The sequence below is a fragment of the Streptomyces rhizosphaerihabitans genome (genome assembly GCF_025399795.1).
In the GTDB taxonomy this organism is placed as follows: Bacteria; Actinomycetota; Actinomycetes; order Streptomycetales; family Streptomycetaceae; genus Streptomyces; species Streptomyces rhizosphaerihabitans.
On record NZ_JAODTZ010000003.1, the window covers coordinates 57,283 to 114,745 of the forward strand.

Sequence of the window (57,463 nt, forward strand, 5' to 3'; positions counted from 1 at the left end):
GTCGGTGAACTGGCGGACCAGGTTCTCCTCGGCGCCCACGACCTCGGAGTCGTCGATCGAATCCTCGAGACACAGCACCATGGAGACCACGCCGCGCGTAGTCTGCTTGACGATGTCGTCGGCCAGCGTCGGGCGGGTCGCCGGACTGTAGAGCGTCGCCCCGAGGGCCGCGGCGAGGATTCTGGCCGGGGACTCGGACGTGAAGACGCCGGGCTCCTGGTGGAAGAGGCGTTGCCGCTCTTCCGGGGTGACGTGACCGAAATGACGCATGGGACTCCCCCGCGGCGGCTAGATGGCCGAATGTGATGTGGCCGGTAATAGTACGTACGGATCCATGTCAGAGATTCCCACCGGGCGTGAAGTTCAGGTAACTCCACCATGTCCAACACCGACCGGTTCCGGAACGACCCCACATTGTCGTGACCAGGACCGACAGGGCAGGATGACCGCATGACGCACGCGATGCTGAAAGGGTCTAACGTCCCGCTGGACGCCACAGCGGTGCGCGCCGTCCTGCGCTGGACGCCCGGTCAGGGGGTCCCCGATGTCGATGCCTCGGCGCTGCTCCTCCGCCCCGACGGTCGTGTGCGATCCGACGAGGACTTCGTCTTCTACAACCAGCCCCGCCATCCGTCGGGCAAGGTGTGGCGGCTCGGCAAGAAGCGGGGCGCCGAGGGCCTCACCGACACCATCCAGACAGATCTGACGGGTGTCGAGTCCGGTGTCGGACGGATCCTCCTGGTCGCATCGGCGGATGACGTCACCTTCGATCGCGTACGTGATCTGCGCATTCTGCTGTACGACGCGGCCCTCGCGGACGGTGAACCGCTGGCGTACTTCGACATCAAGCCGGAGACCGGTGCGGAGACCGCGCTGATCTGCGGCGAGCTGTACCGGCGCGGCGAGGGATGGAAGTTCCGGGCGCTCGGCGAGGGCTACTCCAACGGTCTGGTGGGGCTCGCGACCGACTTCGGGATCTCGGTGGACGAGTCCGAGGCCGCCGTGATGCCCGCGGCCGGATCCGGGCCGGAACCGGCCGCCTGGGCCGCGCCCGCCACGGCTCCCGAGACCTCGCTGCCGCTGCCGCCGGAACACTCCGCCCCCGTTCAGCAGCGGCCGGCCCCGGTCCCGCAGCAGCCCGCGTACGGCTATCCGCAGCCCGCCGCGGCGGCATCGGCCGGGCCGGCGTACGGCTACCCCCAGCCGACCAGCCAGCAGGCGGACCCGTCCGCCTACGGCTATCCCCAGCCCCAGACCGCGCCGGCCACACAGCCCGCGTACGGCTTCCCGCAGGCCGTGGGCGCGGGGCCGGACCCGGACTTCAGGCTGCCGCCGCAGGGGCCGCAGTTCATCGGCCGCTGAGGCCACTGAGGCCACTGAGGCCACTGAGGCCACTGAGGCCACTGATCGTAAGCGCGGGCCGGCCGCCGGGACCGGCCGCCCGCTAACGGTCGACCTTCGACTTGTACCCGCGACCCCACTGGAGCCCCCAGCCGTAGAGACGGTCGAGTTCGGCCTGGAAGCCGTACACGAACCTCACCTCGCGGCGTACGGTCACCACGCCCTTGTTGAACTCGATCATGACGACGGCGCAGGAGCGGGCCTGCGGATGGCGTTCCTCGAGGCCGATCTCGATGCGCGGGCCGTTGCTCGGATACAGCGTGATGATGGCGTGCGTACGGTCGAAGGCCGGGGTCTGGTCGTAGATGTAGACGAAGACCAGCAGCCGTTTGATGTCGTCGCGGTGGTCGAGGTTGACGAAGGCCGTCTCGCCCGAGCCCGAACCGAAGCGGTCGTCGCCGCTGAGCTTGACGAACGGCGGGGCGTTGAGTTCGCCGAAGAAGCTGCCGAGCGGCTGGACGACACCCTTGGTGCCGTCCGTCAGCTCGTACATGACACCGAGGTCGAGGTCGACGTTGACCATGCTCTGGGTGTGCGCCTGGACCATTTCCGGCTTGAAGGTGCGGAAGGGGTGGCGCAGCAGGCTGCCGCGCTGCGGCCCGCCGATGTCGGAGGTACGCATCCGCCAGGACAGGTTGATGCGGAGGTTGCCGGTGGCCGCACCCTGTTTGGTGAGCGAGACCGTGTGGTTGCGCTTGGTCATTTCGATGGAGTTGGACGCCGCGCTGCCGGAGTCGAAGTCCGCCGAGCGCCCGCGCCACAGGTCCTGCCAGATGCCCATTCCGCCCCCCACGTTTCTCGGTATGCGGCGGGGCGGCCGCGGAGGACTCGTCCTCCACGACCGCCCCGCTCAGAGCGTTCCTCAGCCGGAGGGGTGTCACACCCCGGACGAGACCTCAGCCTTCTCGTCCGAGGTCGGGCCTTTTCCCTCGGCCTCGGCGAGCGCCTTGTTGCGGCGCACGGAGGACCAGAAGGACCAGGCGATCAGGACGACGCCGACGAGGCCGGTGATGACCTCGTTGATCTCGTACTGGATGGTCACGAGGAGGATCATGGCGAGGGCGCCGATCGCGTAGTGCGCGCCGTGCTCCAGGTAGACGTAGTCGTCGAGGGTGCCCTGGCGGACCAGGTAGACCGTGAGCGACCGGACGTACATGGCGCCGATGCCGAGGCCGAGCGCCATCAGGACGATGTCGTTGGTGATGGCGAAGGCGCCGATGACTCCGTCGAAGGAGAAGGAGGCGTCCAGCACTTCCAGGTAGAGGAACATGAAGAACGCGGCCTGGCCGGCGAGGACGACGGCGGGCTTCTTCTTGCCGCTCCGCTCGGCCTCCTCCTCCGCCTCGTGTTCGCGCTCCTCGTCCTCTTCGAGTCTGTCCTCGAAGTAGCCGGAGAGTCCGCCGACGATCATGTACGTGATCAGGCCCGCGACGCCGGAGACCAGCACCGTCTGCGCCTTGTCGACGTGTCCGCCGCCGTGCTGGTGGGCGTGGACCGCGAAGGTCATGGAGCTGATCAGCAGGACGATCAGGGCGATGCAGACCGACAGCATGTCGACCTTGCCGAGCTTGGCCAGCGGCCGCTCGATCCAGCGCAGCCACTGGATGTCCCGGTCCTCGAAGATGAAGTCGAGGAAGATCATCAGCAGGAACATGCCGCCGAAGGCCGCGATCGACGGGTGGGCGTCGGTCACCAGCTGCTGGTACTTGTCCTTGTCGTTCAGCGCGAGATCGACCGCGTCGATCGGGCCGATCTTGGCACTGATGGCGACGATCACGACGGGGAAGACCAGGCGCATGCCGAAGACGGCGATCAGCACACCGACCGTGAGGAAGATCTTCTGCCAGAAGGCATTCATCTTCTTCAGGATTCCGGCGTTGACCACCGCGTTGTCGAAGGACAACGAGATCTCCAGGACGGCCAGGATCGCCACGATGCCGAAGGCGGTCCACCCGTCGTAGGCGGCCGCCGCCGCCAGCCCTAGCACGGTGATCGCGAACGACCAGCCGAAGGTTTTCAGAAGCACTGGCTACCCAATCATCGTGTGGTGGGGGCACCCCCAAGCGGTGGCTCGAGGTGCGCAACCCTCGTGCCGCACTCGGCTTTACCTACTGTTGACCACGAAGTCTAAGGGGCCGCCTTCGGCTGACGCAGGTGGGCCTAGGAAACGTTGACGCCGAAGTCGAGCGCGATGCCCCGCAGTCCCGACGCGTACCCCTGACCGACCGCGCGGAACTTCCACTCGCTGTTGTAGCGGTAGACCTCGCCGAAGATCATCGCCGTTTCGGTGGAGGCGTCCTCGGAGAGGTCGTAGCGCGCGAGCTCCTGGCCGTCGGCCTGGTTGACGACACGGATGAAGGCGTTGCTGACCTGGCCGAAGGTCTGGCCACGGTTGTCCGCGTCGTGGATGGAGACCGGGAAGACGATCTTGTCGACGTTGGCCGGGACCTTGGCGAGGTCGATCAGGATCGACTCGTCGTCGCCCTCGCCCTCACCCGTGAGGTTGTCGCCGGTGTGCTCCACCGAGCCGTCCGGGCTCTTGAGCTGGTTGTAGAAGATGAACCACTCGTCCCCGAGCACCCGGCCGCCGCTGCACAGCAGGGCGCTGGCGTCGAGGTCGAAGTCGGCTCCGGTGGTGGAGCGCGCGTCCCAGCCGAGCCCGATCATCACGTGTGTGAGGTTCGGTGCGGCCTTCGAGAGGGAGACATTGCCCCCCTTGGCGAGCGTGACGCCCATGATGCTGGTCCTCCCCGAGGTTCGATCTTCACTTGGTACGGCAGGTCCGGTGCCGCACCGAAAGGGTGCGGCACCGGACCGAGATGCCCGAGGCCCTGCGGCTCAGACGTTGACGCCGAAGTCCTGCGCGATGCCGCGCAGGCCCGAGGCGTAGCCCTGGCCGATGGCACGGAACTTCCACTCGGCGCCGTTGCGGTAGAGCTCGCCGAAGACCATCGCGGTCTCCGTCGAGGCGTCCTCGGAGAGGTCGTAGCGCGCGATCTCCGCCTCGCCGGCCTGGTTCACCACGCGGATGTACGCGTTGCGGACCTGCCCGAAGGACTGCTGGCGGTTCTCGGCCTCGTAGATGGAGACCGGGAACACGATCTTCGTGATGTCGGCGGGAACGGTGGCGAGATTGACCTTGATCTGCTCGTCGTCTCCCTCGCCCTCACCGGTGATGTTGTCGCCGGTGTGCTCCACCGAGCCGTCCGGGCTCTTCAGGTTGTTGAAGAACACGAAGTTCTGGTCGGAGCTGACCTTGCCGTCCGCGTTCGTGAGGATGGCGCTGGCGTCGAGGTCGAAGTCCACGCCGGTGGTGGTTCGGGCGTCCCATCCCAGACCGACGATGACCGCGGTCAGTCCCGGGGCCTCCTTCGACAGCGATACGTTGCCGCCCTTGCTGAGGCTGACTCCCACGAGTCCTCCCAATGGTGTTCAGGGGCGGGGAGCCCCGTAGGTGCGTTGGTATCGGATCAACGGTTCGATCCTAGTGACGGGTTCCCGTGCCTCGCAGGGCTTGGAACCGAAGAATCACAGGGTGTCGAGCGCCTTGACGTACTCGTTCAGGTCACGCGCGTCCGGCAGCGCGTTGACGACCGTCCAGCGGACGACGCCCTCCTTGTCGATGATGAACGTGCCGCGCACGGCGCAGCCCTTGTCCTCGTCGAAGACGCCGTACGCGCGCGAAATGTTGCCGTGCGGCCAGAAGTCGGAGAGCAACGGGTACTCCAGGCCCTCCTGCTCGGCGAAGACGCGCAGGGTGTGGATGGAGTCGTTGGAGACCGCGAGGAGCTGGGTGTCGCGGTCCGTGAACTGCGGCAGGTTGTCGCGCAGGGAGCACAGCTCGCCGGTGCACACGCCGGTGAAAGCGAAGGGGTAGAAGAGCAGCACGACGTTCTTCTCGCCACGGAAGTCGGACAGTTTCACGGTGGCGCCGTGGTTGTCCTTCAGCTCGAAGTCCGGGGCCTTGGTGCCGACCTCGATGGCCATAGTCACTCGCTTCCCTTCCAAGGGTCTGTTCGGGTGACGACCAGCGTACGCAGTGATCGACTCCCGGCCGCGGCGCGACCCCCGCAGGGTCGGCCGGGCGCGTGCGTGAGGCCCCCGCCGGGCTGGTTCACGGGTGCGCGAAGGCCCCCGCCGGGGTGGTTCGGGGCATGCGTGAGGCCCCCGCCGAGGTGGCTCGGCGGGGGCCTCACGGATGCTCTGCTTGCAGACGGGGCTGCAGCTCAGCGCTTCGACTTGGGGGTGGCCAGGCGGGTACCCGACCATTCCTTGCCGACGGAGATGCTCTTCGTCTGGGAGAGGCCGGCTGTCTGTGCGGCATCGCTGATGTCGCTGGGCTCGACGTAACCGTCCCTGCCGGTCTTCGGGGTCAGCAGCCAGATCATGCCGCCGTCCTCAAGGAGACCGATGACGTCCACCAGTGCGTCCGTGAGATCGCCGTCCTCGTCCCGGAACCACAACAACACCACGTCAGCGACGTCGTCGTAGTCCTCGTCGACCAGATCCTGGCCGATCAGCGATTCGATGCCTTCACGGAGCTCGTGGTCAACGTCGTCGTCGAAGCCGATCTCCTGGACCACCTGTCCGGGCTCGAACCCCAGCCTGGCGGCCGGGTTGGTCCGCTCCTCCGCGTGGTCCGCGGTCGCGCTCACGGCTTGCCTCCTGATCATGTTTCGGGATTGGGGTCTCCCTCTGCTCGTCCAGAGTCAGGGGGAGTCTCAGCCACGCGCGTGCGCGAAGCGTTGGCCGTAGTCCACACGGGCGGAGCGGATCGCGCAAGTACCCGGCCGTCGAGACCGCCGAAACGGTGACGATCCTGGCAGTGCCGACGCAACTCCCGGCGGGCCATCATGACGCCGCGTGACGGGCACCACACTCTTCTGCCCCATTTATTCCATTCGGAACCCTTGGAGCGCACGAGAGCCGAACGGCTTTGCGGAACGCGTCACGCCCTGAGCGTATCGTTACGTTTTGGTCGGGGCCGTCCCAACGGTCTGCACGAACGTCTCGGTTACCCCTTAGTAGAGATGACGTACGCGTTCCCGAGGTACACGATGGGGAACGGTGCAGATGCAGGGAAAACCCACCGTAGACAGCCCTCTGACAGCGAAGGAACAGCGTGGCTTCCGGATCCGATCGCAACCCGATCATCATTGGCGGCCTTCCCAGCCAGGTCCCGGACTTCGACCCTGAGGAGACTCAGGAGTGGCTCGACTCCCTCGACGCCGCCGTCGACCAGCGCGGCCGCGAGCGGGCCCGCTATCTGATGCTGCGGCTGATCGAGCGGGCCCGTGAGAAGCGCGTGGCCGTCCCCGAGATGCGCAGCACGGACTACGTCAACACCATCGCGACCAAGGACGAGCCGTTCTTCCCGGGCAACGAGGAGATCGAGCGCAAGGTCCTCAACGCGACCCGCTGGAACGCCGCCGTGATGGTCTCCAGGGCGCAGCGTCCCGGCATCGGCGTGGGCGGCCACATCGCGACGTTCGCCTCCTCCGCCTCGCTCTACGACGTCGGCTTCAACCACTTCTTCCGCGGCAAGGACGAGGGCGACGGCGGCGACCAGATCTTCTTCCAGGGCCACGCCTCGCCGGGCATCTACGCCCGCGCGTTCCTCCTCGACCGGCTCTCCGAGCAGCAGCTCGACGCGTTCCGCCAGGAGAAGTCGAAGGCGCCCTACGGGCTGTCCTCGTACCCGCACCCGCGGCTGATGCCGGGCTTCTGGGAGTTCCCGACCGTGTCGATGGGCCTCGGCCCGCTCGGCGCGATCTTCCAGGCGCGGATGAACCGCTACATGGAGGCGCGCGACATCGCGGACACCTCCAAGTCACACGTCTGGGCGTTCCTCGGCGACGGCGAGATGGACGAGCCGGAGTCGCTCGGCCAGCTGTCGATCGCCGCGCGCGAGGGCCTGGACAACCTGACCTTCGTCGTGAACTGCAACCTCCAGCGCCTCGACGGCCCGGTTCGGGGCAACGGCAAGATCATCCAGGAGCTGGAGTCGCAGTTCCGGGGCGCCGGCTGGAACGTCATCAAGCTGGTCTGGGACCGCACCTGGGACCCGCTGCTCGCGCAGGACCGCGACGGCGTGCTGGTCAACCGGCTGAACACCACGCCGGACGGTCAGTTCCAGACGTACGCCACGGAGACGGGCGCGTACATCCGCCAGCACTTCTTCGGCGACGACCACCGGCTGCGCGCGATGGTCGAGGGCATGAGCGACGACCAGATCCTGCACCTCGGGCGCGGCGGTCACGACCACAAGAAGATCTTCGCGGCGTTCTCGGCGGCCAAGGAGCACAAGGGCCAGCCGACGGTGATCCTGGCGCAGACGGTCAAGGGCTGGACGCTCGGCCCCAACTTCGAGGGCCGCAACGCCACGCACCAGATGAAGAAGCTGACGGTCGCCGACCTCAAGGGCTTCCGCGACCGGCTGCACCTGCCGATCTCCGACAGGGAGCTGGAGGACGGCGCGCCGCCGTACTACCACCCGGGCCGCAACTCGGAGGAGATCCAGTACATGCACGACCGCCGCAAGGGGCTCGGCGGGTACGTCCCGACGCGCGTCGTGCGGTCGAAGCCGCTGGTCCTGCCCGAGGACAAGACGTACGCGAGTGTGAAGAAGGGCTCGGGTCAGCAGTCCATCGCCACGACCATGGCCTTTGTGCGGCTGCTCAAGGACCTCATGCGGGACAAGGAGATCGGCAAGCGGTTCGTGCTGATCGCGCCCGACGAGTACCGCACCTTCGGCATGGACTCGTTCTTCCCGAGCGCGAAGATCTACAACCCGCTCGGCCAGCAGTACGAGTCGGTGGACCGCGAACTGCTGCTCGCCTACAAGGAGTCGCCGACCGGCCAGATGCTGCACGACGGCATCTCCGAGGCGGGCTGCACGGCCTCGCTGATCGCGGCGGGCTCCGCGTACGCCACCCACGGCGAGCCGCTCATCCCGGTCTACGTCTTCTACTCGATGTTCGGTTTCCAGCGAACGGGTGACCAGTTCTGGCAGATGGCCGACCAGCTGGCGCGCGGTTTCGTCCTGGGCGCGACCGCCGGGCGTACGACGCTGACCGGTGAGGGCCTGCAGCACGCGGACGGCCATTCGCAGCTGCTCGCCTCGACGAACCCGGGCTGTGTCGCCTACGACCCGGCGTTCGGCTTCGAGATCGCGCACATCGTCCAGGACGGTCTGCGCCGCATGTACGGCTCGTCCGAGGAGCACCCGCACGGCGAGGACGTCTTCTACTACCTCACCGTCTACAACGAGCCGCTCCAGCACCCGGCCGAGCCGGAGAACGTGGACGCCGAGGGCATCCTGAAGGGCCTCTACCGCTTCAGCGAGGGCACCTCGGGCACCATCCCCGCACAGATCATGGCCTCGGGTGTCGCCGTTCCGTGGGCCCTGGAGGCGCAGCGGATCCTGGCCGAGGAGTGGAACGTCAGGGCCGACGTCTGGTCGGCGACGTCCTGGAACGAGCTGCGGCGCGAGGCCGTCGACGTGGAGCGGCACAATCTGCTGCACCCCGAGGAGGAGCAGCGCGTCCCGTATGTGACCCGGAAGCTGTCCGCCGCCCAGGGGCCGTTCGTGGCCGTCTCCGACTGGATGCGATCGGTTCCCGACCAGATCGCCCGATGGGTGCCCGGCACCTATCAGTCCCTCGGCGCGGACGGCTTCGGCTTCGCGGACACACGCGGCGCGGCCCGGCGCTTCTTCCACATCGACGCGCAGTCGATCGTGGTCGCCGTGCTGACCGAGCTGGCCCGTGAGGGCAAGGTGGACCGTTCGGTACTGAAGCAGGCGGTCGACCGCTATCAGCTGCTCGACGTGACGGCGGCCGATCCCGGTGCGGCGGGCGGCGACGCGTAGCCGTTCGTACGGCGGAGGGAGGGGCGGCGGGCCGTGGGCCCGCCGCCCCTCCCTCTTTTTCTTCCTACGATGCGGGGCATGAAGGAAGAATCGGCACAGGCCCGTTGGGAGCTGCACACCCAGCGGCCCCTGCTCGTCCTCGCGGTGGCGTTCGCCCTCGGGTACGCCGTGCCGATCGTGGACAGCGACGCCAGCCGTTCGGTGACGTTCACCTGCACGGTGGTGGAGTGGGTGGTCTGGGGGGCCTTCGCCACCGACTACCTCGTCCGGCTCGCCCTCGCCCGGCAGCGGCGGGTCTTCGTGCGCGACCACTGGCTGGATCTGTGCGCCGTGATCCTGCCGATCCTCCAGCCGCTGCGCCTGCTGCGGCTCGTCGCCACGCTGACGCTGGTGGGGCGGCGCGCACGGATGGCCTCGCAGATCCGGCTGACGACGTACGTCGGGGGCGCGGTCATCGGCCTGCTGATGTTCGGCTCGCTCGCGGTGCTGTCGGTGGAGCGGGACTCACCGAACGGGAACATCAAGACGCTGGGTGACGCGGTGTGGTGGTCGTTCACGACCATGACGACCGTGGGGTACGGCGATCACGCCCCGACCACGGGGATGGGCCGCGTCCTCGCGGTCGGCCTGATGCTCTCCGGGATCGCGCTCCTCGGTGTGGTCACCGCGAACATCGCCGCCTGGTTCATCTCCCGGTTCGAGAAGGACGACGTGGAGGAGCGACGGCAGACCGCGGCGATCGAGGCGCTCACGGCGGAGGTACGGGCGCTGCGGGCAGAGGTCGCCGCCCTGACCGGCGGTCCGGGAATGCTGCCGCATCCCCTGGCTGCCGGGTCGGAGGAACACTCCCCCACCTGAAGCTGTGGGCATGCGGGCCGCCCGGGGCGGCACGGGTGGGCACAGCGGCACCTCGTAGGCGCCGACCCCGCGCTGTTCCGGCCCGAGGCGGACCCGAGTGCCGGGAACCCCTTGTCGTGTGGGCTCCCGGCACGGGTTCCCGTGGCGGCCGGCGTCAGAGCAGGCCGTTGCCCGCTCCGCCGGCCAGCCAGATGACCGCCAGGAGTGTGTCGATCGCTCCCAGCACCAGGGCTATCAGCGCCGGCACCGGCCCCGAGCCGGTCCAGCGGCGGCCCATCGCGAGCCAGCCGCAGACCATCGCGGCCGGCCCGAGGACGATCCCCAGCGTGAAGAAGCCGGCCACCGCGCACACGGTGCCGACGATCCCCAGGGTCGCGCTGTCCGGCCCGGTCCGTGATCCTGTACGGCCACGTGAACGGGGGTGCCTGCGCGTGCCGTTTCCGAAGCCCGCCATCATCAACTCCTGAACTCCCGTGACCTGTCGGTCGGTTCGGGTCGATGAGTCGGGTACCCCGCAACGTCCGGACAAGACCTGTCGGCGCGCCGTTCCGTCCGGCGGCGCACAGGAGTGCGCCGCCGGACGGGGAATCGACGAGCGGTCAGATGTGGCCGACGCCCGCGCCGGCCTCCGCGTTCTCGCCCCGCTTGGTGAGCAGCGCGACGAAGACGGCCACGACGGCGACACCCGCGGCGACGAGGCAGGCGAGGCTCATGCCGGAGATGAAGGTCTCGTGGGCGACGTCGGTGATCTGCGCGGCGATCGCGGCCGGGGTCTCCTTGGTGACCGGCGCGACGCCGACCCGGACCGCCTCGGAGGCCTGGTCGAGCTGGGCCGGGGTGAGCGGCGGCAGCTTGGCGTCGGTCCAGTTGCCCGGGAGGTCGCTGTCGACCTTGGAGGCCATCACGGCGCCCAGGACGGCCGTACCGAGGCTTCCGCCGACCTGCATGGCGGCCTGCTGGAGACCGCCGGCGACGCCGGAGAGCTCCATCGGCGCGTTGCCGACGATGACCTCGGTCGCGCCGACCATGACCGGCGCGAGGCCGAAGCCGAGCAGGGCGAACCAGACGGACATCACACCGCTGGAGGTGTCGGCCTCCAGCGTCGACATGCCGTACATGGCGATCGCGGTGGCCGCCATGCCGCTCGCGAGCGGGATGCGCGGGCCGAGCTTGGTGATGGCCAGACCCGCGAGCGGGGAGCCGACGATCATCATGCCGGTGAGCGGGAGCAGGTGCAGGCCCGCGTCGACCGGGCTCATGCCGTGCACGCTCTGGAGGTAGAACGTCACGAAGAACAGGCCGCCCATGAAGGCGATGGCCATGAGCACCATCAGCACCACACCCGCCGAGAGCGGGACGGAGCGGAACAGGCCGAGCGGGATCAGCGGTTCCTTGACCCGTGTCTCCCAGAAGGAGAACGCCGCGAAGCCCAGGACCGACAGACCCATGAAGAGCCAGGTCCTGCCGTCGCCCCAGCCCCAGGCCGGGGCCTTGATCAGGGCCCACACCAGGCAGAACATCGCGCCGGACAGCAGCACGATGCCGAGGATGTCGAAGGAGCGCGGGGCGTTCTCGGCGCGGTGGTCGAGCAGGATCAGCAGGCCCAGCACGAGGGCGATCAGGCCGACCGGCACGTTGATGAAGAACACCGACTGCCAGCTGACGTGCTGGACGAGCAGACCGCCGAGGATCGGGCCGCCCGCGGTGGAGGCTCCGATGACCATGCCCCAGATGCCGATCGCCATGTTCAGTTTCTCGGCCGGGAAGGTCGCGCGGAGCAGGCCGAGCGCGGCCGGCATGAGCAGCGCGCCGAACAGGCCCTGGAAGACGCGGAAGGTGACCACGAAGGCGATGCTGTGCGACAGGCCGATCGCTCCGGACGCGGCGGCGAAGCCGGTCACGCCGATCAGGAAGGTCTGCCGGTGGCCGAAGCGGTCGCCGAGCTTGCCCGCGGTGATGAGGGAGACCGCGAGGGCGAGGAAGTAGGCATTGGTGATCCACTGGACGTCGGCGAAGGTGGCGCCGAGGTCCTTGGCGATGGCCGGGTTGGCGATGGCCACGATGGTGCCGTCCAGGGCCACCATCATGACCCCGACGGCCACGGTGATGAGGGTGAACCACGGATGGCCGCGCAGGCCCGTGGACGGGGCCTGGTCCAACGGGGAGACCGGAGTCTTGTCCCCCGGGCCCGTCTTGTCGATGGTGGTCTGACTAGTCATGTTTTCGAGGCTAGTGACAGCCACTGACAATTGACAAACCGATCCACAAGTCGGTAACTGTCATGTCACTCACAGATAGGCTGAACAGGGCGAACAGTTCGGACAGGAGAGAACGCGACACCATGACGGACACGGTCGGCACAGCGGAGACGGTCGGCGCGGCACAGCCGGCGGCGTCACGCCCCGGACTGCGGGAGCGCAAGAAGCAGCGCACCCGGGACGCACTGCTGCGGGCCGCCCTCGAACTGTTCACCACCCAGGGGTACGAGCGGACCACCGTCGACGAGATCGCCGAGGCCGTCGACGTGTCCCAGCGCACCTTCTTCCGCTACTTCGCCGGCAAGGAGGACGCCGCTCTCTTCCTGCAGCGGCTCGCCGAGTCGCATTTCATCGCCGCTGTGCGTGAACGGCCGTCCCACGAAGCCCCGTTGGAGGCGCTGCGCCGGGCGGTCCTGGAGAGCTGGGACACCATCGGCGAGGCGATCGAGGCCGTCGTGCCGATCGAACTGCACATGCGCACCTACCAGTTGATCGAGTCGACACCCGCACTGCTCGCCGTCCATCTGCGCCGCTCGGAGGAGATCGAGGAGGAGATCGCGCGGCTGATCGCCGAGCGCGAGGGCCTCGACGTGGACACGGACCCGCGCCCACGCATCGCGGTCGCCGTGTTCGGCGGGGTGATGCGGGTGACGGGCCGGCTGTGGGGCGCGGGCGAGGACACCAGCGTCGAGGCGATCCGCGAGCTGACCGCGACCTATCTCGACCATGTGGGGCCCGCGTTGGCGGAGAAGTGGGGCACCGCGCCGCGGTGAGCCTCCGGTGACGCTGCGCAACGTCACCCCGGGGCACCGGCGCGTGACACCCTGTGATGTCCGGACGCCCACGCGCGTCGGCGGTCGACGGCCGGCGAGGTCCTTGCACGGAACCGCCGTGTGCACGCGCACCGAACCCGGCACATGTCCGCACCCGGAACCCGGTACGCGTCGCGCATCGAACCCGGCACGTGCCCGCACGCGCAACCCCGCGCATGCCCGCGTACGAAATCCGGCACATGCCCGCGTACAGAACCCGGCGGATGTCCGTATACGGAACCCCGTGCATGCCCGCGCTCGTTGTACGGATGACGTCCGCGCGAGATCCACCGCGGCGGACCCGCGGAATCACAACACCCCCACGCGGAGCGTCACATATCGCACACGCGTCGCAGAGATGCACGTACAGAGTGTCACTATTTAACTCAAACTGAACCCGGTTTGCCCCAATCACCCCATCAGAAACGTGATACCAGTCACTCGTTTAACGGGAGGCTGCTCACTTCTCCTAGGGTGTCCTCTCAGTGACTTCCTTCGACACACCCCCCCAACTCAACGCCTGGCGCGCACTGCTCGCGCTGGCCGTGGTGTTCGTGATGCTGGCCACCAGTGGCTGGACCGCGCTCCACAGCCACCGCGCAGCCTCTCCGCTCCAGGCGTCCCGCTCCGCGTGGGAGCACGGCAGCATCGCCGGGCACAAGCTGCCCGACCCGGACTCCGCTCCGGACCGGCTGGCGCACTTCTTCACCACGCTCGACGCGCAGCAGCGTTCCCGGCTCGCCCACCGCTATCCGCTCGCGGTCGGCAACATGAACGGCGCGCCGGTGACCCTGCGCTACGCGGCGAACCGTCTCGCGCTGAAGCACGAGCGCACGGTCGAGCAGGGGCGCATGCACGACAACCGGCTGTCCTCGCTCGGCCAGCACGACGCGGGCCGCCGGATGCACCGCTACGAAGCACTGCTGCACAACGACCGCAAGATCCTCGCCTTCGACCCCAACGGCTCGGGGCGCGTCGCCGAGGTCTTCGGCGACCTCGACACGGCCCGCCGTGTCTCGGTCGTGGTGCCCGGTGTCGACACCGACCTGCTGACCTTCCAGCGCACGTACAAGCAGTACTCGGCGCCCGTCGGCATGGCGGGTTCCCTGTACCGGGCGGAGCGCTCGGCGGACCCGGGCACGCGTACGGCCGTGATCGCGTGGGCCGACTACACGGCGCCCAACGGGCTCGGTATGGACGCGGCCACCGCCATGCGTGCCGAGGAAGGCGCGGTACGGCTGAACGCGCTGGTGCGGGCGCTGCCGGGAAGCACGGAGGTGGCGCTGTACTGCCACAGCTACGGCTCGGTCCTGTGCGGGGTGGCCGCCTCCTCGCTGCCCTCGCGCGTCTCCGACATAGCGGTGGCGGGCAGCCCCGGCATGCGGGCCGCGAAGGCGGCGAACCTGCACACCACCGCCCGGGTCTGGGCGATGCGCGACGCGGACGACTGGATCCAGGACGTGCCGCACATGGAGATCGGCGGCCTCGGACACGGCGCGGACCCGATGTCGAAGGGGTTCGGGGCGCGCATCCTGTCCGCCGACGGGGCGAAGGGACACGCCGGCTACTTCGAGCCGGGTACGGAGAGTCTCCGCAACTTCGCGGAGATCGGGATCGGCGCGTACCGCGCTGTCCGCTGCGCGCACGATGATGACGTATGCCGGACGGGTTTGTCCGTCGGCGCGTCGGCCTGACGCGCGTAGAGGACGAAAAACTGCGGTCCGCCCAGAGAGGCGACGGAGGCTTGCGTGCCGCATACGATGGCCCGCATGGGTGACGTACTGGCCGGATTTCATGCCGCCTGGGAGTTCGAGTCCGACTCCGTGCTCATCCGCTTCGAACGGGGGATCCGTACGCCGAAGCTGTTCCAGGCGCTGGGCGAACGCCGTATCCCCCTGGAGGCGATCGCGGCGGTGACGCTGACGCCCGGGAAGCGAGGCACGGTCGTTCTGCGTGCGGTGCCGAGGCCCGGCGCCGATCCGCTGATGGAGGCGGCCGCGGGACAGCTCAAGGAGGGGTGCGACCCCTATCGCCTGGTGCTGCCGGCCGATCGCGAGACGCTCGCCGAGTACTACGCGGACGAGCTGCGCGGACAGCTCACCGCGGACGACGAGCCCGCCGAGCGCTATCTCGTGAAGCCGCCCGAGGGACCGCTGCACTTCAAGGCCTACGACGGGAAGGCCTCCTTCGACGGCAAGGCGGTGTCCTTCCGGTGGTTCTGGACGGGCGCGTCCTCGGCGAAGTGGAAGGCCGGCGACCAGACCTTTCCGGTCTCGGGACTGTGCGGGGTCGAGTGGCGCTCCCCGGAGGTGTTCGAGGGCCATCTGCGCCTGCTGCGGCGGGAGCCCTCGCCGGCACAGCCCGCCCAGGCGGACCAGGACCCGGCGGCGGTCGTCTTCGGACTCGGGTACGGGCCCGTCCACGAGTCGCTGCCGTTCGCGGCGGCCGTGCTCGCCGCCGCGCGCTCCGCGAGTCCCGCGCCGGTGGCCGCGTCCTCGGTGCCGCGCCGGGATCCGGCCGACATCGCCGACCGGATCCGGCACCTCGGGGAACTGCACGAGGCGGGGCTCCTCACGGACGAGGAGTTCTCCGCCAAGAAGGCGGAACTGCTCGCACAGCTGTGACCGCGGGCGCCGGTCCCGGCGGCACCGGTCCCGGCTCTAGGCTGCGCTCACTCCCGGCCCGCCGACGAGAACGACATGTCCGGGTAGCGGTCGCCCGCCACCTTGGCCGCGACCGGCTCCAGGAGGGCCAGCTCGTCCTCGGTCAGGACGATGCCGGTGGCCGCCGTGTTCTCCTCCACCCGCTCGCGCCGGGTGGTGCCCGGGATCGGTACGACGGTCAGGCCGTGGACACGCGCCCGCTGCTGGACCCAGGCCAGCGCGATCTGGCCGAGCGAGGCACCACGGGCGTCCCCGACGGTACGGATCGGCTCCAGGAGCGCCACGTTCGCCGCCGCGTTCTCGCCGGTGAAGCGGGGCTGGGTACGGCGGACGTCGTCCTGCGCGAGGTCCTGGTCGGCGTTGCCGAAGGAGCCGGTGAGGAAGCCGCGGCCCAGCGGTGAGTACGGGACCAGCGCCACGCCCAGCTCGCGGGCGGCGGGCACCACGTTCGCCTCGATGTCGCGGCTGAACAGCGACCACTCCGACTGGACGGCCGCGATGGGATGCACGGCCTGGGCGGCGCGCAGTTCCCCCGCGGTGACCTCGCTCAGGCCCAGATGCTTGACCTTGCCCTCGCGGACCAGGTCGGCCATGGCGCCGACGCTCTCCTCGATCGGGACGTTCACATCGCGTCGGTGCATGTAATAGAGGTCGATCACATCGACGCCGAGGCGCTGGAGGCTGCCCTCGACGGCCTGGCGGATGTACGGCGGGTCGTTGCGGATGATCCGCTTGCGCGGATTGTCCGGCGGGACCGTGACGCCGTACTTGGTCGCGATGACGATCTCGTCCCGGTGCGCCTTGAGGAACGGCGCCAGGAACCTCTCGTTCTCGCCGCCGCCGTAGCCCTCGGCGGTGTCGTAGAGCGTGACGCCGAGTTCCAGCGCCCGGTGCAGGGCGGCCAGGGAGTTGTCGGCGTCCGGCGGTCCGTACGCCCAGCTCATGCCCATGCAGCCGAGGCCCTGCACACCGACCTCGGGCCCCTCGTCGCCGAGCCGTACCGTCGCGATCCTGCTGTCGGTCATCGAGACCTCTCCGACGCGAGGGCGCGCCCCGCGTCACCGTAGAAACTGATCTTCCGGTCGAGCACGGCGAGGGTGTCCTGGAGCTCCGCGATCCGGGCCCGGACGTCCCGGCGGGTCGCCTCCAGGAGTTCGTAGCGCTCCATGTAGGTGTGGTCGCCCGCGCGCACCATCTCCGCGTAGCGGACCATGTCGGCGACCGGCATCCCGGTGAGCCGGAGCTTGCCGACGAGGCCCAGCCAGTCCAGGTCGCGGTTGCTGTAGCGGCGCTGGCCGGTGTGCGAACGGTCGATGTGCGGCATCAGCCCGATGCGCTCGTACCAGCGCAGGGTGTGCGCGCTGAGGCCGGTGAAGACGACGACCTCGCTGATCGTGTAGTTGTCCTGGCCGTCCGGGCGCCGCTCCCGCTCGGGAGGGCCGGCGCAGGCGTCGGTGTCGGTCCCGGTGTCCGTCCCGGTGGCCTCGGCTGTGGTCTCCATCACCGTCATGACCCCACGCTAAAACCTTGGAGTGCACTCCAGGCAAGCCGAATCCGCCGAAATCGCGAGGACGTGGCCGGGAGGCGGTGGTTACCGTGCGGATCATGAGTCTCGTACGCCCCGCCACGCCCGAGGACGCCCGGGAAGTACTGCGCCTGCGCCAGGTGATGATCGATTCGGTGTTCGACATCGGCTCCTCCACCGAGTGGCACGCCGCTTCGCTGCCGACCGTACGCGAGAAGCTCGCCGATCCCGGGGGGTCCTTCGCCGCGTTCGTGGTCGACCACCCGGACCGGCCGGGGGCGCTCGCGGCCCTCGCCGCCGGGACGGTCGAGTACCGGATCGGGCGGGCGGACAACCCGCACGGCGCGGTCGGGTACGTCTTCAGCGTCGCCACCGACCCGGACGCGCGGCGCCGCGGATACGCCCGTGCCTGCGTGGAGACGCTCCTCGACTGGTTCCGCGAGCGGGGTGTCGCCCATGTCGACCTCAACGCGTCCGCCGAGGCCGAGCCGCTCTACGCGGCCCTCGGGTTCGTCCGCAAGCCCGACCCCTCGATGCGGCTGAGCCTCTGAGCCGCTTAGGCTCGTGGGCATGTCCTTGCAGAGTCTGGCGCTGATCTCGAACTGGCCCGTTCCCACCGCCGCCACCGCGGTCGTCCGCGCGGACGGCGCGGTGGCCGGCTCGTACGGGCCGGGCGGGCACCGTTTCGCGCTGGCCTCGGTCACCAAGCCGCTCGCCGCGTACGCCGCGCTCGTCGCGTACGAGGAAGGGGCGATCGAGCTCGACGAACCGGCCGGGCCCACCGGCTCGACGGTCCGTCATCTGCTCGCACACACCTCAGGGCTGGCCTTCGACGAGCACCGGGCGACCTTCGCGCCCGGGGCGCGGCGGCTGTACTCCAACGCCGGGTTCGAGGTGCTCGGGGACCACATCGCCAAGGCGGCGGACATGTCCTTCGCGGAGTATCTGCGCCAGGCGGTCCTCGAACCGCTCGGCATGACGGCGACGACGCTGGACGGTTCGCCCGCGAAGGACGGTGTCTCCACGGTGGACGACCTCGTCCGCTTCGCCGCCGAACTCCAGGCACCCCGGCTGCTGGATCCGCGTACGGTCGCGGAGGCGATGACCGTCCAGTACCCCGGGACCAAGGGCGTCCTGCCTGGGTACGGCCACCAGAGCCCCAACGACTGGGGGCTCGGCTTCGAGATCCGCGACTCCAAGTCACCCCACTGGACGGGGAGTTCGTCCTCAGCGCGAACCTTCGGCCACTTCGGGCAGGCCGGTACGTTCCTGTGGGTCGACCCGGCCGTGGGCGCCGCCTGTGTCGCGCTGACCGACCGGACCTTCGGGCCCTGGGCCATCGAGGCGTGGACCCCGTTCACCGACGCGGTACTGGCCGACCTCACCTCCTGACGCGGGACCTGCCGACGCCGGACCTGCCGACGCCGGACCTGCCGACGCGAGACGTTCCGAGGAGGCCCGGCGGGCCCAGGCACGGTCAGCGGAAGGCCGCCGCGTTGCGCCGCGCCCAGGCGGCGAAGGTGCCCGCCGGACGGCCGAGGACGCGTTCCACGTCGGGGCCGGCCCGCCGCTCCTCCTCGGTCGGCTCGCCCAGGATGGCGAGGGTGCCTTCGACAACGGGCAACGGCATGAAGCCCGCCATCAGGGCGTGCGCCTCCTCGCGGGTCTGCTCCGTGAAGCGCACCGGCTCGCCGAGGGCGGCGCCGATCGCGGCGGCCCGTTCGCGCGGGGTGGTCCGCGCGGGACCGGTCAGGGTGTAGACGGCCCCGGCGTGGGCGTCCTCGCGCAGGGCGGCCGCCGCGACGGCCGCGACGTCGTCGGGGTCGACGAAGGGCAGACCGATGTCGCCGAACGGCGCGGCGGCCTCCCTCCGGGCGCGGACCGATCCGGCCCAGGCGAAGGCGTTGGTGTCCATCCCGCCGGACCGCAGGACCGTCCATTCGAGGCCCGACTCCCGCACGGCCTTCTCGAAGCGGGCCGGGTGTCCGTAGGCCTCCGGCCGTGTTCCCACACCCTGTGAGGACAGCAGCACCACCCGGCGGATTCCGGCTGTCCGCGCCGTGTCCAGGACACCTTGCGGATCCTCGCCCGCCACCAGCAGGAACAGTGCTCCGGCACCCTCGAACGCCGGCCCGAGTCCGGCCGGTTCGGCCAGGTCGGCGGCGACCGCCCGGACACCTTCGGGCACCTCGTCCCCGCTGATCTTCCGGGCCACCGCCGTCACCGGCAGTCCGGCTCCGGCGAGCGTCCGCACCAGCACGCGTCCGACGTTCCCGGTCGCACCTGTCACCACATACATGCCGGTCTCCTCGACCCGTAGTTAGTTAGTCGACTGACTAACCCGACGAGCAGGACGCTAGCAACGCGGGAGGCCGCTGTCTATAGTCAGTCGGGTGACTGACTCAGAGATGTCCCGGGGGTCTCGGGCCAAGGCGGCCGGCAAGCGGCGGCAGCTGACGGCGGCCGCGGCCCGGGTGCTGCACGAGCAGGGCGTGGAGCGCACGACGATCGCCGACATCGCCCGCGCCGCCGAGGTCCCGGCGGGCAACGTGTACTACTACTTCAAGACCAAGGACGAGCTGGTCGAGGCCGCTCTCGCCGAACACGCCGGCCATCTGCGGGAACTCACCGACGAGCTCGACAAGCTCCCCGAGCCGCGGAACCGCCTCAAGGCGCTCATCACGGCCTGGGTCTCCGGGCGGGACACCGCGGCGCGCTACGGCTGCCCCACCGGCACCCTCGCCGCGGAGCTCGGCAAGCGGGACGAGGGCGGCCTCGATCTCCTGGCGGGACGAGTCGTCCGCCAGCTGCTGGACTGGGTCGAGCGGCAGTACGGGGAGATCGGCGTCGCCGACCCGGCGGGCAGCGCGCTGACGCTCGTCGGCGCCTACCAGGGGATGTCCCTGCTCTCCAACGCCCTGCGCGACCCGGAGATCATGACCCGGGAGGGCGACCGCCTGATCCGGGAACTGGACGCGCCGTCGTAAGCACCCGCTGCCGGCGCAGGCCCGGCCCGTCCGCGCGAAGGCTCACCCGCAGGCGCGGAGCCCGACCCGTCGACGCGCGGCCCGGCCCGTCGACGCGGAGCCCGGGCCGCCGACGCAGGACCAGTCCCCGGGCGCGGGGCCCGACCCTTCTGCGCGTGGCCCGACCCGCGGGCCCGGAGCCCGACCCGTCGGCATGTGGCCCGACCTGCCGACGTATGGGGGTCCGACCGGGGCCTCCGGCGTCAGCCGACCGCCATCTCCCACACCAGCAGCTCGGCGGGAACACCCGCGACCAGTTCCATGTCCTTCGCGTCCGTGACGCGGGCCGCGTCGCCCTCCCCCAGTTCCACACCGTCCAGGCGGACCTCGCCGCGTACGACTTGGACGTAGACGAAGGGCGCGTCCGGGACAGCCGTGCGCTCGCCCGCCGTCAGCCGGCGCACATGGAGCATGGCGCCCGCCTCGGGGACCGCGTACGGGGTGGAGTCGGCGATACCGCGGACGGTCTCGTACGCCGGGTCGCCGCCCGGTTCCATCGGGGCCAGCCACATCTGGACGAAGACCAGCGCCAGCTCGCCGTCGTTGCGCTCGACGTGGCGGACACCGCCCGCGGAACTCAGCCGCTGAACGTCGCCGTGGCGCAGCACCGTCTCGTGGCCTGCCGAGTCGCGATGGGTCAGCTCGCCTTCCACCACCCAGGTGACGATCTCGGTGTGGCTGTGCGGGTGCTCGTCGAAGCCTGTGCCGGGGGCGAGCCGCTCCTCGTTGCAGGCGATCATCGCACCGAAGCGGAGGTTGTCGGGGTCGTAGTGCGGGCCGAAGGAAAAGGCGTGGCGCGAGGAGATCCCGGCCGCCGGGTCCCCTCCGCGGTAGCGCTCGTCGGCGCGGCGGACGTCCATCACATCCACCACGGTAGCCCCGGCCCGGCGACCGCCCCGTGCCGACTTGCGACCCGCCGCCGCACAGCTCCGTCCGGATAAGGCAGTCTTGTCCCGTGCCCGAACCCGAAGCCAGCAAGACCGAGCGCCCAGCGCACGACGTCCACTCGCACACCGCGACCCTCAAGCGGCTGGAGAAGTCGGCCGGCAGTCTCGCCGCCCAGGCCATCACGCGGATGGACGAGACGCTGCCGTGGTACCGGGCCATGCCGCCGGAGAACCGGTCCTGGATCGGCCTGGTCGCCCAGGCCGGTATCGCCGCCTTCACCGAGTGGTTCCGGCACCCGGACGCGCCGCAGGCCATCTCCACCGACGTCTTCGGCACCGCGCCACGCGAGCTGACCAGGGCCATCACGCTGCGCCAGACGGTGGAGATGGTGCGGACGACAATCGAGGTCATGGAATCGGCCATCGACGAGGTGGCGGCGCCCGGCGACGAGTCCGTGCTGCGCGAGGCGCTCCTGGTGTACGCCCGTGAGATCGCCTTCGCGACCGCCCAGGTGTACGCGCAGGCGGCGGAGGCACGCGGCGCCTGGGACGCCCGGCTCGAATCCCTCGTCGTGAACGCGGTGCTCTCCGGCGAGGCCGACGAGGGCGCCGTCTCCCGGGCCGCCGCGCTCGGCTGGAACTCGCCCGAACATGTCTGCGTGGTGCTGGGCACGGCACCCGACGGCGACAGCGAGCTGACGGTCGAGGCGATCCGGCGGGCCGCCCGGCACGCCAAGCTGCAGGTGCTGACGGGGGTGCTCGGGGACCGGCTGGTCGTGATCGCTGGCGGCAGCGACAACCCGCTCGCCGTCGCCAAGTCACTCATCGGTCCGTTCGCCGCCGGATCCGTGGTCGCCGGGCCGATCGTGCCCGACCTGCTCGCCGCGACCCGGTCCGCGCAGGCCGCGGCGGCCGGGCTGAAGGCGTGTTTTGCCTGGCAGGACGCCCCGCGCCCGGTGCTGGCGGACGATCTGCTGCCCGAGCGTGCCATCGCCTCGGACCCGTCCGCCCGTGAGCAGTTGGTGGAGGAGATCTACAGACCGCTGGAGGAGGCCGGCTCCGCGCTCCTGGAGACTCTCAGCGTCTATCTGGAGCAGGCGAGCAGTCTCGAAGGCGCTGCCCGGATGCTGTTCGTCCATCCCAACACCGTCCGCTACCGGCTCCGACGTGTGACTGACGTCACCGGCTGGTCGCCCTCGGATGTACGATCCGCGTTCACGCTGCGGATCGCGCTGATCCTGGGGCGTCTGGCCGATGGAGATCCCCAGACCTAGGCTTTTGTCGGGGACCTACAATTCCCTCTCGTGTTCTTCGTCCCTGTCCCCACGGGCGGCCGTGGCCGTCCACAAGAGAGAGTGTGAGAGTGCTCGTACTCGTCGCTCCCGGCCAGGGCGCTCAGACGCCCGGCTTCCTGACTCCTTGGCTCGACCTCCCCGGCGCCGCCGAACGCCTCGCCGCGTGGTCGGACGCCATCGGGCTCGACCTTGCCCACTACGGCACGCAGGCCGACGCGGACGCGATCCGTGACACGGCTGTCGCACAGCCGCTCCTGGTCGCCGCCGGCCTCCTGTCCGCCGCGGCACTCGGTGACGTGACCCCTGGTGCCGTCGCCGGCCACAGCGTCGGCGAGATCACCGCCGCCGCGTTCGCGGGAGTGCTCGACGACACCGCCGCGCTGTCCCTCGTACGCAAGCGCGGCCTGGCGATGGCCGACGCCGCCGCCATCACGCAGACCGGTATGTCGGCACTGCTCGGCGGGGACCACGAGAGCACGGTCGCGCACCTGGAGAAGCTCGGGCTCACCCCGGCGAACGTGAACGGCGCGGGCCAGATCGTGGCCGCCGGCACGCTGGAGCAGCTGGCCGCCCTGGAGGCGGACAAGCCCGAGGGCGTCCGCCGTGTCGTGGCCCTGAAAGTGGCGGGCGCGTTCCACACCGTCCACATGGCCCCCGCGGTCGAGGCGCTGGCCAAGGCCGCCGAGGAACTGAGTCCGGCGGACCCGCGCGTCACCTACGTCTCGAACCGGGACGGCCAGGCCGTCGCCTCCGGTGCCGAGGTCGTCTCGCGCCTGGTCGGCCAGGTCGCCAACCCGGTCCGCTGGGACCTGTGCATGGAGACCTTCCAGAAGCTCGGCGCGACCGCGCTGATCGAGGTGTGCCCCGGCGGCACGCTGACCGGTCTCGCCAAGCGCGCGCTGCCCGGCGTCACGACGCTGGCCCTGAAGACACCCGACGACCTCGACGCGGCTCGCGAGCTCATCGCCGAGCACAGCCCGGCCCAAGGAGCCTGAGAGCATGTCGAAGATCAAGGCACCCAAGGGAGCTCCTTTCGCGCGCATCCTCGGCGTCGGCGGCTACCGTCCCGTGCGGGTGGTGCCCAACGAGGTGATCCTGGAGACGATCGACTCGTCCGACGAATGGATCCGCTCACGCTCGGGCATCGAGACCCGGCACTGGGCCTCCGACGAGGAGACCGTCGCCGCGATGTCGATCGAGGCGTCCGGCAAGGCCATCGCCGACGCCGGGATCGCCGCCGAGCAGATCGGCGCCGTGGTGGTCGCCACCGTGTCGCACTTCAGCCAGACCCCGGCCATCGCCACCGAGATCGCCGACAAGCTCGGCACGAACAAGGCCGCGGCCTTCGACATCTCGGCCGGCTGCGCGGGCTTCGGCTACGGACTGACCCTCGCCAAGGGCATGATCGTCGAGGGTTCGGCGGAGTACGTCCTCGTCATCGGCGTGGAGCGGCTGTCCGACCTCACCGACCTGGAGGACCGCGCGACGGCCTTCCTGTTCGGCGACGGCGCGGGCGCGGTCGTCGTGGGTCCCTCCGAGGAGCCGCACATCGGCCCCACGGTCTGGGGCAGCGAGGGCGACAAGGCCGGCACGATCAAGCAGACCGTGCCGTGGGACCGCTTCAAGGTCGGCGACGTCTCCGCGCTCCCGCTCGACTCCAAGGGCGAGATCAAGTTCCCTGCCATCACGCAGGAGGGCCAGGCGGTGTTCCGCTGGGCCGTGTTCGAGATGGCGAAGGTCGCACAGCAGGCGCTGGACGCGGCCGGGATCAGCCCGGACGACCTGGATGTCTTCATTCCCCACCAGGCCAACGAGCGGATCATCGACTCGATGGTGAAGACGCTGAAACTGCCGGGACACGTCACGGTCGCGCGTGACGTGCGCACCACCGGCAATACCTCGGCCGCCTCGATTCCGCTCGCAATGGAGCGGCTCCTGGCGACCGGTGAGGCGAAGAGCGGCGACACCGCGCTCGTCATCGGCTTCGGGGCGGGTCTCGTGTACGCCGCGACGGTCGTTACCCTCCCCTAGGCACTCCGTACCGGATCATCCGGTCCGTACGGAATATCGCCACCCCTCTGGAAACACACCGAAGGAGCGCCTGACATGGCCGCCACTCAGGAAGAGATCGTCGAAGGTCTCGCCGAGATCGTCAACGAGATCGCCGGGATCCCCACCGAGGACGTCCAGCTGGACAAGTCCTTCACCGACGACCTGGACGTCGACTCGCTGTCCATGGTCGAGGTCGTCGTCGCCGCCGAAGAGCGCTTCGACGTCAAGATCCCGGACGACGACGTCAAGAACCTCAAGACCGTCGGCGACGCGACGAACTACATCCTCAAGAACCAGGCCTGATCTTTCGGTCACCTGGGCCGACCGTCCGGGTTCACCGGGGCCTAGTGCCCTGGTTGCCCTGGGCTGATGCCCCGCCACCCGGCGGTGGCGCCGCTGAATCCTCGTATCCGTTGGAGAAAGAATTCCCGTGAGCCCGACCAATCGCACCGTGGTCGTCACCGGTATCGGCGCAACCACACCGCTGGGTGGCGACGCAGCCTCTACCTGGGAGGGCCTGATCGCCGGACGTTCCGGCGTCCGCCCCCTCGAGCAGGAGTGGGCCGCCGACCAGGCTGTCCGTATCGCGGCTCAGATCGCCGTGGAGCCGGGCGAGGTCATTCCCCGCCCGCAGGCCCGCCGCCTGGACCGCTCGGCGCAGTTCGCGCTGATCGCGGCCAAGGAGGCCTGGGCGAACGCCGGTTTCACCGACAAGGCGGGCGAGGACCCGAGCGTCGACCCCGACCGGCTGGGCACCGTCATCGCGTCCGGCATCGGTGGCGTGACGACCCTCCTCGACCAGTACGACGTGCTGAAGGAGAAGGGCGTACGCCGCGTCTCCCCGCACACCGTCCCGATGCTGATGCCGAACGGTCCCTCCGCCAACGTGGGGCTCGCCGTGGGCGCCCGCGCCGGTGTGCACACCCCGGTCTCCGCCTGCGCCTCCGGCGCCGAGGCCATCGGCTACGCCATCGAGATGATCCGCACGGGCCGCGCCGACGTCGTCGTCGCCGGTGGCACCGAGGCGGCCATCCACCCGCTTCCCATCGCCGCGTTCGGCAACATGATGGCGATGTCCAAGAACAACGACGACCCCGAGGGTGCCTCGCGCCCCTACGACGTCGCCCGTGACGGCTTCGTCCTCGGCGAGGGCGCCGGCGTCGTCGTCCTGGAGTCCGCCGAGCACGCCGCCAAGCGCGGCGCCCGGGTGTACGCCGAGGCGGTCGGCCAGGGCATCTCGGCCGACGCGCACGACATCGTGCAGCCGGAGCCCGAGGGCCGCGGCATCGCGCGCGCCCTGCAGAACCTGCTCGACAACACCGACCTGGACCCGGCCGAGATCGTGCACGTGAACGCGCACGCCACCTCGACGCCTGCCGGTGACGTGGCCGAGCTGAAGGCGCTGCGCAAGGTGTTCGGCGACGAGGCCGACCACTTCGCGGTCTCCGCGACCAAGTCGATGACCGGCCACCTCCTCGGTGGCGCCGGTGGCGTCGAGTCGGTCGCGACCGTGCTCGCCCTGTACCACCGGCTCGCGCCGCCGACCATCAACGTGGAGAACCTCGACCCCGAGGCGGAGGCCGCCGCCGACATCGTCCGCGGCGAGGCGCGCAAGCTGCCCGTCGAGGGCCGCATCGCCGCGCTGAACGACTCGTTCGGCTTCGGTGGGCACAACGTGGTGCTGGCGTTCCGCAGCGTCTGACGCCGGTTTCCCTGTTCTGAATGACGTGTGGCCCGTACCCCTGGTTCAAGAGGTACGGGCCACACGTCTTTCGTTCTTCGGTTGCGGTCCCGCACCCCTGACGGAGCGTCACACCACCTGGTGCAGCCAGCGGACCGGGGCCCCCTCGCCCGCGTAGCGGAAGGGTTCCAGCTCGTCGTCCCAGGGCTTGCCGAGGAGCTTGGCGAGGTCGGCCTCCAGGTCGCTCTCCCCGCGCTGGGAGCGCAGCAGCGCGGCGCGCAGACGGTCCTCGGGGATGAGGATGTCGCCGTGGATGCCGGTGACCGCGTGGAAGATGCCGAGCTCGGGGGTGCAGCTGTAGCGCTCGCCCTCGGCGGTGGGGCACGGTTCGGCGGTGACCTCGAAGCGCAGCAGGTGCCAGCCGCGCAGCGCGGAGGCGAGCTTGGAGGCGGTGCCGACCTCGCCCTTCCAGGAGAACTCGGATCTCCAGGTGCCCGGCGCGGCGGGCTGCCGGATCCAGTCGAGGTTGACGCGCGTGCCGAGCACCCCCGCGACCGCCCACTCGACGTGCGGGCACAACGCGCGGGGCGCGGAGTGCACGTAGAGAACTCCACGTGTCGTCACTGGGGCCTCCGGACAGAGCGAGACATCTTGTAACTTAGCGGAACGGCAGTGGCAGGGCGGCCACGTGGCGAGGCTACCCTGCGGCGGCGCAAGGAGTGTGACGTACCGTCGGTCCAAGCGCCGTGAACCTCCGAGGTTTCACCCGGCGGGACGTGTCCGGACTCCCTTGCCGGGGGTCCGGGGTCGTCTCCCGGATGGAGACGGCCGCTCCATGGAAACGCGGTGCGACCGACCGTGTACGACGTGGTGCGACCGACCGTGCGGGACGGATGCCGACCAACCCTGTACAACGAACGAGGAGACCAGGGGATGCGGAATCGCAGCCACCGTTCACGGGCCGTCCTCGCCGTCGCGGCGGCGGCGCTCCTGGGCGTCGCCGCGTGCGACGCCACCGGTGGCAGCTCCTCCGCACCCAACGGGACGGGAGCGCGGCCGTCCCCGAAGCCGACGCCGGTCTGGAACCGCAGCCCGGACTCCATGGCCGCGGTCGGCGACTCCATCACACGCGGGTTCGACGCGTGCAGTGTGCTGTCCGACTGCCCCGAGGTGTCGTGGGCGACCGGGAGCGATCCGCAGGTCGACAGTCTTGCCGTACGGCTGCTCGGCGCGACCGGGGCGGCCGAGCGCAGCTGGAACTACGCGGTCACCGGCGCACGGATGGCCGACCTCCCCGGCCAGCTGGCACAGGCGGCGACCCGCAGGCCGGAGCTGGTCACGGTGATGGCGGGCGCCAACGACGCCTGCCGCTCCTCCGCCTCGGCGATGACGTCCGTCGCCGACTTCCGGGCCGAGTTCCAGGACGCGCTGGACACCTTGCGCGGCACGCTGCCCAAGACCCAGGTGTACGTGTCGAGCGTGCCGGATCTCAAGCGCCTGTGGTCCCAGGGGCGCGGCAATCCGCTGGGCAAGCAGGTCTGGAAACTGGGCATCTGCCCTTCGATGCTCGGCGACGCGGACTCGCTGGGCTCGGCGGCGACCGCGCGGCGCGGACAGGTGCAGGACCGGGTGAAGGCGTACAACCAGGTGCTGCGCGAGGTGTGCGCCAAGGACCGGCGCTGCCGCTTCGACGGGGACGCGGTCTTCGACTACCGCTTCGGTACGGACCAGTTGAGCCACTGGGACTGGTTCCATCCGAGCAGGGACGGACAGGCACGACTCGCGGAGATCGCCTACCGGACCGTCACGGCACGCGAACCCGTGACCTAGGGTTTCCCTCATGAGTGAACTTTTCGGCACACTTTCCGACGGAACCCCGGTCCACCGCTGGACGCTGGAGCGCGCCGGGGTCCGGGTGCGTGTGCTCACGTACGGCGGGATCGTGCAGTCGGCCGAGGTGCCGGACCGGGACGGGCGGACCGAGGACGTGACGCTGGGCTTCCCCGACCTGGCGGGTTACGTGGAGCACCCGGAGCCGTATCTGGGGGCGCTGGTCGGGCGGTACGCGAACCGGATCGGGGGCGCCCGCTTCTCGCTGGACGGAGCGGCCTACCGGCTCGACCCGAACAACGGACCCAACTCGCTGCACGGCGGCGACGGCGGCTTCGACAAGCGCGTGTGGGACGCGGAGCCGCTCGAACACGGGGTGCGGCTCTCCCGGGTCAGCCCGGACGGCGAGGAGGGCTTTCCGGGCCGCCTGGAGGTCTCGGCGACATACACGCTCGACGAGGGGGGCGCACTGCGGATCGCCTACGAGGCGGTCACCGACGCGCCGACCGTAGTGAACCTGACGAACCACACGTACTGGAACCTGAGCGGCTCCGGCAGTGCGCTGGGGCACGAACTCCGCCTCGACGCCTCGCGGTTGACGCGGGTGGACGCGGACCTCATCCCGACCGGGGAACTCGACCCGGTCGAGGGCACGCGCTTCGACTTCCGGGAGTCACTCAAGACCGGCGCGGGATACGACCACAACTACGTGCTCGACAAGGGGCTCACCGGCGCTCCCGTGGAGGTCGCCGAGCTGCACGATCCGACGTCCGGGCGGGTACTGACGGTCGCGACCACCGAACCCGGTCTCCAGCTCTACACCGCCGACCATCTGAGCGACCCCTTCACCCCCAACGACGGCATCGCGCTGGAGACCCAGCACTTCCCCGACTCCCCGAACCGGCCGGACTTCCCGAGCACGGAGCTGCGGCCGGGCGACGTGTACAGGTCGCAGACGGTGTACGGGTTCTCCGTTCGCTCCTAGTGCTGCCGGGACCGGCGGTCCCGGTACCGCGTGACGGGTGAGACGGCGAGCCCCGGTCCGGAGGTCAGGTTCCGGGCCGGGGCTCGCCGATCGGGGCGCGCTCTGGTTACGCCTCGATGATCCTGCTCAGACGGCGGTCCGTGAGGGAACGGCCTGCCTGAACCTCGTACGAACCCTTCACAAACGCCCAGGTGTCCGCGGTGGTGTCCCAGATCTCGAAAGCGCGGCGCGGGAGCTCCACGACGGCCTCGACGCTCTCACCGGGCCCGGCCTCGACCCCGGCGAAACCGGCGAGCACTCGGGCGGGCCGCTCGCTGCCGGGTTCCGCCGGGGCGAGGTAGACCTGGACGACCTCGCGCCCGGCGCGCTCACCGGAGTTGCGGACGCGCACGGTGGCGGTCGTGCCCTCGACCTCGAGGGACTCGTACGTCCAGTCGGTGTAGCCGAGGCCGTGGCCGAAGGCGTACGAGGGGGTCCTTCCCTCCTTCTCCCAGGCGCGGTAGCCGATGAAGACGTCCTCGGTGTACGGGAGCTCGCCGTCGGCCGGGCGCACCTGGGTGACCGGGGCGTCGGCGAGGGAGCCCCAGGTGGTGGGGAGGCGGCCGCCCGGCTCGTGGGCGCCGGTGAGGACGTCGGCGAGGGCGGCGCCGCCCTCCTGGCCCGGGAACCAGCTGAGGAGCACGGCGGCGACCTCGTCGCGCCAGGGGAGTTCCACCGGGGAGCCGGAGTTGACGACCACGACGGTGTTCGGGTTGGCGGCGGCGACGGCGTGCACCAGCTCGTCCTGGCAGCCGGGGAGCCTGAGGTCCGCCCGGTCGAAGCCCTCGGACTCGACGCGGTCGGTGGTGGCGACCACGACGACGGCGGTGTCGGCGGCGCGGGCCGCCTCGACGGCCTCGGCGATCAGCTCGTCCGCGTCGCGCACGGGCTCCTGGTGGGCGAGCGAGAAGCCGACCACCTTCATCCGGTTGCCCTCGGGGAACGCGACGACATGGGTGAGGGAGACCTCGACCGTTTCGCCCGCGGCGAGTTCGGCCCGGCCGCGCGGGATCGGGGCGCCGAAGATCGTCACGAAGGGGCGGTCCTTGTCGGTGCCCTGGACGTCGTCGAAGTACGTCGTGCCGTCGACGGTGAGGGTGAACGCTCCGAGGCCCTTGATGCCGAAGGTGTGCGGGCCGCTGTCGCGCGGGGTGAAGGTGCCGGTGAGTTCGACCGTGTGGAGGATGTCGTGAGTGACTCCTTCGGGCAGGTCGTCGCCCATCCACTGGATCTGGCCGTTCGGGGCGGAGGCGGTGGCGATGATCTCGCCGGCGGCGTCGCGGCAGACGGCGCGCAGCTCGAACCCCTTGTCGGCGACCGGGAGTTCCACGGTCGGGTCCGCGCCGACGGCGTACGTCAGGCTGCCCTCGGGGAGGGCGGCGGTGAGGCCGTCGAGGGGCGAGACGATCCGGGCGGGGAAGACGGTCGCGGAGCCGCCGCCGAGGACGCGGGCGTCCCGGCCGGCGGCGCCGATGAGGGCCACCCGGTGGCCCTCGGCCAGCGGCAGCACGCCCTCGTTGCGGACGAGGACGAAGCCGCGGCGGGCGATCTCGCGGGCCAGCGCCTCCCCGTCCACGGCCTCGGGCGGCTCGCTCACGACGGGCTCGGCGCCCTCCAGGATGCCGACCCGGGCGGCGAGGCGGAGCACGTTGCGGACGGCCGCGTCGACAGTCGCCTCCGCCACCTCGCCGGCGCGCACGGCGGCGGCGAGCGGCGGACCGTAGACGGTCACGGGGCCGGGCATGGCGACGTCGAGGCCGCCCTCGATCGCGGCCTCGGTGGAGCGGGCGGCCGTCCAGTCGGAGACGTTGAAGCCGTCGAAGCCCCATTCGCCGCGCAGGACCTCGTTCACGAGGTACCGGTGCTCGCTCATCGTCGTGCCGTTGACCGAGTTGTAGGCGGTCATGATGCCCCACGGGTGCGCGTTCTCGACGATGGTCTCGAAGGGGGCCAGGTACAGCTCGCGCAGGGCGCGTTCGGAGACGAGGTTGTTCACCGTGTAGCGGTCGGTCTCGGCGTCGTTGGCGACGAAGTGCTTGACGGTGGTGCCGACGCCGCCGGACTGCACGCCCCGGACGTAGCCGCTGCCGATCGCTCCGGTCAGGAGCGGATCCTCGCTGTAGGCCTCGAAGTGGCGGCCGCCGAGCGGTGAGCGGTGCAGGTTGACGGTGGGGGCGAGCAGGACGTGGACGCCCTTGCCGCGGGCTTCCTGGGCGAGGAGCGTGCCCGCGCGGCGGGCCAGGTCAGGGTCCCAGGTGGCGGCCAGCGCGGTGGGCGAGGGGAGCGCGACGGAGGGGTCGTCGGCGGTCCAGCGGACGCCGCGGACACCGATCGGACCGTCGGACATGACGAGGGACTTCAACCCGATCTCGGGGAGCGCGGGCAGCGTCCACATGTTCCGGCCGGACAGCAGCCGGGCCTTCGCGTCCAGGTCGAGCCGGCCGAGGGCCGCCTCGACGACGGCCTCGCGGGCCGCGTCCGCCTCCGCGTCCTTCCGGTCCTTCGCCGTCTCCACCGCAGTCTCCGCCATGGCGGCACCTCCTCGTTGAAAGCCGTCGGTCTCCCCCATCCTGCATCGGCCACCTGTAGAGCGGTAGGTTTAGTTACCCTGCCGTTACAGTAAGGGTGATCGGATGCCGTACGGTGGCGCCATGGCGACCAGGACCAGGAGTGAGGAGCGGCGTGCGGAGATCGTGCGCGCGGCGCTGGAGGTGATCGCCGAGCGCGGTTACCGGGGCGCGAGCCTCGCCGCGGTCGCCGAGCGCGTGGGCCTCACCCAGCAGGGCCTGCTGCACCACTTCCCGACGAAGGAGGCCCTGCTCGTCGCCGTACTCAAGGAGCGGGACCAGTGGGACGCCCTGCCGGACACCACATGGCGGGCCGACCTGCTCGTCTCGCTGGTGGAGTACAACGCCATGCGGCCCGGGATCATCCAGACCTTCTCGGCGCTGCTCGGCGAGAGCGTCACGGAAGGGCACCCGGCGCGCGAGTTCTTCACCCGGCGCTACACCGCGGTGCGCGCGAGCATGGCCTCGGTGCTGCGCGCCGAGTACGGGGAGCGGCTGCCGAGCGGCCTCACGCCGGAGCGTGCCGCCCCCCTGCTCGTCGCCGTGATGGACGGGCTGCAGTACCAGTGGCTGCTGGACCCGGAGTCGGTAGACATGCCGGCCGCGTTCCGGGACTTCCTCACGCTGCTGGGCGAGGACTGACCGACGTCCGGGGCCACGGGGCGAGGACGGACGTTCTCACCCTGTCGGGCAGGGACTGTCATCGAGCCACCGGGTGGGGGGCGACCGCAGCGACGACCTCCACCTCCACGAGGGCGTCCGGCTTGAACAGGCGCGCGGCCTCGAAGGTCATGCTGGTCGGCGCGGTCCCGGTGAGGAACTCCCGGCGTACGGCGCCGTATTCGCCCAGCCTGTCGATGTCGGTCAGATACGTACGGATGTTGATGACGTCGTGGAGGGTCGCGCCGTGCGCGCCGAGCAGCGCGGCGACGGCCTCGAACACGCCACGGCTCTGGGTGGCGAGGTCCGGGCCGTCGGCGACCTGACCGGAGAGATACAAGAGGGCGCCGCCGCCCGGGAGTTCGACGCGGGCGACCTGGGAGTAGTAGGCGTTGGCGGGCTGCGGCGCGCAGGCCGGGTTGTCGAGTGTGATGCGCATGGCGTTCCCTCAGGCCGGGCGGCGGATGCGGGTGACAGCTCGCGTGATGTCCTCATCGGCGAGTGCGGGATCCTCGGCGGCGCTCCGAAGGTGCTCCAACACTGCCTCCATTGCGGGGAGTCGGGCCGCCTTCGTGGCGAGCGCGAGGTCCTTCACGGCGAGCGCGGTGCCGAAGTGCACGCCTTCGGCGAAGGCGCGGTCCACGGCGCCGCCGAGGGGACCGTTCGCCAGTGCGGTGCGTGCGGTGTCCTCGTCCAGGCCGAGGGAGTCCGCGAGGACCATGGCCTCGGCGACCAGGGCCACGCCGCCGAGGACGGCCGCGTTGAGGACGAGCTTGAGCGCGGCGCCCGAGCCGAGCGGTCCGGTGCGCGTCACCGTCCCGAAATGGGCCAGCACGTGTTCGACGCCGGTGGCGTCGCCGCCCGCGAGAACACCGAGCCGGCCGGACTCGGCTCTGTCGGTGCTGCCCATGACCGGGGCGTCGACCAGCGTCACACCCTCCCCCAGCCGGGCGGCCAGCTCCTTGATCGCGTCCGGGCCGACCGTCGACATCTCCACCCAGTGGGCACCGGGGCGCAGTTCGGGCACGACGGCTTCGGCGACCGCGTCGAGAGCCGCCGGATCGGCGAGCATCGTGATCACCACGTCCGCGTCGCGTACCGCCTCGGCCGGCGAGGCGGCGAGTTCGGCCCCCGCCGCGACGAACGGCTCCGCCTTCGCGGGGGTGCGGTTCCACACCGTCAACGGGTGCCGCGCGCCGAGGAGTCGGCGGGCCATGCCGGCGCCCATGCGACCGAGTCCGAGAAATGCGATCTTTTCCATGAACGGGACGCTAGGCGCAGGGAATTGATGCGACAAGCGAATGTCTAGCATGCCTGTCATGCCGAACTCGCATGACAGTGCCGCACCTGACGATGCCGCCCAGGGCAACGCCCGACAGGGCGACGCCCGACAGGGCGACGCCCGACAGGGCGACGCCCGACAGGGCGACGCCTCACAGGGCAACGCCCCGTATGGCCATGTCTCGCCGAACCCGACTCCGAACGGAGCGATTCCGGGCGGCAGAACCTCTTACGGCGCTCCTCTGCACGACGCTCCTGCGTACGGTGCTCCCGATCTGTCCACCGTCTGGCTGCGGGTCTTTCTCGATGTCGCGCGGCACGGTTCGTTCACCGTGGCCGCGCGGACGCTCGGGTGGACGCAGTCCGCGGTGTCACGGCAGATCTCCGCGTTGGAGGCGGCGCTCGGCGGGGCGCCGCTCTTCGACCGGCTGCCCCGGGGTGTACGGCTGACGGAGGCCGGCCGGGTGCTCGTGCCGCACGCCGCGTCGGTGGTGGAACGGCTGCGCGGGGCGGGACGCGAGCTGGCCGCGCTGCGAGAGGTCGCGGGCGGGCGGCTGCGGGTGGGGGCCTTCGCCACGGCGGACGCGGCGCTGGTGCCGCGGGCCATCGCGGCGTTCCGCGCCCGGCACCCCGCTGTCCGGCTCACCCGCCAGGAGGGCTTCACCCCCGTCCTGCTGGACGGGCTGACCGCCGACCGTCTCGATCTGGCGGTCGTCTCGACGACGGGCAGCGCCCCGCTGGACGCCTACACCCTGCACCACCTGCTCGACGAGTCCCTCTACGTCGCCGTCCCCGCCACCCACCCGCTGGCGGCCGAGCCCTCCGTACGCCTGCCCCAACTCGCCGACGCCGAGTGGATATCCGGCAGCCGGCGCCCCGAGGGCACCCTGCTCGACGCCGCCCTGCGGCACGGGTTCCGGCCGCGGATCGCGCATGTCGTGGCCGAGTGGACGGCCAAGCAGGGATACGTTGCCGCCGGGCTCGGGGTGACGCTGATCCCGGCGCTCGCCGCCGAGTCCGTACGCCCGGACATCGCGCTGCTTCCGGTGCTCGACGAGGAGGCGCCGGCTCGGGCCGTGTACGCGGCGACGGTGCGGGGGTGGTCCCTGACACCGGCGGCCGGGGCGTTCCTGGGCGCGCTGCGGGAGTCGGCGGCGAGGATCCCCGCCTCACCGGCCGGAGGGCATCTGCCGGGGCCCAAGGTCTGACCGGAAGCCGTTCCGCACAACGACCCCTGCTCTTCGGCCACTTCCGCCCCGCGCCATGGCGGACGCCCCCCGCACCACGGGATACTGCCGCCGTCCGGCGGCACCCCCCATGGCGAGAGGCCCGAACTCCCTTGACCCAGTTACGTGTTCGGATCGGCATTCTCGGGCTGGCACTGCTGGCGGGGCTCACCGCGACGCCCGCCGCGACGGCGACGACGACCGGAACCGCTACGGCCGGACCCCCCACGGTCGAGGAACGGCGGCTCGACGGGGCGGCGCCCCGGGAGATCCTGCGGCGTTCCGGATTCGCCACGGTGGCACCGGAGTTCGTCCGGGCACTGGGCCGGGCCGGGTCGTACGCGCAGGCCGAGCGGATCGCGGTGCGGGAGGGCGCGCGGCTGTGGCGGCGGGCGGTCGACCGGGCACAGGGCCGGGGCCCGACGGGCGGGGACCTGAGCCGGGACGACGACCGGCCGCTGTACTGGGCGCGGCTCGGCATGACGCGCGAAGTACGGGAATGGGAACCCGGGTTCGGGCTGACCGAGGCCCAACGTGCCCGCCTGCTGGACGGCTTGGAGCGGAGCTCGCGCGGTCAGAACGCGGTGCGCTTCCCATCGCGCACGGGGCCGCGCGCGGGCATGAAGCGCATCCTGGTCACCGGGTTCGACCCGTTCACGCTCGACCGTGACATCCGGATCTCCAACCCGTCCGGGGCGACCGCGCTCGCACTGGACGGCACGACGATCCGGACGGCGGACGGTCCGGCGCGGGTGGAGGCCGTCGTGTTCCCGGTCCGCTGGCAGGACTTCACCGGGGGCACCTCCCTGGTGTCCGACTCCGGGGAAGGGACGGTGGAGCGGACCCTGCGGCCGTACCTCCCCCAAGTGGACCTGTTCACGACGGTCAGCCAGGGCCGTGTCGGCCGGTTCGACGTGGAGCGGACCAACGGGGCCTGGCGGGGCGGCTTTCCGGACAACGACAACGTCTCGGTGACGGGGACCGTCCCGGTCGCCGACCCGGTCTCGCAGCCCCAGTGGACGACGACGACCCTCCCGTACGCGCGGATCGTCGCCGCGCACACCGGCCGTTTCCCGGTCTACGACCACACCTCGGTGACGGAGATCCCGGCGGGAGCCGCCGATCCCGTCGTGCGTCCCGACGGACCGACCCCGGGATCACAGGCCCGCGCGGGCGGCGGCGGGGACTATCTGTCGAACGAGATCGCCTACCGGGCGACGCTGCTGCGGGACCGCCTCGGCCTGGGCGCGAGCCTGCCCGGCGGCCATGTCCACACGCCTGTCCTGCAGTTCGGCGCGGACAACACGGACCCGGCGACCGGGACGGTGACGGACCCCGAGTTCGTGCGCAACCGGCTCGACATCATCGCGCAGGTACGGGCGATCCTGGCGGTGGCCATGGACGCGGCCGCCCCGGCCGTCGGTGGGCCGGCGCGAACGGGCGGGTGACACCGAGCCCGGCGAGGACGGAGCCGGTGACGACGATCACGGCGTGGCCGGCGCACCGGGGGCGACGACGGCCGGCACGGTGATGGCGGCGACGGCGAGTGTCCCGGTCACGAGGTGGCGCCCTGCTCCTCGGACGCCTCGTCGGACGCCCCTTCCAAGTCCTCGTCGGCATCGCCCTCGCTGATCTCCTCGCCGAGCAGGTCGCGGGCCATCAGGGTGGCGCCCGCGACGGCGCCCGGCATCAGGAAGACCGCGACGAACGGAACGAGGAAGGCGAGGCCCAGCGGGGTGCCGAAGCCCCAGACCAGTGCCTTGCGGGAACGGAGCAGGGCGAGGCGTGCCCGGAGGTCGACGCGGCGGCGTTGCAGGGCGACGGCGACGAGTTCCTCGGTGAGGAAGAAGCCGGTGACGAAGAACCCGAGCACCGGGACGACGGTCTGTCCGACGAACGGAACGAAGCCGAGCGCGAAGAGCAGGACACCCCAGACGAGGGCCCGCACGAGGATACGGAGGCTGTCGCGCGCGGAGATCCACAGTTCACGCCAGAGCGGCAGCCCCGACTCGGGGGCCGTGCCGTCCGGGGAGACGTCGCGGTCGACCTTCTCCGAGAGGTTCTCGTAGAAGGGCTGGCCTATCAGCAGGGTGACCGCGGTGAAGGTGAGGACGGCGAGCAGGAGGGCGAGAGCGAAGAGCACGGCGGTGAGGAAGCCGCGGAAAAGGCCTGCCCAGGGGCTGGTCCAGCCGTCCGCGAACGGCGTCGCCCAGGTGACGAAGCCCTCCCCGTACATGCCGAGGGCGACCAGCGCCGCCGCGTACAGCACGAGCGTGATGAGTCCCGGCACCAGCCCGAACCCGTAACTCTTCCCGTGCCGGGCCACCCACCGCTGGCCGCGCAGCAAATAGCCGAAGCCCACCCCAAGATCGCGCATGGGGCAACTTTATCGGGGTGCCGGGCCCGACCCCAGCGCGTGGCGGTCACGGCTTCGGCACCACACGACGGGAACGGACTCGGGGCCGAGTGCGGGTGACGGACTCGGCGTCCGGTGCGGGTGACGACCCACGTGATGGTGCGTCCCTAGGACCTGTCCGCCGGGCAGGTCCTGGGCGACCGTCACGGCGACCACCACCCCCTGGTCCGCCGCGGGCGCCATCGCGGCCGAGACACGGACCGCGGCGGCACGGGCGATCCGGCCGGCCCGCTGGGCGGAGCCCGTCATCACGGGCTGTTCGGCACCGAACCACTCTTCCGCGACCATCCGAAGGGAGAGTTCCCGCAGGTGGCAAAGGCACTGCCGACAGTGTCCCGCGCCCCGGAGGGAAGTTGACGGCGTCCGTCCTGAGCACCGAGGGGGCCGGGCTCATGGCTCCCTGAGTCCCGGAGGGAACAGGCGGAGGCCGCACCCCACGTCCCGGGTGCGGCCTCCGCCGTGTGCGACGAGCGCCACGGAAAGGCGTCACCGTCGCTGTCGTTGTCGCTGCCGCTGCCGCTGCCGCCGCGGGTCAGAGCTTGACGATCATCTTTCCGATGTTGTCGCCGCGCAGGACGCCGAAGAACGCCTCCACGTTGTTCTCGATGCCCTCCACGACCGTCTCGGCGTACTTCAGCTCGCCGGAGCGGATCCAGGCGCCGACCTCCTGGACGAACTCCTGCTGGAGGTCGTAGTTGTCGCCGACGAGGAAGCCCTGGATGCGGCCGCGGGTCTGGATCAGCCGGGCCAGGTTCCGGGGGCCGGGGGCGGGCTCGGTGCTGTTGTAGACGGAGATCATGCCGCAGACCGCGATGCGGCCGTCCCGGTTCAGCGAGCCGATGGCGGCCTCCAGGTGGTCACCGCCCACGTTGTCGAAGTAGACGTCGACGCCGTCGGGCGCCGCCTCGCGCAGCTGCTGGGAGACCGGGCCGTTCTTGTAGTTGAAGGCGGCGTCGAAGCCGTACTCCTCGACGAGCAGTTTGACCTTCTCGTCGGACCCGGCGGAGCCGATGACGCGCGAGGCACCCTTGAGCCGGGCGATCTGGCCCACCTGGCTGCCGACGGCACCGGCGGCGCCGGACACGAAGACGGAGTCGCCCTCCTTGAAGGAGGCGGTGCGCAGGAGACCGGCGTACGCGGTGAGGCCGGTCATGCCGAGGACGCCGAGGTACGTCGACAGCGGCGCGGCCTGCGGGTCCACCTTGACGGCCTGCTTGGCGTCCACGACGGCGTACTCGCGCCAGCCGAGGAAGTGCAGCACATGGTCGCCGACCTCGATGCCCTCGGCGTTCGAGGCGATGACCTCGCCGACCGCGCCGCCCTGCATGGTCTTGCCGAGCTCGAAGGGGGCGACGTAGGACTTGGCGGCGCTCATGCGGCCCCGCATGTACGGGTCGACGGAAACGTAGGCGTTCCGCACCAGGACCTCGCCCGGACCAGGCTGTCGGACCTCGGCCTCGACCAGGGCGAAGTCCGCGGGCTCGGGCCAGCCGACGGGACGGCTGACCAGGTGCCATTCGCGGCCGACGGAGGGAAGCTGGGGGGTCTCGGACATGAGGGTGCGCCTTTCACGGTGACCGGCGAGCGGCTCTAATGCTTCAGTACCTGAAACAACCATGCGCCTGAATATTTCATGATGTCAAGTAACGCTGTAGGCTCGGAGGCATGGCCACCCACAAGAGACCACGGATCGACCCCTTGACCGTGGAGGTCGTCGAACTGATCGGCACGGTCGTGGCCCGCTACCACGAGGAGTACGAGGACGCCGCCGCCGAGCACGCCCTCACCGGCGCGCAGGCGCGACTGCTGAGCCTGCTCTCGCTGGAGCCGCTGCCGATGCGGCGCCTCGCGCAGAAGCTGAAGTGCGAGCCGTCGAACGTCACGGGGATCGTGGACCGGCTGGAGACCCGGGGGCTGGTGGAGCGCCGCCCCGACCCGGCGGACCGCCGGGTGAAACTGGCCGCGGCGACGGCCGAGGGGCGCAGGATCGCCGGGGGGCTGCGCGACTCGCTGAACTTCGCCCGCGAGCCGCTCGCGGAGCTCTCGGATCAGGAACGGCTGGCGTTGCGCGACCTGCTGCGCCGCATGCTGGGCGCGGACGCCGACAGCGACTGAGGGTGCCGGCTCCGGCACGCCGGGCCTGAACGCCTCACGGTGCGAACGGCGGCCTCCTGGACGGCCGGCACTGTCGGGACTGTCGAGTTATGTCAGCATCTGTCGAGACCTGTCAGATTCTGTCAGGTTCCGGAGTGGCGTGTCGCGGCCTGTCGGATTCCGCTGGGCTCCGCCACGGCCCGTCAGGCTCCGCCGAGTCCTGTCACGGCCTGTCGGGCCCCGTCGGGTTCTGACGGGCGGAATCGCCGAGGATGCCCCGGAAAGGGGCCGTCGCGTGACCGGCATGAGGACCGGTCAACGGCGTGTCGGGGCCGTCCTACGACCGGCATGACGGTCTGCCACCGGCGTGTCGGGGCCGTCGCGGGTCCGGTTGAGCGCCGGCAGGCGCTACGCGCACCACCACAAGAAGTGGTTGCACGCGCCCGACGACGAAGGGGACGGTTTCGGCGCCGACGTCGTGGGTGCCGCGGTGGCGGGGGCCGATGTCCGGGGGGTCGAGGAGCCGGCCGCCGGGGCCGAGGTGGACCGGCCCGGGGTCGTACCGGCGCTCGACGACCCACCCCCGGCACTCTTCTCGCTCGTCGCCGTGGGAGACGCGGAGACGGACGCAGAGGCGGAGGGCGACGACGAGGAGCCGGGCTTGCGGGTCGCCGAGGCGGAGCCGGACGGGGAACTCTTCGGGTGCGAGGACGCCGCCGAGGAGGCCGAGCCGTCCGGCGACTCACCTCCGGCCGCCGCGGGGCTCGGGCCCAGCCCGGGTGCGTCGACGCCGAGTTCGGCGAGGCTCAGACCGCCGGCCGCGAGAACGAAGCCCACCGCGACGAACAGGGTGCGGCGCCGCCGCCGGCGGTGCGCGGCGGCCTTGCGGTCGCGCCGGCTGGTGCCGGCCGGGGCGTCCGGACCCTGCGTGCCACCCGGACTCCCGGCGTCCCGGCCGCGGCCTCCGCGCCGTCGCGCGGCCCGCCCCTCGGCGTCGCCGTCCTCACCGTGGTGCGCGTCGGCGTCGGCGCCCGATTCCGGGCGCGCGTCGACGTCTTCGGCGTCCGCATCGAGTTCGTCGACCGGGGTACCGCACCCGGGACAGGCGAGGGCGCCGTTGAGATGCCTTCGGCACACGTGGCAATAGTCCATGACGCGGGAAGACTAGGGTCACCGCCGGTAACGTTCCTAGGCGCAGTTGTGAAGGTTCTGTGCGGAATCCAGTATTCCGGTCCGTCGGACCCGGACACCCCCGACCATTCCCCGCCATCCTGCGCCCATCGCGTCGAAACCGTTATGTGCGCGACCCATTGACACTCCGCGGGCCACGTCCTTACTGTCACGCCAGCATTTCGAACGTGTGACGAAATTTCGAACAAAGCTCAAGCACAGGGGGCATCTGCCGTGCGCATCACGGGAATCAGCACACACGTGGTCGGGACACCCTGGCGGAACCTGACCTACGTCCAGGTGCACACCGACGAGGGCATCACCGGAGTCGGCGAGACCCGCATGCTGGGCCACACCGACGCGCTGCTCGGCTATCTGCACGAGGCGCAGGCCAACCATATTCTCGGTTCCGACCCGTTCGCCGTCGAAGACCTGGTCCGCCGGATGAAGTACGGCGACTACGGACGCGCCGGCGAGATCGTGATGTCCGGCATCGCGGTCATCGAGATGGCCTGCTGGGACATCAAGGGCAAGGCGCTCGGAGTGCCGGTCTGGCAGCTCCTCGGCGGCAAGGTCACCGACAGGGTCAAGGCGTACGCCAACGGGTGGTACACCACCGAACGGACCCCGGAGGCCTACCACAAGGCCGCGCAGGAGGTCGTCGCGCGGGGCTACAAGGCCCTGAAGATCGACCCCTTCGGCACCGGCCACTTCGAGCTCGACCACGCGGCCACCCTCTACTCGGTGTCGCTCATCGAGGCGGTGCGCGACGCGATCGGTCCCGAGACCGAGCTGATGCTGGAGATGCACGGCCGCTTCTCGCCGTCCACCGCCGTCCGGCTGGCCCACGAGCTCGCGCCCTTCAAGCCCGCGTGGCTGGAGGAGCCGGTGCCGCCGGAGAACCTCAAGGCACTGGAGAAGGTGGCCGCCAAGGTCGACATCCCGGTCGCCACGGGCGAACGGATCCACGACCGCGTCGAGTTCCGCGAGCTCTTCGAGAGCCAGGCCGTCGACATCATCCAGCCCGACGTCGGCCACATCGGCGGCATCTGGGAGACCCGGAAGCTGGCCGCCACCGCCGAGGCGCACTACGTCCTGGTCGCGCCGCACAACGTCGGCGGCCCGGTGCTGACCGCCGCCTCGCTCCAGGTCGGCTTCACCTCGCCCAACTTCAAGATCCTTGAGCACTTCAACGACTTCGCCGACGCGGAGATCAAGAAGGTCGTGAAGGGCGCCCCGCAGGTCGTCGACGGCTACTTCGAGCTGTCCCACGAGCCCGGTCTGGGCGTCGAGCTGGACGTCGACGCGGCGGCCGAGTTCCCGCAGCAGCAGGCCCGGTTCGACCTGTGGGCCGACGGCTGGGAGCAGCGCAAGCCCAAGGGGGCGAAGTGAGCACCGCGGTCGTCATCGAGGGTCCGGGCGAGCACCGGCTGACCCCGCACGAGCCGGTTCGGCCGTCGGCGGGCGAGGCGCTGGTACGGGTGCACGCGGTCGGCATCTGCGGCAGCGACCGCGAGGTCTACCAGGGCAACCGGCCCGAGGGGTACGTCCGCTACCCCCTGACCCCGGGGCACGAGTGGTCCGGGACCGTCGAGGAGGTCGGCGCCGGTGTCCCCAGGGCGCTGGTCGGCCGCAAGGTCGTCGGTGAGGGCTTCCGCAACTGCCAGGTCTGCGACCGTTGCCACGCGGGCGAGACAACGTTGTGCACGGCGGGGTACGAGGAGACCGGGTTCACCCAGCCCGGCGCGATGGCGAGCACCCTGACACTGCCGGCGCGGCTGCTCCACGTCCTGCCCGACGACGCCGATCTGACCGCCGCCGCCCTGCTCGAACCGGCCGCCTGCATCGCGGCCGCCGCGCTCAAGGCGAACGCCCGGCCCGGTGAGCGCGTGGCCGTGGTGGGCACCGGGACGCTCGGCATGTTCGCCGTGCAGTTCCTGAAGGCGGGTTCCCCTGCCGAGCTGCTCGTCGTGGGCACCCGCCCGGACCGTGCCGCGCTGTCGAGGGACTTCGGCGCCACCGACTTCCGTACCAGGGACCAGGAACTCCCGGACGACTTCGACGTCGTGATCGAGACCGCCGGGTCCGCGTCCGCCGCGCGCACCGCTGCCTCCCTGCTGCGGCGCGGCGGACGCCTGGTCCTCACGGGGATCCCGGCGCCGGGTGCCGAGGGTCTCGATCCGACCGATCTCGTCGTACGGCAGCTGGAGGTGCACACCGTGTTCGGGGCTCCGCCGGAGGCCTGGGCGCACACGGTGCGGGTGTTCGGCGCCGGTCTGCTGAACCCGTCGCCGCTGGTGACGCACGAGCTGCCGCTCGCCGCGTTCCCGGAGGCCATCGAGCTGGTGGGGTCCGGCGACCCCAAGGTCGGCAAGGTCCTGCTGAAGCCGTGACCACCCGAGCCGTACGCCGGTACGGGGTTCCTGACGACCCCGCACCGGCGTACACCAGGCCCCCGCACACCCTTAGCCGCGAACTCTGCCCGAAATATCGAACATGAAGGACAGCTCGTGACCGACGCCTCCCCTACGGCAGCCCGTCGACCCGGTGAGAGCGCACTCGCCGCGCTCGGCCTGGGCGCGCCCGCCCTCTCCCCAGCCGACGCCTCGCCGCACACCTTCCCGGGAGGCGGCCGCTGGCGCACCGAGGTCCCCTCCGTGGAGGGGCCCGAGGCGCTCGCCGTGGTCCTCAAGGAGGCCTCGCGGCTCGATGTGCCGATCCACCGGATCAGCCAGGGCAGCGGTGTCTGGATGCTGACCGATGCCGAGATAACCGAGATGGTCGAGGCCACCGGCGAACGCGACATCGAGCTCTGCCTGTTCACCGGTCCCCGCGGCAGCTGGGACATCGGCGCCTCGGTCCGCACCGACTCGCGCGGCGCCGGGCTGCGTGCCCGCGGCCACGACGCGGTGGCCGGCTGTGTCGAGGACGCCGTCCGGGCGACGGAGCTGGGCGTCAAGTGCCTGCTCGTCGCCGACGAGGGCGTGCTGTGGACGCTGCACCGGGCGCGGGTCGCCGGGATCATCCCGGCCGACACCACCCTCAAGGTCTCGGCGCTGATCGGTCCGGTCAACCCGGCCTCGTACGCCGTGTACGAGAAGCTCGGCGGTGACTCGCTGAACGTGCCGAGCGATCTGACGCTCGATCACCTCACCGAGATCCGGCGGGTCTCCGCCGCCCCCATGGACATGTACATCGAGGCCCCCGACGATCTCGGCGGGTACATCCGGATGTACGAGGTCGCCGAGCTGATCCGCCGCGGCGCACCGCTGTATCTGAAGTTCGGGCTGTCCAAGACCCCCGGGATCTACCCGTACGGACACCATCTGCGGGACCTGACCCTGAGCACGGCCCGGGAAAGGGTGCGGCGCGGCCGCCTCGCCCTCGACCTGCTGGCACGGCACGGAGCGGACGGCGACATGGCGCCGCTCGGCACCCGTCTGCCCGGCACGCTCTCCCGGTTCGACACTCCCTCATAACGTTCGCACAAACCCCCTTCACACAAGCAGACACAGTCGCGCACAATCCAACACACCCTCTCGGCCTTCCTCTCTCAAAGCTCCCGGAGTATTCGAGTTCCGCGAGACCGAGCCCGGTCCAAGACATCAAGGATGATGATCATGCGTAACCGCAGAGCCGCCCTCACCGCCATAGCCGGAGCCGCCTCCCTCGCCCTCGCCCTGACCGCCTGCGGCCAGAGCGGCAACGGCGGCAGCAAGGACGAGGCGACCGGCAGCAGCAAGGGCGGGACCATCGGCATCGCGATGCCGACGAAGTCCTCCGAGCGCTGGATCGGCGACGGCAACAACGTCGTGAAGAACCTGGAGTCCAAGGGCTACAAGACCAAGCTGGTCTACGGCGAGGACGACCCCCAGCAGCAGGTCTCGCAGATCGAGAACCTGATCACGCAGGGCGTCAAGGCGCTGATCGTCGCGGCCATCGACAACAAGTCCCTCGACAACGTTCTCCAGGAGGCCGCGGACGCCCACATCCCGGTCATCGCCTACGACCGCCTGATCCTGGGCACGAAGAACGTCGACTACTACGCGTCCTTCGACAACAGCAAGGTCGGCGAGCTCCAGGCCAACTACATCGTCGACAAGCTCGGTCTGAAGAACGGCAAGGGCCCGTTCAACATCGAGCTGTTCGCCGGCTCCAACGACGACAACAACACGAAGTACTTCTTCGGCGGCGCGATGAGCGTGCTCCAGCCGTACATCGACAGCAAGAAGCTCGTCGTCCAGTCCGGCCAGACCGGCCTCACCCAGGTCACCACCCTGCGCTGGGACGGCGCCACCGCCCAGAAGCGCATGGACGACATCCTCACCAAGTCGTACGCCAGCAAGAAGGTCGACGCAGTCCTCTCGCCGTACGACGGCATCTCCATCGGCATCCTGTCGGCGCTGAAGTCGGACGACTACGGCTCCAAGAGCAAGCCGCTGCCGGTCCTCACCGGCCAGGACGCCGAGCTGGCCTCGGTGAAGTCGATCATCGCGGGCGAGCAGACGCAGACCGTCTACAAGGACACCCGCGAACTGGCCAAGATCGCCTCGAACATGGTCGACGCGGCCCTCAACGGCAAGAAGCCGGAGACCAACGACACCAAGACCTACGACAACGGCTCGAAGGTCGTCCCCGCCTACCTGCTCCAGCCGGTGAGCGTCGACAAGACCAACTACAAGCAGGTCCTGGTGGACGGCGGCTACTACACGGCGGACGAGCTCAAGTAACCACCCCGTCCCACTGATCTCTTAGTGATTGGAAGGCACGACCATGGCGGGACCCGTCCTGGAAATGCGCTCGATCGTCAAGACCTTTCCCGGCGTCAAAGCGCTGTCGGACGTCACGCTGACCGTCCGCCAGGGCGAGGTCCACGCCATCTGCGGGGAGAACGGCGCCGGCAAGTCGACCTTGATGAAGGTCCTCTCCGGCGTCCACCCGCACGGGAGTTACGAGGGCGAGATCCTCTTCGAGGGTGACGTCTGCCGCTTCGGGGACATCCGGGCGAGCGAGCAGCACGGCATCGTCATCATCCACCAGGAACTGGCGCTGTCGCCGTACCTCTCCCTCGCGGAGAACATCTTCCTCGGCAACGAACACGCCAGGGGCGGGTTCATCAACTGGAACGAGACGCTGCGGCACGCCACGCAGCTGCTGCGCCGGGTCGGTCTGACCGATCACCCGGAGACCCGCGTCGCCGACATCGGCGTGGGCAAGCAGCAGCTCGTGGAGATCGCGAAGGCGCTCTCGAAGAAGGTGAAGCTGCTCATCCTCGACGAGCCGACCGCGGCGCTCAACGACGAGGACAGCGACAAACTCCTCGATCTCATACTGGAGTTGAAGAAACAGGGCATCACCTCGATCATCATCTCCCACAAGCTGAACGAGATCCGCAAGGTCGCCGACTCGGTGACGATCCTCCGCGACGGCCAGTCCATCGAGACCCTCGACGTGAAGGCGCCGGAGACGACCGAGGACCGGATCATCAGCGGAATGGTCGGCCGGGACCTCGACCACCGCTTCCCCGAGCGCACCCCGCATCACCCGGAGGAGGACGCGGCCCCGGCGCTGGAGATCCGCGACTGGACCGTGCACCATCCGATCGACCAGCAGCGCAAGGTGGCCGACGACGTGTCGCTCCATGTGCGGCGCGGGGAGATCGTCGGTATCGCGGGCCTCATGGGCGCCGGCCGCACCGAGCTCGCGATGAGCGTCTTCGGACGGTCGTACGGCCGGTACGCGGGCGGCACGGTCCTCAAGGACGGCAAGGAGATCCGCACCAAGACCGTCGCGGAGGCGGTCGGCCACGGCATCGCCTACGTCACCGAGGACCGCAAGCACTACGGTCTCAACCTCATCGACACCATCAACCGCAACATCTCGCTGACCGCTCTGGACAAGGTCGCCAAACGGGGCCTGGTCGACGAGCACGAGGAGCGCCAGGTCGCCGAGCGCTACCGCAAGTCGATGAACATCAAGGCGCCGACCGTCTTCGAGCCGGTCGGCAAGCTCTCCGGCGGCAACCAGCAGAAGGTCGTCCTCAGTAAGTGGATCTTCGCGGGTCCGGACGTGCTGATCCTGGACGAACCGACCCGCGGCATCGACGTGGGGGCCAAGTTCGAGATCTACACGGTCATCGACAAGCTGGCCGCCGAGGGCAAGGCAATCATCTTCATCTCCTCCGAGCTGCCCGAACTGCTCGGCATGTGCGACCGCATCTACACCATGGCAGCCGGGCGGCTGACGGGTGAGTTCTCGCGGGCCGAGGCCACGCAGGAAGTGCTGATGCGTCAGATGACGAAGGACAAAGAGGTAACGCGATGAGCACCGATGTGACCAACACCCCGGCCGAGGCACCGCCGGGCAAGAGCGGCAGCAACGACACCGGGGAGAACCTGGTGCGGCTGATGCTCGACGGCATGCGCCGCAACATGCGCCAGTACGGCATGCTGATCGCCCTCGGCCTGATCGTCGCCCTCTTCGCCGTCTGGACCGGCGGAGACACGCTGCTGCCGCACAACGTCTCCAACCTGGTCCTGCAGAACAGCTACATCCTGATCCTCGCGATCGGCATGATGCTGGTGATCATCGCGGGCCACATCGACCTGTCGGTCGGTTCGCTGACGGCGTTCGTGGGCGCGTTCGCGGCCGTGATGACGGTGCAGCACGGCGTGTCGTGGCCCGTCGCCCTGGTGCTGAGCCTGGCGGTGGGCGCCGTGGCGGGCTCGGTCCAGGGATTCCTGATCGCCTATCTCGGCATACCGTCCTTCATCGTCACCCTCGCCGGGATGCTGATCTTCCGCGGCCTGACCGAGATCCTGCTCAAGGGGCAGACCCTCGGCCCGTTCCCGGGCGGCCTGCAGAAGATGGGCAACGGCTTCCTGCCGGAGGTCGGCCCGACCACCAACTACCACAACATCACGCTGCTGCTGGGCCTGGCCGTGATCGTCTTCGTGGTCCTGCAGGAGGTCCGTGACCGCAAGCGCCAGCAGGAGTTCTCGCTGGACGTGCTGCCGGCCAAGCTGTTCCTGCTCAAGCTGGTCGCGCTGGTCGCCGCGGTCCTCACCGTCACGATGATGCTCGCCAGCTACAAGGGCGCGCCGATCGTGCTGCTGATCCTCGGCGCGCTGGTCGTCGGCTACGGCTACATGATGCGCAACGCCGTCTTCGGCCGCCACATCTACGCGATCGGCGGCAACCTCCCGGCGGCGAAGCTGTCCGGCGTCAAGGACAAGAAGGTCACCTTCTATGTCTTCCTGAACATGGGCATGCTCGCGGCCCTGGCGGGTCTGGTGGTAGCCGCCCGCCTGAACGCGGCCTCTCCGAAGGCCGGCCTGAGCTTCGAGCTGGAAGCGATCGCCTCGTCGTTCATCGGTGGCGCGTCCATGAGCGGCGGTGTGGGTACCGTCCTCGGCGCGATCATCGGCGGCCTGGTCCTCGGCGTGCTGAACAACGGCATGAACCTCCTCAGTGTCGGCACCGACTGGCAGCAGGTCATCAAGGGCCTGGCCCTGTTGGCGGCGGTCGGGTTCGACGTGTGGAACAAGCGCAAGTCCGGTTCGTAACTCAGCTGGGCCCCGCCGAAAGGCGGGGCCCCTCCATTTGCAGGAGCCGCAGTGGACATGAGCAGACGTACGGTCATCGCAGGAGCGGCGGCAGCGGGATTAACCGCGGCCACCATCGGCACAGCGCACGCCTCTGGCGGCAGGAAGCCCGAGAAGGAGCTCTTCGGCAAGCTCGCCGACGGGACGAAGGTCCACCGGTGGTCGCTGGAGAACGGCGGGACGCGGCTCAAGGTCCTGTCGTACGGCGGAATCGTCCAGTCCCTGGAGATACCCGACCGGCACGGCAGGTACAAGAACGTCGCGCTGGGCTTCGACAACATCGACGACTACGTCGCGAGCAGCCCGTACTTCGGCGCGCTGATCGGCCGGTACGGCAACCGCATCGGCAAGGGGCAGTTCACCCTGGACGGCAAGAGCTACCAGCTCTCCGTCAACGACGGCGCCAACAGCCTGCACGGCGGCGCCAAGGGCTTCGACAAGCACGTCTGGGACGTGGAGGGCTTCACCTCGGGCTCCGACGTCGGACTCGTCCTGCACTACACCAGCATCGACGGCGAGATGGGCTACCCCGGCACGCTCAGGGCGAAGGTCACCTACACCCTGACCGGGCACGGCGACTGGCGCATCGACTACGAGGCCACCACCGACAAGGCCACCGTCGTCAACCTCACCAGCCATGTCTACTGGAACCTCGCCGGTGAGGGCAGCGGCTCGATCTACGACCACGAGCTGGAGATCGCGGCCGCCCGCTTCACCCCCGTCGACTCGGGCCTGATCCCCACCGGTGAACTGGCCGGGGTCGCCGGCACCCCCTTCGACTTCCGCCGGACGAAGACCGTCGGCAGGGACATCCGGGTGGCGCACCAGCAGCTCCTGTACGGCAAGGGCATCGACCACAACTGGGTTCTCGACAAGGGCATCACGGCGAAGCCCCGGCATGTCGCGACGCTCCGCGATCCGTCCTCCGGGCGCACCCTGAGCATCGCGACGACCGAGCCCGGCCTGCAGTTCTACTCGGGCAACTTCCTGGACGGCACCCTGGTCGGCACCGGCGGTCACATCTACCGGCAGGGCGACGCCCTGTGCCTGGAGACCCAGCACTTCCCGGACTCCCCGAACCACCCGTCGTTCCCGTCGACGGTGCTGCGGCCGGGGCAGACCTACCGGACCTCCACGGTGCACTCGTTCGGTGGCTGACCGGTCCTCACCGGTGCGTGCGTTCGGCGCGTGACCGGTCCTCACCGGTGCATGTGCCGGTTCGTGACCGGACCCCACGGGTGCGTGCGTCGGGTTCGTGACCGGACCTCATACATGCACCCGTCGGGTCCGTGACCGGACCCCACGGGTGCATGTGTCGGGTCCGTGACCGGACCTCACAGCCGGTTCACAAAATCCACACGACTGCGCGGCAATTGAACAGCGCCACTTCCGTCTCCGTATGAGAGGGCGGCCCGTGCTCCCCCGCGCGGGCCACCCAAAGACGGAGGGCCCGTCCTCCCCAGCGGGCTCGCCCATACGGAGGTTCCATGGCAGGCAATGTCACCTCGCTCTTTCGCGGCACCGCGGCGCACAGTCCGTCGATGGCCGCACTGACGCGGGAGGGCGACGGAGCCGGCCCGGTGGATTTCTGTATTCCCTGCAACCCGTACTTCCCCACGCCCGCGATGTTCGACGAACTCGCGAGCCGGCTGCGCGAGATCATCACCTACTACCCGAGCAGCGCCGACACGATCACCAGTGAGCTGTGCTCGCTGCTCCAACTTCCGCCGCAGTGCGTCGCGATGGGCAACGGTTCGACCGAACTCATCACATGGATCGATCACTTGCTGGTCCGTGAGTCCCTCGCGATACCTGTCCCCACGTTCGGCCGCTGGACCGACCAGCCGATGGAGACCGGCAAGCGGGTCGACATGTTCCCGCTCCAGGAGTCCACCGGCTTCGCGCTCGACCTCGCCGCGTACGCCAAGTTCATCCGCGCCCGCGGCACCAAGGTCGCCGTCATCTGCAACCCGAACAACCCCGACGGCGGCTTCCTGCCCCGCCAGTCGCTCATCCAGTTCATGGACGCGATGGCCGACCTGGACCTGGTCATCATCGACGAGTCGTTCCTGGAGTTCGCCGACGCCGAGTCCGAGCCCAGCGTGGTCGAGGACGCGGTCATGCGGCCCAACGTCATCGTGCTGCGCAGCCTCGGCAAGAACTTCGGCCTGCACGGCATCCGCTTCGGCTACATGGTCGCCAACCCCTCGCTGGCGGGCAAGGTCCGCTCGATGCTGCCGAAGTGGAACCTCAACTCCTTCGCGGAGACCGTGGTGTTCATGCTCAAGAACCACGGCAAGGAGTACATGGAGAGCCTGCACATGGTCCGCCGCGACCGGCTCGACATGGCCCGCCAGCTCTCCGCGCTGCCCGGCCTGACGATCTACCCCTCGCAGGGCAACTTCCTGTTCGTACGCCTCCCCGTCGGCGCCGAGGGCACCGTGGTCCGGGACCGGCTGCTCACCGAGCACCGCATCCTGGTCCGTGAGTGCGGCAACAAGGTCGGCTCGTCCAGCCGCTTCCTGAGACTCGTGGTACGTCCGCAGACGGATGTACGCCGCCTGGTGGCCGGCCTGGAACAGGTGCTCTACGGGTCCAGGAAGGAAACCGCCGTACCCGAGCTGAGCAACGGGACCGGCTACAGCTCGGGTACGGCCATGGTGGACCGTCTCGTCGGCGCGACCAACGGAGCGGGCATGCAGGGGCTGGCCGCGCAGGCGAACGTCTGGCCCGGACAGCCCGCTCAGGCCCAGCCGGTGGCGGCGGCCGCCCCGCAGCCCAGCCTGCCGCCCGGTCCGCCGGCGCGGCCCGCCGCGGCCTCGCCCTATCCCGCCCAGCAGCCCGCCGCCGCTTCGCCCTATCCCGCCCAGCAGCAGCCTGTGGCGGCCCCTGGCTATCCCGCCCAGCAGCAGCCCGTGGCGGCCCCGGGCTACCCCGCTCCGCAGCCCACCAACTGGCCGGCCGCGGCCCAGGGCCCGGGTGCGATGCCGGCCCAGATGCCGCCCGCGGCGATGACCGCACCGGCCCAGCCCGCCGGTCTCCAGCCGGCCGCCCAGACAGGCATGCCCGGCATGGCGAACGGCGCCTCCATGGGTGCGCAGGGCGGCCTGACGGCGGCCCAGGTCCGGGGCAGGACACAGCCGGAACCACCGCCACCGCAGGCGGACGGCGGCTGGGGAGCCGTAGGCGCGATGCTCTACAACCAGGCCGGTTAGCAGGCCGCTCATATCGCCGGGCGGACCTCCGCACGGCCGGCCACCGGCCGGCCGACAGGAACCGCCCGTCACCGACGGCGCGGGCAGGGCAGAAGTACGCCCGCCCGGCGCCGGAGGACCCCTGTGTCCCGAGCCGCGAACTCCGGCGCCGGACACCACAGCGCGGTGCCCGCGGAACCGGGGCACCGACGCCTTCGCCGTTCACCTGTCCCCGTATCCCGTCACTCCCCTGTGCGGCCGGAGACCGGCGCGTCCCCCGCGCCGAGGCGGCTGCCCCCTCGCGGTCCTGCCACGTCGACCGCGAGGACGCCACGCCGAGTCGGGGACCCCGCAAGGTGTCCAACAAGGAGCTTGACGGGCTGTCACTTTGCGGAACTGACAGCTGACCGACAGCATCCACTCCTACGGTGCCGTGTTCATGACAGATTCCCCCTCGAAAGACATGTCAGAGGCCCCGCTCGGGCGCCGAACCGTACTGATCGCCACCGGCGTCACGGCCGCGGCACTGGCCGTGGGCGCGGCGGCACCCGCCGCCCCCGCCCCCGCCCTCGCCCCCGCCACCGACGTGGCGGACGACGCGGTCCCCGCCGCCGCGGCGGCAGCCGTCTGCACCCTCACCAAGGAGATGACCGAAGGTCCCTACTACCTCGACGGACAGCTCGTCCGCGCCGACGTCACCGAAGGCAAGGCCGGCGCCCCGCTCAAGCTGGTGCTCACCGTCGTCGACGACGACACCTGCGCGGCCATCAGCAACGCCCTCGTCGAGATCTGGCACTGCGACGCGCTCGGCGAGTACTCCGGCTTCGTCGGCAACAACGGCCACAGCGAACCGGACGACGGCACGTTCCTGCGCGGCGGCGTCCTGACGAACGCGTCCGGCGTCGCGAACATCACCACGATCTACCCCGGCTGGTACCGGGGCCGCTGCGTGCACATCCACGTCAAGGTGCACACCGGCGTCACCCTCACCTCCGACGGCTCCTTCACCGGCGGCAGGGAACTCCACACCGGCCAGCTCTTCTGCAGCGAGACGATCACGACGGCGATGGCCAAGGTGTCCCCGTACTCGACCAACAAGGTCACCCGCACCACCCTCGCCCAGGACTCCATCTACGACGACGGAGGCGCCTCCTCCGGCCTCCTGACCCTGACGGCCCTCGGCAGCACCGCCTCCGCCGGCTACACCGGCACCCTGACGCTCGGCGTCGAGACGAGCTGACCCGCCCCTTCCCCCCACGGAGGCCGGGGGCGGCCCGCGACCATGCGGGCCGCCCCCGGCCGCGCCCATACCGCGTAATTCCCCCGCGCCTAGATCGTCATATGACCATCAAATGACCTGCTCCTGTGGACAATGGCCGCACCTTCCCCCGGGTTCTCGGGCTCGGACCGAGCGGGGAACCCCCGTCGCCGTCCCCGGGAGACCCGCATGGTGTTGAGCAGACGTACCTTCAGCGCACTCGCCGGCACCGCCGCGCTCGGTCTCTCGCTGAGCGGCAGCGGGGGCGACGAGGCGCGCGCGGCAGGAAGGACGCCTCTCGCACCCACCGGCCCCGCCCCCGCACCGCCCACCGCCGACGGCAGGACACACACGGTCGGTTTCGACCGCTACTCGATGCTGATCGACGGCAGGCGCCTGGTGATCTGGTCCGGAGAGGTCCATCCGTTCCGGCTGCCGAGCCCGTCCCTGTGGCGGGACGTCCTGCAGAAACTGCGCGCCCACGGGTACAACGCGATCAGCATCTACGTCGCGTGGAACTACCACTCCCCCGCACCCGGGCAGTACGACTTCACCGGGGTCCGCGACCTCGACCTGTTCCTGCGGACCGCCGCCGAGACCGGGCTGTACGTCATCCTGCGCCCCGGCCCGTACATCAACGCCGAGGTCGACGCGGGCGGCTTCCCCGGCTGGCTGACCGCCACCCCGGGGGTGGCCCGCACCTCGGACCCGGCCTATCTGAAGCACGTCGACGAGTGGCTGACCGCCGTCGACCGCATCGCCGCCCGCCACCTCTACACCGACGGCGGCGGCACGATCGTGCTCTACCAACTGGAGAACGAGTACGACGACCACGTGACCGAGCCCGCCGGACGCGACTACATGGCGCACCTGTACGCGAAAGTGCGGGCGGACGGCATCGACGTGCCACTCTTCCACAACGACAAGGGCAGGAACGGCCGTTGGGCCCCGGGCACCTTCGACACGGACGGTGAGCGGGGGCGTTACCTCTACGGCTTCGACGGCTACCCCTCCCCCTTCAAGACACCACCGGACTGGGGGTACTTCGGACCCGGCGGCATGAAGGGCGGCTCGACCGCCAGTCCGGACACTCCGGGGTTCATCCCCGAGTTCGGAGGCGGCTGGTTCGATCCGTGGGGCGGGGCGGAGTTCGACGGCCTGGGCTACGCGGAGTCGCGCCGCACCCGGGACGCGGCCTACGAGCGGCGCTTCTACCTCACCAACCTCGCCAACGGCATCACGGTCCACAACGTCTACATGACCTTCGGCGGCACGTCCTGGGGCTGGCTGCCCGCGCCGATCGTCTACACGTCGTACGACTACGGGGCCGCCCTCGACGAGGCACGGCAGCCGACCGAGAAGCTCCTGCCGATGCACCAGATCGGCCAACTGCTGCACTCGGTGCCCGACCTGGCGAAGCTGGACCGCGCCGAGCCGGCCGACGGAGGCACCCCGGAGGCCGGACCCGGCATCAAGGCGTACCACCTCGTCAATCCGGACACGAAGGCGCACTTCCATGTGCTGCGCAACGACGCGGCCACCGAGTCCGTCGCCTCCGTCCCGCTCGCGGGCACGACAGTCGCCGTGCCGGTGCCCGGCCTCGACGCCCGACTGCTCGCCTCCGGAATCGCCCTGGGACGAAGGAAGTTGAGCTACTCGACCGCTCAGCCGATGCTGTGGCTGACCGCAGGACGGCAGGACATCGCGGTGTTCACGGGCCGGGCGGGCGAGTCGACGCGCACCTGTCTGGAGTCGGCGAGCGAGCCGACGGTCACCGTGCTGGACGGGGACGCCGGGCACAGCTACGGGGACGGGATCCTGCGGATCGACGCCGTACTGGACGGCGTCACCCGGGTCCGGGTGGAGGGCGGTGATGTCGCCGCACCCCTCCTGCTGCTGTTCGCCGACGACGAGAGCTCCCGCCTGCTGTGGCGGTACGACACTCCGTCGGGTCCGGTGCTGGTGCGCGGCCCGGCGCTGCTGCGCACGGCCGCCCTGCGCGGCACGACCGTCCAGCTCACCGGCGACACGGTGGAGGCGGCGGACCTGGAGGTGTGGGGACCGCGCGGGATGAGCGAACTCGTATGGAATCACGGCACGTTGAAGTCCCGCGCCACCACCTCCGGGAGCCTGCTGGCCGAGCGGCCGCTGGCCGGTGTGGACCGGGTGCGGCTGCCCGCCCTGGCCGACTGGCGCCGGGCCGAGGGCGATCCCGAGTCGGCCGCCGGCTACGACGACTCGGCGTGGCAGGTCGCCGACAGGACGTCCTCGTACAGCATCACTCCCGTGCCCGCCGGGCAGCCCGTGCTGTTCGCCGACGACTACGGCTTCCACTACGGCGACGTCTGGTACCGGGGGCACTTCGCGGACGCGGGCGGCGCGGAGTCCGTGTCCCTGTCCTATGTCGCGGGCGCCCAGGGGCTGTTGATGGCCTGGCTGGACGGTGAGCCGCTGGGCACGCACCGGATGCCGGTGCCGGACAAGAAGACCGTGCGGCAGGGGACCTGGGCGGCCACCGCCACCTTTCCCGTCCGGCCACGGGACGGGCACAGACATGTGCTCTCCGTCCTGGTCCGGCGGATGCAGCACGACGAGGACGGCAGGGCGAACGACACGCACAAGGCGGCCCGGGGTCTGACGGCCGTCGCCCTCGCCGGGGCCGCTCCGGCGGTCCGCTGGCGCGTCCAGGGCGCGGCGGCCCCCGACCCGGTGCGCGGACCGCTCAACACCGGAGGTCTGCACGGGGAGCGGCGCGGCTGGCATCTGCCGGGATTCGAGGACGGCGGCTGGAAGGCCTGCGGCTTCCCGCGAGCCGAGCGGCGGCAGGGCGTCACCTGGTACCGCACCGGCTTCCGACTCGCCGTGGACACCGGGGTGGACGCCTCGATCGGGCTCGCCCTCACCGACGATCCGGCCCGCGCCTATCGCGTCCAGATCTTCCTGAACGGCTGGAACATGGGCCAGTACATCAATGACGTGGGGCCCCAGCACACGTTCGTCCTCCCCAACGGGGTGCTGCGCACACGCGGGCGCAACACACTGGCCCTCGCGGTGCTGTCCGACGGAACCACACCCGCCGGCCCCGGCCGGGTGGAACTGACGCTGCTGGGCAGCGCGGCCGGAGGAGTACCGGTGGCCCCGGTGGACTCCCCCGGCCCCACGACCGCGCAGCACGGGTCCTAGGCCAGCCGGATCACGTTCCAGGACAGCGGCTCCAGGACGGCGCTCAGCGTGCCGCCTCGGAGCGTGGTCCCCTCGACCGGGTGCGGGGTGACCCGCTCCTGGTCGTGCAGGGTGTTGGCGGCGTCCGGGTCGGCGTCGGCGAGCGCGCTGTGCTCGACGACCGTCGTCAACCCCATCCGGTTCAGGGCGACTTCGAGGGGCAGCGGCTCGGTCTGGCTGCGGTTGACGGCGAAGACGCTCACCGAGCCGTCCTCGGCGCGCACCGCGGTGGCGTGCAGCAGGTCGGCCTCGCCGTACTTGCGGGTCGGGTACCTCGGCGAGTCCACCCGGACGTCGAGGACCTGACCGCGCCCGTACGCCGAGGCCTGTGCGAACGGATGGAAGGTCGTCTGCCGCCAGGCCGGGCCGCCCGGTTCGGTCATGATCGGCGCGATGACGTTGACGAGCTGGGCGAGGCAGGCGACGGTCACCCGGTCCGCGTGCCGCAGCAGCGCGATGAGCAGCGAACCGAAGACGACCGCGTCCGTGACGGAGTAGACGTCCTCCAGCAGGCGCGGGGCCTCCTGCCAGTCCTCGACCGGGTGCGGGTCGGGCCGGCTCTGGTACCAGACGTTCCACTCGTCGAAGGAGAGGTTGATCCTCTTCGTGGACTTGAGGCGGGCGCCCACGTGGTCGCAGGTGGCCACCACGTTCTCGATGAACGACTCGGTGTCGACGGCGGAGGCGAGGAAGGAGTCCCGGTCGCCGTCGGTCTCCTCGTAGTAGGCGTGCAGGGAGATGTGGTCGACGAGGTCGTACGTCTCGGCGAGGACCGTCGCCTCCCACTCGGCGAAGGTCGGCATGCCCTGTCCGGAGGAGCCGCACGCGACGAGCTCGAGGTCCGGGTCGATCTGCCGCATCGCGCGGGCGGTCTCGGCGGCGAGCCGGCCGTACTCCTCGGCGGTCTTGTGGCCGGTCTGCCAGGGGCCGTCCATCTCGTTGCCGAGGCACCAGAGCCTGATGCCGAACGGGTCCTTGTCGCCGTGCGCGATCCGCAGGTCGGAACGGGCCGTCCCGGAGGGGTGGTTGGCGTACTCCTGGAGCGCCAGGGCCTCGGCGACCCCCCGTGTGCCGAGGTTGACGGCCATCATCGGCTCGGCCTGCGGACCGATCTTCTTGAGGAAGCCGATGTACTCGCCGAGCCCGAAGCGGTTGGACTCGGTGGATCGCCAGGCGAGGTCGAGGCGGCGGGGCCGCTCCTCGGCGGGGCCCACCGAGTCCTCCCAGTTGTAGCCGGAGACGAAGTTGCCGCCGGGATAGCGGACGGCCGTGACACCGAGCTCGCGGACCAGCTCCAGCACGTCCGTGCGCAGGCCTTCGGAGTCCGCGGCTGGGTGGCCGGGTTCGAAGATGCCGGTGTAGACGCAGCGGCCGAGGTGCTCGACGAAGGATCCGAAGAGACGGGGGTTGACCTCGCCGATGGTGAAGGCGGGATCGAGGGCGAAGCGGGCGGTACGCATGGTGTCCTTTCGGGGCGCCTTGGGGCCCGGGCGGGGAGTGCCTTGGGGAGATGGTGGGGGTGGCCCCGTTTCGTGGGCGGGTGCGGGGCTGTCGTGACGGGTCTCGCCCACGCGGCGGAGCCGCACAGT

52 protein-coding genes (1 of these 52 cut by a window edge) are annotated in these 57,463 nt (G+C 70.4%); 30 read left to right on the top strand and 22 right to left on the bottom strand.

Annotated elements, in window-relative coordinates; translation table 11 throughout:
• A protein-coding gene (locus N4G66_RS03820; RefSeq protein ID WP_261702490.1) for an HpcH/HpaI aldolase/citrate lyase family protein crosses the window boundary here: on the bottom strand, positions 1-270 show its beginning. Its footprint begins 900 nt before the window's first position; only the first 270 of its 1,170 coding nucleotides appear in the window; its start codon is at positions 268-270; its stop codon lies beyond the left edge, outside the window.
• Between the two features lie 180 nt (positions 271-450).
• Between N4G66_RS03820 and N4G66_RS03825 the strand changes: the two genes are divergently transcribed.
• A complete protein-coding gene (locus N4G66_RS03825; protein ID WP_261702491.1) occupies positions 451-1,362 on the top strand; it encodes a TerD family protein in 912 nt (303 codons plus the stop codon).
• An 82-nt stretch (positions 1,363-1,444) separates the two neighbouring features.
• On the opposite strand, the gene N4G66_RS03830 is transcribed toward N4G66_RS03825, so the two are convergent.
• The 6 genes from N4G66_RS03830 to N4G66_RS03855 all read right to left on the bottom strand — a co-directional run bounded on the left by N4G66_RS03830 (position 1,445) and on the right by N4G66_RS03855 (position 6,056).
• Positions 1,445-2,182, bottom strand: a complete 738-nt coding sequence (locus N4G66_RS03830) for a TerD family protein (protein WP_261702492.1) — start codon at positions 2,180-2,182, stop codon at positions 1,445-1,447.
• Between the two features lie 96 nt (positions 2,183-2,278).
• Positions 2,279-3,427, bottom strand: coding sequence for a DUF475 domain-containing protein (locus N4G66_RS03835; protein WP_261702493.1), 1,149 nt, complete (start codon positions 3,425-3,427; stop codon positions 2,279-2,281).
• 134 nt (positions 3,428-3,561) lie between these two features.
• Entirely contained in the window at positions 3,562-4,137 is a 576-nt protein-coding gene (locus N4G66_RS03840) for a TerD family protein (RefSeq protein WP_261702494.1), read from the bottom strand.
• Positions 4,138-4,239: 102 nt separating this feature from the next.
• Positions 4,240-4,815, bottom strand: coding sequence for a TerD family protein (locus tag N4G66_RS03845; RefSeq protein WP_261702495.1), 576 nt, complete (start codon positions 4,813-4,815; stop codon positions 4,240-4,242).
• Positions 4,816-4,929: 114 nt separating this feature from the next.
• A complete protein-coding gene (locus tag N4G66_RS03850) occupies positions 4,930-5,388 on the bottom strand; it encodes a peroxiredoxin (RefSeq protein ID WP_261702496.1) in 459 nt (152 codons plus the stop codon).
• Between the two features lie 239 nt (positions 5,389-5,627).
• Positions 5,628-6,056: a DUF3052 domain-containing protein gene (locus N4G66_RS03855; protein WP_081217087.1), complete on the bottom strand. Its 429-nt coding sequence runs from the start codon at positions 6,054-6,056 to the stop codon at positions 5,628-5,630.
• A gap of 467 nt (positions 6,057-6,523) precedes the next feature.
• Between N4G66_RS03855 and aceE the strand changes: the two genes are divergently transcribed.
• A complete protein-coding gene (aceE, locus tag N4G66_RS03860; RefSeq protein ID WP_261702497.1) occupies positions 6,524-9,271 on the top strand; it encodes a pyruvate dehydrogenase (acetyl-transferring), homodimeric type in 2,748 nt (915 codons plus the stop codon).
• 78 nt (positions 9,272-9,349) lie between these two features.
• Entirely contained in the window at positions 9,350-10,129 is a 780-nt protein-coding gene (locus N4G66_RS03865) for a potassium channel family protein (RefSeq protein ID WP_261702498.1), read from the top strand.
• 154 nt (positions 10,130-10,283) lie between these two features.
• On the opposite strand, the gene N4G66_RS03870 is transcribed toward N4G66_RS03865, so the two are convergent.
• Complete coding sequence (locus N4G66_RS03870) at positions 10,284-10,586, bottom strand: small hydrophobic protein (RefSeq protein ID WP_261702499.1); 303 nt, start codon at positions 10,584-10,586, stop codon at positions 10,284-10,286.
• Between the two features lie 142 nt (positions 10,587-10,728).
• A complete protein-coding gene (locus N4G66_RS03875) occupies positions 10,729-12,348 on the bottom strand; it encodes an MFS transporter (protein ID WP_261702500.1) in 1,620 nt (539 codons plus the stop codon).
• A 122-nt stretch (positions 12,349-12,470) separates the two neighbouring features.
• Here N4G66_RS03875 and N4G66_RS03880 point away from each other — a divergent pair, with 122 nt between their 5' ends.
• From N4G66_RS03880 to N4G66_RS03890, 3 genes are all read left to right on the top strand, one after another.
• Positions 12,471-13,160, top strand: a complete 690-nt coding sequence (locus tag N4G66_RS03880) for a TetR family transcriptional regulator (protein ID WP_261702501.1) — start codon at positions 12,471-12,473, stop codon at positions 13,158-13,160.
• Between the two features lie 524 nt (positions 13,161-13,684).
• Positions 13,685-14,893, top strand: coding sequence for an alpha/beta hydrolase family protein (locus tag N4G66_RS03885; RefSeq protein ID WP_261702502.1), 1,209 nt, complete (start codon positions 13,685-13,687; stop codon positions 14,891-14,893).
• A gap of 66 nt (positions 14,894-14,959) precedes the next feature.
• Positions 14,960-15,823, top strand: a complete 864-nt coding sequence (locus N4G66_RS03890) for a DUF4429 domain-containing protein (protein ID WP_261702695.1) — start codon at positions 14,960-14,962, stop codon at positions 15,821-15,823.
• A gap of 47 nt (positions 15,824-15,870) precedes the next feature.
• Here the strand turns inward: N4G66_RS03890 and N4G66_RS03895 are convergent, their stop codons facing one another.
• Entirely contained in the window at positions 15,871-16,887 is a 1,017-nt protein-coding gene (locus N4G66_RS03895) for an aldo/keto reductase (protein ID WP_261702503.1), read from the bottom strand.
• Positions 16,884-17,372: a MerR family transcriptional regulator gene (locus N4G66_RS03900; protein ID WP_261702504.1), complete on the bottom strand. Its 489-nt coding sequence runs from the start codon at positions 17,370-17,372 to the stop codon at positions 16,884-16,886. The genes N4G66_RS03895 and N4G66_RS03900 overlap by 4 nt, the downstream gene beginning before the upstream one ends.
• A 95-nt stretch (positions 17,373-17,467) precedes the next feature.
• Here N4G66_RS03900 and N4G66_RS03905 point away from each other — a divergent pair, with 95 nt between their 5' ends.
• Both N4G66_RS03905 and N4G66_RS03910 read left to right on the top strand, forming a co-directional pair.
• Positions 17,468-17,938, top strand: a complete 471-nt coding sequence (locus tag N4G66_RS03905) for a GNAT family N-acetyltransferase (RefSeq protein WP_261702505.1) — start codon at positions 17,468-17,470, stop codon at positions 17,936-17,938.
• A gap of 19 nt (positions 17,939-17,957) precedes the next feature.
• Positions 17,958-18,779: a serine hydrolase domain-containing protein gene (locus N4G66_RS03910; RefSeq protein ID WP_261702506.1), complete on the top strand. Its 822-nt coding sequence runs from the start codon at positions 17,958-17,960 to the stop codon at positions 18,777-18,779.
• A gap of 85 nt (positions 18,780-18,864) precedes the next feature.
• Here the strand turns inward: N4G66_RS03910 and N4G66_RS03915 are convergent, their stop codons facing one another.
• The gene (locus N4G66_RS03915; protein WP_261702507.1) at positions 18,865-19,686 is read right to left on the bottom strand and encodes an SDR family oxidoreductase; all 822 of its coding nucleotides are present in this window, start codon (positions 19,684-19,686) and stop codon (positions 18,865-18,867) included.
• 94 nt (positions 19,687-19,780) lie between these two features.
• Between N4G66_RS03915 and N4G66_RS03920 the strand changes: the two genes are divergently transcribed.
• The gene (locus N4G66_RS03920; RefSeq protein ID WP_391858750.1) at positions 19,781-20,374 is read left to right on the top strand and encodes a TetR/AcrR family transcriptional regulator; all 594 of its coding nucleotides are present in this window, start codon (positions 19,781-19,783) and stop codon (positions 20,372-20,374) included.
• A 242-nt stretch (positions 20,375-20,616) separates the two neighbouring features.
• On the opposite strand, the gene N4G66_RS03925 is transcribed toward N4G66_RS03920, so the two are convergent.
• Positions 20,617-21,273 (bottom strand): pirin family protein, encoded by a 657-nt coding sequence (locus N4G66_RS03925; protein WP_261702697.1) that lies wholly within the window; start codon positions 21,271-21,273, stop codon positions 20,617-20,619.
• Positions 21,274-21,368: 95 nt separating this feature from the next.
• Between N4G66_RS03925 and fasR the strand changes: the two genes are divergently transcribed.
• The 5 genes from fasR (at position 21,369) to fabF (ending at position 26,349) form a co-directional block, all read left to right on the top strand.
• Positions 21,369-22,574, top strand: coding sequence for a fatty acid biosynthesis transcriptional regulator FasR (gene fasR, locus N4G66_RS03930; RefSeq protein WP_261702508.1), 1,206 nt, complete (start codon positions 21,369-21,371; stop codon positions 22,572-22,574).
• Positions 22,575-22,663: 89 nt separating this feature from the next.
• Positions 22,664-23,590, top strand: a complete 927-nt coding sequence (locus tag N4G66_RS03935) for an ACP S-malonyltransferase (protein WP_261702509.1) — start codon at positions 22,664-22,666, stop codon at positions 23,588-23,590.
• Between the two features lie 4 nt (positions 23,591-23,594).
• Entirely contained in the window at positions 23,595-24,626 is a 1,032-nt protein-coding gene (locus tag N4G66_RS03940) for a ketoacyl-ACP synthase III (RefSeq protein ID WP_261702510.1), read from the top strand.
• 75 nt (positions 24,627-24,701) lie between these two features.
• Entirely contained in the window at positions 24,702-24,950 is a 249-nt protein-coding gene (locus tag N4G66_RS03945; protein WP_261702511.1) for an acyl carrier protein, read from the top strand.
• 127 nt (positions 24,951-25,077) lie between these two features.
• Positions 25,078-26,349: a beta-ketoacyl-ACP synthase II gene (gene fabF / locus N4G66_RS03950; RefSeq protein ID WP_261702512.1), complete on the top strand. Its 1,272-nt coding sequence runs from the start codon at positions 25,078-25,080 to the stop codon at positions 26,347-26,349.
• Between the two features lie 108 nt (positions 26,350-26,457).
• On the opposite strand, the gene N4G66_RS03955 is transcribed toward fabF, so the two are convergent.
• The gene (locus N4G66_RS03955; RefSeq protein ID WP_261702513.1) at positions 26,458-26,952 is read right to left on the bottom strand and encodes a DUF3145 domain-containing protein; all 495 of its coding nucleotides are present in this window, start codon (positions 26,950-26,952) and stop codon (positions 26,458-26,460) included.
• Positions 26,953-27,261: 309 nt separating this feature from the next.
• Here N4G66_RS03955 and N4G66_RS03960 point away from each other — a divergent pair, with 309 nt between their 5' ends.
• Both N4G66_RS03960 and N4G66_RS03965 read left to right on the top strand, forming a co-directional pair.
• Positions 27,262-28,158: an SGNH/GDSL hydrolase family protein gene (locus N4G66_RS03960; RefSeq protein ID WP_261702514.1), complete on the top strand. Its 897-nt coding sequence runs from the start codon at positions 27,262-27,264 to the stop codon at positions 28,156-28,158.
• 10 nt (positions 28,159-28,168) lie between these two features.
• Positions 28,169-29,143, top strand: coding sequence for an aldose epimerase family protein (locus N4G66_RS03965; protein WP_261702515.1), 975 nt, complete (start codon positions 28,169-28,171; stop codon positions 29,141-29,143).
• 106 nt (positions 29,144-29,249) lie between these two features.
• On the opposite strand, the gene N4G66_RS03970 is transcribed toward N4G66_RS03965, so the two are convergent.
• A complete protein-coding gene (locus N4G66_RS03970; RefSeq protein WP_261702516.1) occupies positions 29,250-31,712 on the bottom strand; it encodes a beta-glucosidase family protein in 2,463 nt (820 codons plus the stop codon).
• Positions 31,713-31,815: 103 nt separating this feature from the next.
• Between N4G66_RS03970 and N4G66_RS03975 the strand changes: the two genes are divergently transcribed.
• Positions 31,816-32,391 (top strand): TetR/AcrR family transcriptional regulator, encoded by a 576-nt coding sequence (locus N4G66_RS03975; RefSeq protein ID WP_261702517.1) that lies wholly within the window; start codon positions 31,816-31,818, stop codon positions 32,389-32,391.
• A gap of 58 nt (positions 32,392-32,449) precedes the next feature.
• On the opposite strand, the gene N4G66_RS03980 is transcribed toward N4G66_RS03975, so the two are convergent.
• Together N4G66_RS03980 and N4G66_RS03985 are read right to left on the bottom strand one after the other, a co-directional pair.
• Positions 32,450-32,848 (bottom strand): RidA family protein, encoded by a 399-nt coding sequence (locus N4G66_RS03980; protein ID WP_261702518.1) that lies wholly within the window; start codon positions 32,846-32,848, stop codon positions 32,450-32,452.
• A gap of 9 nt (positions 32,849-32,857) precedes the next feature.
• Entirely contained in the window at positions 32,858-33,670 is an 813-nt protein-coding gene (locus N4G66_RS03985; RefSeq protein WP_261702519.1) for an NAD(P)-dependent oxidoreductase, read from the bottom strand.
• Between the two features lie 295 nt (positions 33,671-33,965).
• On the opposite strand from N4G66_RS03985, the gene N4G66_RS03990 reads away from it, so the two are divergent.
• Positions 33,966-34,898, top strand: a complete 933-nt coding sequence (locus N4G66_RS03990) for a LysR family transcriptional regulator (protein ID WP_261702698.1) — start codon at positions 33,966-33,968, stop codon at positions 34,896-34,898.
• A 131-nt stretch (positions 34,899-35,029) separates the two neighbouring features.
• Positions 35,030-36,364: a pyroglutamyl peptidase gene (locus N4G66_RS03995; protein ID WP_261702520.1), complete on the top strand. Its 1,335-nt coding sequence runs from the start codon at positions 35,030-35,032 to the stop codon at positions 36,362-36,364.
• A gap of 107 nt (positions 36,365-36,471) precedes the next feature.
• On the opposite strand, the gene N4G66_RS04000 is transcribed toward N4G66_RS03995, so the two are convergent.
• The 3 genes from N4G66_RS04000 to N4G66_RS04010 all read right to left on the bottom strand — a co-directional run bounded on the left by N4G66_RS04000 (position 36,472) and on the right by N4G66_RS04010 (position 38,887).
• On the bottom strand, positions 36,472-37,293 hold the full coding sequence (locus N4G66_RS04000; RefSeq protein ID WP_261702521.1) for an EI24 domain-containing protein: 822 nt from the start codon (positions 37,291-37,293) through the stop codon (positions 36,472-36,474).
• Positions 37,294-37,302: 9 nt separating this feature from the next.
• A complete protein-coding gene (locus tag N4G66_RS04005; protein WP_261702522.1) occupies positions 37,303-37,620 on the bottom strand; it encodes a hypothetical protein in 318 nt (105 codons plus the stop codon).
• A 244-nt stretch (positions 37,621-37,864) separates the two neighbouring features.
• Positions 37,865-38,887: an NADP-dependent oxidoreductase gene (locus tag N4G66_RS04010; RefSeq protein ID WP_261702523.1), complete on the bottom strand. Its 1,023-nt coding sequence runs from the start codon at positions 38,885-38,887 to the stop codon at positions 37,865-37,867.
• Between the two features lie 110 nt (positions 38,888-38,997).
• On the opposite strand from N4G66_RS04010, the gene N4G66_RS04015 reads away from it, so the two are divergent.
• Positions 38,998-39,447 (top strand): MarR family winged helix-turn-helix transcriptional regulator, encoded by a 450-nt coding sequence (locus N4G66_RS04015; protein WP_261702524.1) that lies wholly within the window; start codon positions 38,998-39,000, stop codon positions 39,445-39,447.
• A 387-nt stretch (positions 39,448-39,834) separates the two neighbouring features.
• Here N4G66_RS04015 and N4G66_RS04020 read toward each other — a convergent pair whose 3' ends face one another.
• Entirely contained in the window at positions 39,835-40,563 is a 729-nt protein-coding gene (locus N4G66_RS04020; RefSeq protein ID WP_315903612.1) for an SCO2400 family protein, read from the bottom strand.
• Positions 40,564-40,830: 267 nt separating this feature from the next.
• On the opposite strand from N4G66_RS04020, the gene N4G66_RS04025 reads away from it, so the two are divergent.
• The 10 genes from N4G66_RS04025 to N4G66_RS04070 all read left to right on the top strand — a co-directional run bounded on the left by N4G66_RS04025 (position 40,831) and on the right by N4G66_RS04070 (position 55,835).
• Positions 40,831-41,988: a mandelate racemase/muconate lactonizing enzyme family protein gene (locus N4G66_RS04025; protein ID WP_261702526.1), complete on the top strand. Its 1,158-nt coding sequence runs from the start codon at positions 40,831-40,833 to the stop codon at positions 41,986-41,988.
• Positions 41,985-42,989, top strand: coding sequence for a zinc-dependent alcohol dehydrogenase (locus tag N4G66_RS04030; protein ID WP_261702527.1), 1,005 nt, complete (start codon positions 41,985-41,987; stop codon positions 42,987-42,989). The genes N4G66_RS04025 and N4G66_RS04030 overlap by 4 nt, the downstream gene beginning before the upstream one ends.
• Positions 42,990-43,106: 117 nt before the next feature.
• On the top strand, positions 43,107-44,075 hold the full coding sequence (locus tag N4G66_RS04035; RefSeq protein WP_261702528.1) for a hypothetical protein: 969 nt from the start codon (positions 43,107-43,109) through the stop codon (positions 44,073-44,075).
• A gap of 141 nt (positions 44,076-44,216) precedes the next feature.
• Positions 44,217-45,326: a multiple monosaccharide ABC transporter substrate-binding protein gene (gene chvE, locus N4G66_RS04040; protein WP_355851131.1), complete on the top strand. Its 1,110-nt coding sequence runs from the start codon at positions 44,217-44,219 to the stop codon at positions 45,324-45,326.
• Positions 45,327-45,369: 43 nt separating this feature from the next.
• Complete coding sequence (gene mmsA, locus N4G66_RS04045; RefSeq protein WP_261702529.1) at positions 45,370-46,920, top strand: multiple monosaccharide ABC transporter ATP-binding protein; 1,551 nt, start codon at positions 45,370-45,372, stop codon at positions 46,918-46,920.
• Positions 46,917-48,161 (top strand): multiple monosaccharide ABC transporter permease, encoded by a 1,245-nt coding sequence (mmsB, locus tag N4G66_RS04050; RefSeq protein WP_261702530.1) that lies wholly within the window; start codon positions 46,917-46,919, stop codon positions 48,159-48,161. Before mmsA ends, mmsB begins: the two co-directional genes overlap by 4 nt.
• A gap of 51 nt (positions 48,162-48,212) precedes the next feature.
• On the top strand, positions 48,213-49,358 hold the full coding sequence (locus N4G66_RS04055) for an aldose epimerase family protein (protein ID WP_261702531.1): 1,146 nt from the start codon (positions 48,213-48,215) through the stop codon (positions 49,356-49,358).
• A gap of 329 nt (positions 49,359-49,687) precedes the next feature.
• Positions 49,688-51,415 (top strand): pyridoxal phosphate-dependent aminotransferase, encoded by a 1,728-nt coding sequence (locus N4G66_RS04060; RefSeq protein WP_261702532.1) that lies wholly within the window; start codon positions 49,688-49,690, stop codon positions 51,413-51,415.
• Between the two features lie 442 nt (positions 51,416-51,857).
• A complete protein-coding gene (locus tag N4G66_RS04065) occupies positions 51,858-52,634 on the top strand; it encodes an intradiol ring-cleavage dioxygenase (RefSeq protein ID WP_391858751.1) in 777 nt (258 codons plus the stop codon).
• A 207-nt stretch (positions 52,635-52,841) separates the two neighbouring features.
• A complete protein-coding gene (locus tag N4G66_RS04070; RefSeq protein WP_261702534.1) occupies positions 52,842-55,835 on the top strand; it encodes a beta-galactosidase in 2,994 nt (997 codons plus the stop codon).
• On the opposite strand, the gene arfA is transcribed toward N4G66_RS04070, so the two are convergent.
• Positions 55,832-57,334, bottom strand: a complete 1,503-nt coding sequence (gene arfA, locus N4G66_RS04075; protein WP_261702535.1) for an arabinosylfuranosidase ArfA — start codon at positions 57,332-57,334, stop codon at positions 55,832-55,834. The genes N4G66_RS04070 and arfA overlap by 4 nt on opposite strands.
• Positions 57,335-57,463: the final 129 nt, after the last annotated feature.

Bases quoted from the DNA above. Each gene is read 5' to 3' on its own strand.
- N4G66_RS03825 (WP_261702491.1), top strand. From the start codon at position 451: ATGACGCACGCGATGCTGAAAGGGTCTAACGTCCCGCTGGACGCCACA.
- N4G66_RS03830 (WP_261702492.1), bottom strand. From the start codon at position 2,182: ATGGGCATCTGGCAGGACCTGTGGCGCGGGCGCTCGGCGGACTTCGAC.
- N4G66_RS03840 (WP_261702494.1), bottom strand. From the start codon at position 4,137: ATGGGCGTCACGCTCGCCAAGGGGGGCAATGTCTCCCTCTCGAAGGCC.
- N4G66_RS03850 (WP_261702496.1), bottom strand. From the start codon at position 5,388: ATGGCCATCGAGGTCGGCACCAAGGCCCCGGACTTCGAGCTGAAGGAC.
- N4G66_RS03865 (WP_261702498.1), top strand. From the start codon at position 9,350: ATGAAGGAAGAATCGGCACAGGCCCGTTGGGAGCTGCACACCCAGCGG.
- N4G66_RS03870 (WP_261702499.1), bottom strand. From the start codon at position 10,586: ATGATGGCGGGCTTCGGAAACGGCACGCGCAGGCACCCCCGTTCACGT.
- N4G66_RS03875 (WP_261702500.1), bottom strand. From the start codon at position 12,348: ATGACTAGTCAGACCACCATCGACAAGACGGGCCCGGGGGACAAGACT.
- N4G66_RS03880 (WP_261702501.1), top strand. From the start codon at position 12,471: ATGACGGACACGGTCGGCACAGCGGAGACGGTCGGCGCGGCACAGCCG.
- N4G66_RS03890 (WP_261702695.1), top strand. From the start codon at position 14,960: ATGGCCCGCATGGGTGACGTACTGGCCGGATTTCATGCCGCCTGGGAG.
- N4G66_RS03895 (WP_261702503.1), bottom strand. From the start codon at position 16,887: ATGACCGACAGCAGGATCGCGACGGTACGGCTCGGCGACGAGGGGCCC.
- N4G66_RS03900 (WP_261702504.1), bottom strand. From the start codon at position 17,372: ATGACGGTGATGGAGACCACAGCCGAGGCCACCGGGACGGACACCGGG.
- N4G66_RS03905 (WP_261702505.1), top strand. From the start codon at position 17,468: ATGAGTCTCGTACGCCCCGCCACGCCCGAGGACGCCCGGGAAGTACTG.
- N4G66_RS03910 (WP_261702506.1), top strand. From the start codon at position 17,958: ATGTCCTTGCAGAGTCTGGCGCTGATCTCGAACTGGCCCGTTCCCACC.
- N4G66_RS03915 (WP_261702507.1), bottom strand. From the start codon at position 19,686: ATGTATGTGGTGACAGGTGCGACCGGGAACGTCGGACGCGTGCTGGTG.
- N4G66_RS03925 (WP_261702697.1), bottom strand. From the start codon at position 21,273: ATGGACGTCCGCCGCGCCGACGAGCGCTACCGCGGAGGGGACCCGGCG.
- N4G66_RS03940 (WP_261702510.1), top strand. From the start codon at position 23,595: ATGTCGAAGATCAAGGCACCCAAGGGAGCTCCTTTCGCGCGCATCCTC.
- N4G66_RS03945 (WP_261702511.1), top strand. From the start codon at position 24,702: ATGGCCGCCACTCAGGAAGAGATCGTCGAAGGTCTCGCCGAGATCGTC.
- N4G66_RS03960 (WP_261702514.1), top strand. From the start codon at position 27,262: ATGCGGAATCGCAGCCACCGTTCACGGGCCGTCCTCGCCGTCGCGGCG.
- N4G66_RS03965 (WP_261702515.1), top strand. From the start codon at position 28,169: ATGAGTGAACTTTTCGGCACACTTTCCGACGGAACCCCGGTCCACCGC.
- N4G66_RS03970 (WP_261702516.1), bottom strand. From the start codon at position 31,712: ATGGCGGAGACTGCGGTGGAGACGGCGAAGGACCGGAAGGACGCGGAG.
- N4G66_RS03975 (WP_261702517.1), top strand. From the start codon at position 31,816: ATGCCGTACGGTGGCGCCATGGCGACCAGGACCAGGAGTGAGGAGCGG.
- N4G66_RS03980 (WP_261702518.1), bottom strand. From the start codon at position 32,848: ATGCGCATCACACTCGACAACCCGGCCTGCGCGCCGCAGCCCGCCAAC.
- N4G66_RS03985 (WP_261702519.1), bottom strand. From the start codon at position 33,670: ATGGAAAAGATCGCATTTCTCGGACTCGGTCGCATGGGCGCCGGCATG.
- N4G66_RS04000 (WP_261702521.1), bottom strand. From the start codon at position 37,293: ATGCGCGATCTTGGGGTGGGCTTCGGCTATTTGCTGCGCGGCCAGCGG.
- N4G66_RS04005 (WP_261702522.1), bottom strand. From the start codon at position 37,620: ATGGTCGCGGAAGAGTGGTTCGGTGCCGAACAGCCCGTGATGACGGGC.
- N4G66_RS04010 (WP_261702523.1), bottom strand. From the start codon at position 38,887: ATGTCCGAGACCCCCCAGCTTCCCTCCGTCGGCCGCGAATGGCACCTG.
- N4G66_RS04015 (WP_261702524.1), top strand. From the start codon at position 38,998: ATGGCCACCCACAAGAGACCACGGATCGACCCCTTGACCGTGGAGGTC.
- chvE (WP_355851131.1), top strand. From the start codon at position 44,217: ATGCGTAACCGCAGAGCCGCCCTCACCGCCATAGCCGGAGCCGCCTCC.
- mmsA (WP_261702529.1), top strand. From the start codon at position 45,370: ATGGCGGGACCCGTCCTGGAAATGCGCTCGATCGTCAAGACCTTTCCC.
- mmsB (WP_261702530.1), top strand. From the start codon at position 46,917: ATGAGCACCGATGTGACCAACACCCCGGCCGAGGCACCGCCGGGCAAG.
- N4G66_RS04060 (WP_261702532.1), top strand. From the start codon at position 49,688: ATGGCAGGCAATGTCACCTCGCTCTTTCGCGGCACCGCGGCGCACAGT.
- N4G66_RS04065 (WP_391858751.1), top strand. From the start codon at position 51,858: ATGTCAGAGGCCCCGCTCGGGCGCCGAACCGTACTGATCGCCACCGGC.
- N4G66_RS04070 (WP_261702534.1), top strand. From the start codon at position 52,842: ATGGTGTTGAGCAGACGTACCTTCAGCGCACTCGCCGGCACCGCCGCG.
- arfA (WP_261702535.1), bottom strand. From the start codon at position 57,334: ATGCGTACCGCCCGCTTCGCCCTCGATCCCGCCTTCACCATCGGCGAG.